We start from the raw sequence: 56044 nt of genomic DNA on the forward strand, positions 1-56044 counted from the left end.
ACGATGCTCCTAGGCCCGCCGACAGGAATCAAGATGGGTTGCCCGGACGCTTACCATTCGAGTCCTGTTGGAGCGAAGAGGCAACGACTGCGGCGCAGAAAGGATCTTCGAATGCTGTGGTCGCCAGAGCAGATTGCCGGCTGGCTCAAGCATACTTATCCGAACGACCCGAGCCTTCATGTGTCACACGAGACCGTTTACCGCAGTCTTTTCATTCAAGCTCGTGGCGCCCTGAAGAAGGAACTTCTGGAGCACCTTAGACGCACGCGAGGCATGCGACGCTCTCGTTCCTCTACACAGAAGACGGCGATGGAGCGTGCGACGAAAGTCGCCAAGCTGCAACTCAACGACTACTCATCGATCCGATGGGCGGAGACAACAGAGTCTGTCGATCAGGCCGTGGCGCACGTCAAGCCGAGGAAGCGCCGACTGACGCCCGAGGACACGGGAGCGCTGCACCAGCGTGCCCGTGCTTGGCTGGCGGCGAAGTTGGCAGATCCCTTCGACGGGCCGACGGTAGTCGTGACCCACCATGCACCGCACCGCGGATCGCTCGCATCGCACTACCAGGCCAACTGGCTGTCCGGCGCCTTCGTGAGCGAGCTTCCGGGCTATTTCTTCGAGGTGCCCTCACTCTGGATTCACGGCCACATCCACGAGAGCTTCGATTATCAAGCCGGTAACTGCCGGGTGGTGTGCAATCCCCGTGGGTACTTGCGGCATGACCGCGGCCTGGAGAACACGCAGTTCAACCCCGAACTCGTGGTCGAGCTATGAGTGACATCCAATCATCTACCCGCACGATCCAGAAAGTGCTGGCTGCCGCGACCGCAGTCGCGGGGGGACCTCGAGCAGCTCGACTGGTTCGCTCTTATTGCTACCCAATGCTGGTACGGCGCCAACGATTGAGCAGGCCTGCAGTGATCGCTACGCCCGTGAGCAGAAGAATCATTCCCGCCAGTCGAATCGCATTGAAGCGCTCGCCGTAGACCAGCGAGGACATGCTCAAGCCTACGGCGGGTGCCAGCAAGGCATAGGGAGCGACCGTGCCAGTTGAGTAGCGCTGCAATAGATTGCCCCAAATAGCGTACGCCAGCACAGTCGCCAGCAGTCCGAGGTAGACCGGCGCCAGAAGACCCCACATCGACGCATGCGCTACCGCGTGCAAGAGCGCTCCTGGTCCGTCCTGCGCGAACGACAGTAGCAGTGCGGGAACAGGAGGAACCAGGCTGGCCCACCCCATGAGGTGCAGCATATTGACCTTAGGGAGTCGCTTGATCACCAAGTTACCGCTGGCCCAACTCAGCGCGGATGCGAGCGTCAGAGCGAAGGCGAGCATGGGCACGTTGCCGTTGAGCGTCAGGCTGATCACAAACAACCCGACGAGAGCCACGCCCATGCCGATGGCTTGCTGGCTGGTGGGGCGGTCCCCAAACATCATCGCCGCGAACACGACCGTGAAGAGCGCCTGGCTCTGCACCACGAAGGCGGTGAGCCCGGCGGGCATTCCAAGCGCGATCCCGAAGAACTGCAGCAGGAATTGGCCGGTGAAGACGCTGAGGCCGATGAACAGTACCGCTTTCCATGAAACCGCTGGCCGCGGCAACCAGAACACGCCCACGGCGGCCACCAGGAAGCGTAGTGCGGTCAATTGCGGTGGCGTGAAGCTCTCCAGGCCGATCTTGCTGACGACAAACGCCACCCCCCAGATCACAGCGACCAGGATGGCAAGAAGCATGTGGAAGGGCCGCATGTGTGGATCTCCTGGTGCCGGCTCGCCTTGGAGTCGGTGACTTGCACAGATTCAATTATTCAACGATACTCGAATTATGGAAGAAACTACTGTTGTCCGCTCCTTGATGGCTCTGGCGCAAGCAGTCCGCCTGCGTGTGTTCCGCACGCTGGTCGTGGCAGGCCCGGAAGGTATGACGCCGGGAGCACTGACCGAGGCGCTCGGCGTACCCGCAACAAGTCTCTCGTTCCACCTCAAGGAATTGGCCAACGCGGGCCTGATTTCCCAGGAGCGCCAGGGACGGCATCTCATCTACCGCGCTTCGTTCGACCAGATGAATGCGCTGCTGGCCTACCTCACGGAGAACTGCTGTCAGGGGCAGGCCTGCCTGACGGAAGCAGAAGGCGAAAACTCCTGCGCGTGCTGAGCGCCGCCGCCGTCACGAAGGTCACGTCGCCATGCACCCCGAATCAGCCACCAGCAGCGACTTCGCGCAGATTCGTGCGCTGCTGCAGCTTTGCGGCCTGCCCCACGACGATCTGACGCCGGATGCCGTTCGCGACTTCCTTGTACTGCGTCCCGCAGATGGTGCGCAAGGCCTAGTGGGCTGCGTCGGTGTCGAGCGAGCGAGCAGCGCCGGTCTGCTGCGATCCCTCGCGGTCGCACCGGCCCACCGAGGCTCTGGACACGGGGATGCATTGCTGCTTGCCCTGCAGGCCCACGCGGCAGCCGCAGGCATCCAGGAGCTCTTCCTGCTTACGACCACTGCGGCTGCTTTCTTCGCCATGCGAGGCTATCGCCTGCGTCCCAGAACCGACGTCCCAGAGGCGATTCGTTTGACTGCGGAGTTCGCCAGCGTTTGCCCCGATTCAGCAACCTGCATGTTTCGCGAGCTCGCGCTTCCCACGAGATCGTCTATCTCGGCCTAAGCCTTGGGCCACCACCACACACCGCCCTGTCCCTTACCCCCTCAAGGAGAACCGACCATGAAGCGTTTCCATGTTCACCTGCACGTCGATGACCTGAGCAAGAGCATCGTCTTTTACTCCCGCCTCTTTGCGGCGGAACCCGCGCGCGTCGAGCGAGACTATGCGAAATGGATGCTGGAAGACCCCCGTGTCAACTTCGCCATCTCGACCGTCGGTCACGGCACGGGCATCGACCACCTCGGGATCCAGGCCGACGACGAAGACGAGTTGGCTGAACTCAAGGTCCGTGCCCAGTTCGCCGACCGGACGATCTTCGATGAAGGGGAAACCGTCTGCTGCTATGCGAAGAGCGACAAGCACTGGGTCACCGATCCGCAAGGTATTGCCTGGGAGCATTACCGCACCCTTGAAACCGCCGTGGTGTACGGCCAGAGCCGCGGGGAAGGCGCCTCCCCTGGCGGCGCAGAGCCTGCAAGTGCGTGTTGCGCTGGGCCTGCTGGCCTCAAGTCCATCCCCGTGGTGGTCGCCACGAATAAAGCCTGCTGCTGAAAGCTTCTTATGACCGAACGAAAACACAACGTCCTGTTCATCTGCACGGGCAACTCCGCCCGATCCATCCTGGCTGAGGGCATCCTCGATCAACTGGGCTCAGAGCGCTTCGTCGCCTATTCGGCCGGCAGCCATCCCAAGGGAGCCGTCAATCCGTTGGCGCTTTCCACACTGCGTCAGTTGCGCTACCGGGACACCGGCTACCGCAGCAAGAGCTGGGGAGAGTACGCCAAGGACGGTGCTGTGCACATGGACTTCGTGATCACTGTGTGCGACCAGGCCGCCGGCGAGGTCTGTCCCGTCTGGCCGGGGCAACCGATCACCGCGCACTGGGGCCTGCCCGACCCGGCGGCCGTCGAGGGCTCGGACGATGTCCGGCATCGCGCCTTCATGGATGCCGCCGTCACGCTCAAGCGCAGGATCGAATTCCTGCTCTCGCTGCCGCTTGCCAAGCTCGAAACCCTCGCCATCCAGCGCGAAGTGCGCGATATCGGAACCCGCTGACATGACGACGAACGTCCTGATCCTCTGTACCCACAACTCGGCGCGCAGCGTCCTGGGCGAGGGCATGTTCAACCACTGGGCCCAGACGCTGGGTATCGACGCGCGCGCGTACAGCGCCGGCAGTACGCCCAGCGGCCGTATCAATCCGATGGCCGTCGAGGTCCTCGAGCGTGCGGGCATCGACACGTCGAGCTACCGCAGCAAGAGCTGGGATGAGTTCTCCAAGCCCGATGCACCGACGATGCGCGTGGTGATCACCGTGTGCGACAGCGCGGCACAGGAGACCTGCCCCTACTGGCCCGGCTCGCCGGTGCAGGTTCACTGGGGCTATCCGGACCCGTCGAACGTCGGGACAACGCCCGACGACAAACGCGCGGCTTTCGAATCGACCCGCCAGGTCATCGGCGAGCGCATGCACACGCTGGCAAACGTGCCGTTCGAAACCCTGAACGACGCGCAATTGCGCACGTTGCTCGAAACCCTCTGATGCCCTCGTCGGAGCGTTTGGCCTGAAGACCAGGCCGAGCGCCCCTGTGCGTACCTCATCCACCCTTTCAACTTCGTCCCCATGCTCGCGGCCATCCTCATCTTCATCTTCACACTCGTGCTAGTCATCTGGCAGCCGCGCGGCCTGGGCATCGGGTGGAGTGCCTCGCTGGGCGCCGTGATCGCGCTGATCTTCGGCGTGGTCCACCTAGCGGACATCCCGGTCGTCTGGGGCATCGTCTGGAATGCCACGGCAACCTTCATTGCCGTCATCATCATCAGCCTGCTATTGGACGAGGCAGGTTTCTTCGAGTGGGCGGCCTTGCACGTGGCGCGATGGGGGCGCGGCAACGGCCGCCGTCTCTTCGCCTTCATCGTCCTGCTGGGCGCGGCCGTCTCGGCCCTCTTCGCCAACGACGGCGCGGCGCTCATCCTCACGCCGATCGTGATGGCCATGCTCGTCGCCCTCGGCTTCACGCCGGCCACAACGCTGGCCTTCGTGATGGCAGCCGGCTTCATCGCCGATACCGCCAGCCTGCCGCTGATCGTCTCGAATCTCGTGAACATCGTGTCGGCCGACTTCTTCAAGATCGGGTTCAATGAATACGCTGGCGTGATGGTCCCGGTGAACCTCGCCGCCGTGGCGGCCAGCTTGGTGGTGCTGATGCTCTATTTCCGTCGGGACATTCCGGCGACCTATGACGTGGCACAGCTCAAGAATCCGGTGGAAGCCATTAGGGACCCCGCCACCTTCCGGGCCGGCTGGATCGTGCTGGTGCTGCTGCTCATCGGCTTCTTCGCACTGGAGCCGCTGGGTGTGCCGGTCAGCGCGGTTGCTGCCGTGGGCGCAGCCATCCTTCTTGCAGTCGCCGCGCGTGGTCATGTCATCAGCACGCGCAAGGTGCTGCATGGTGCGCCTTGGCAGATCGTGATCTTCTCGCTCGGCATGTACCTGGTGGTCTACGGCCTGCGCAACGCCGGGCTGACCGGCCAGATCTCGTCGCTGCTCAACGTGTTCGCGCAGAGCGGCGTCTGGGGCGCGGCCATGGGCACCGGCTTTCTGACGGCGGGCCTGTCGTCCATCATGAACAACATGCCAACCGTACTGGTGGGCGCACTGTCCATCGATGGGTCGAGTGCGTCGGGCCTGGTCAAGGAGGCGATGATCTACGCCAACGTGATCGGTTGTGACTTGGGCCCGAAGATCACGCCCATTGGCAGCCTGGCCACGCTGCTGTGGCTGCATGTGCTCCAGAAGAAAGGCACGACCATCGCCTGGGGCTACTACTTCAAGGTCGGCATCGTGATGACGCTGCCCGTATTGGCCGTCACACTGGCCGCGCTGGCATTGCGACTGAGCGCCAGCTGAGACCTGACCCTATCACCTTCAAGTTTGCAAGCGAATTCATGAGCGACATCACCATCTATCACAACCCCGCCTGCGGCACTTCCAGGAACGTGCTCGCACTGATCCGTAACACGGGCGAAGAACCCACGGTCATCGAATACCTGAAGACCCCGCCCGACCGCGAGAAGCTGGTGCAGCTGATCGCCGCCATGGGCACCCCTGTGCGCAGCCTGCTGCGCCAGAAGGGCACGCCCTACGACGAGCTAGGCCTGGGCGATCCGAAGTGGACCGACGACCAATTGATCGACTTCATGCTGCAGCACCCGATCCTTATCAATCGCCCGATCGTGGTCACGCCGTTGGCGACACACCTGTGCCGCCCGTCCGAAGTGGTGCTGGACATCCTGCGGCGTCCGCAACTTGGCGCCTTCACGAAGGAGGACGGCGAAGCCGTGATCGACGAGAAAGGCCAACGTGTCGCTAAGTCCTGAACTCCCCAATCTCGATCTAGAGGTCTTCCGAGAGCCGAATCTGCAGCGCCTGCTGCCATCCGAGCGGGCCACGCACGCGCCTCGCATCCTGCTGCTGTATGGCTCGGTCCGCGAGCGCTCCTATAGCCGGCTGCTGACCGAAGAAGCCGCTCGTTTGCTGCGCAAGATGGGAGCGGAAACGCGCATCTTCGATCCACGCGGTCTGCCACTGCCCGACGGCGCGCCCGAAGACCACCCGAAGGTGAAGGAGCTGCGTGATCTGGCGCAGTGGGCCGAAGGCATGGTGTGGTGCTCGCCGGAACGCCATGGCGCGATGACCGGCATCATGAAGTCGCAGATCGACTGGATCCCGTTGTCCGTCGGTTCGGTGCGGCCAACACAAGGTAAGACGCTCGCGGTCATGGAAGTCTCGGGCGGATCACAGTCGTTCAACGCCGTGAACCAGCTGCGCGTGCTGGGCCGGTGGATGCGCATGATCACGATCCCCAACCAGTCGTCGGTGGCCAAGGCCTTCCTGGAATTCGACGAGTCCGGCCGGATGAAGCCCTCGCCGTATTACGAGCGGGTGGTCGACGTGATGGAGGAACTGATCAAGTTCACGCTGCTCACGCGCGACTGCGCGGAGTATTTGGTCGACCGATACAGCGAGCGGCGCGAGAGCGCAGAGGCCCTCTCGAAGCGGGTCAACCTGCGAAGCATCTGAGAGAGGCGAATCCAGCGTGCAAAGCAGGACGACAACCACAGTGATGTTGGGCGTGGCTCAGACTTTGGCCTGGGCCTCGTCGTACTACCTGCCTGCGGTGCTGGCCAGCGCCATCGGCGCAGACACCGGGACCTCTACATCCACGGTCTTTGGTGCTTTCTCGGTAGCACTGCTGGTCGCTGCAGCCACCGGGCCGTATGCCGGTCGACTCATCGATCGCCTGGGCGGACGCCCGGTGCTCATCGCCAGCAACCTGGTGTTCGCCTCGGGGCTGGCTGCACTGAGTCAGGCCACGCATGCCAGCCATGTGTTCGTCGCCTGGGCGTTGATGGGCCTGGCCATGGGGAGCGGACTCTATGAGGCCGCGTTCGCTACCGTGGTACGCCTGCATGGCAAAGATGCGCGGAGATCAATCACCGGCATCACACTGTTCGCAGGCTTTGCGAGCACCGTCGGGTGGCCCTTGTCGGCCTATCTGGAAAACGCCGTAGGCTGGCGCGGCGCGTGCCTTGCATGGGCGGCATTGCATTTGGTGATTGGACTTCCTCTCAACGTGCTGCTGCCACGAGTCGCTCGTGCGAATCAGGCGTCGAAGGAGGCAACTGGCGCAGGAAAAGAACCTGGCGCCGGATTGTCCCCGGCGCAGCAGCGCCGGGCGGCGATCCTGATGGCCTATGTCTTTGCCGTCACCTGGTTCATCAGCACGGCGATGGCCGCCCACTTGCCGGAACTCCTGCTGGCCAGCGGAGCCAGCCTGGCCGCGGCCGTTGGCATCGCCGCCATGGTCGGGCCGGCCCAGGTGGCGGGACGAGTGATCGAGTTCACCTTTTTGAAGCGCGCGCATCCGCTGCTCTCGGCCTGGTTGGCCACGCTGGCTCATCCACTGGGCGCGCTCTGTCTCGGTCTGCTTGGCACATCGGCAGCAGCAGCCTTTGCCGTGCTGCATGGCCTAGGCAACGGCATCCTGACCATCGCCATCGGGACGCTGCCGCTCCTGATCTTCGGCGCGAAGGGTTACGGACAGCGTCAGGGATTCCTCATGGTGCCGGCGCGCATCGTCCAGGCTGGGGCGCCGTTCCTGTTTGGTATGGCCGTGGAACGGTGGGGAGATGGTGCGTTGTGGTTCTCCGCCATGCTTGGCGTGTCCGCTTGTCTTGCGCTGGTGATCATGACTGCTGATATGAAAAAGACCGCTCTCGCGCCCGAGTCTTGCTGAAATCAGCATTTCGGAAGTCGGAATTCCCTCTTCATGGCACAGCCATCAGCGCCTGTTCGCTGTCCCCACTTGCCTATCGGCGATGCCACGCCAGCCCAGCAAGCGCCATCGTGCAAAAGGCCGCGCCGGCGTGGAAGGTGACAGATGCGCCGAGTCGGTCCCACAGCAGGCCGGCGATCACGCTGGCGGCCAACATGGCAAGGCCGCTGACCAGGTTAAAAAACCCGTAGGCGGTGCCGCGCAGGTCGGCGGGCGCGGTGTCCGCCACCATGGCGGTCAGCAGGCCTTGCGTCATGCCCATGTGAACGCCCCAGAGCGCGACGCTCCGGGGACCACCGCGACCCAGAACACGGCCCTGAAATCGTTGGCCCAGAGCAGCATCAAGCCGACGGCCAGCAGCGGCCCGAGGAAGGCCCCGAGGGTGTCGATCGACTGGCGCAGGCCGAAAGCCGCACCGCGCAGGTGCGCCGGCGCGATGTCGGCGACCAGCGCATCGCGGGGCGCCCCGCGAATCCCCTTGCCGACCCGGTCCAGCAGCCGTGCCGTCAGCACGATGCCCAGGGTGGGGCGAGCGCGAAGAGCGGCTTGGTCAGTGCGCCCAGTGCGTAGCCGAACATGGCCAGACCCTTGCGCTTGCCGAGATAGTCGCTCAGCGTTCCCGAGAAGACCTTGACGATCAGCGCAGTAGCCTCAGCGAGCCCTTCGATCAGTCCGACCGCGAAAGCGCTGGCCCCGAGGGTGGAGACCATGAACAGCGGCAGCAGGCTGTGGATCATTTCCGAGGAAATGTCCATGAGCATGCCAACGAACCCCAGGACCCAGACACCGCTCGGGATCTGACGCAGGATCGGGAGATCGTCGCGAGTTGCCATGTGGATCTTCTCGAGTGTGCGTAGAAATACAGCGCATTCTGGCTGCGCATCGGGTCAGCGCCGCAACCTTCCCGTTGCAATCAGCTGACCGGGGCATCCGATTGGGCTTTCTGGCGCGCCCAGAAACGCGCAACTCGACCATTTCGCTGTGCTCGCAGGCCGCAGCGACGCGCAATTCCTTCGCGTTGATGACTTACGGCCAACTACTTCATGTTGACCGAGGCTGTCGTGCCCTTACCGAGTTCAGCGCAAAGCCCGCCAGCGCAATGATCAGGACCACAGCCTGCGCGATGGTGGTCTCCGCAGACGGATACATCCCGAGTACCTCGATGCGGGGCCAGTGGATTGGACTGGCGCTGAGCCACCCTGCCTCCTGGAGGCCCGCAACCCCCTTGCCAGCGAGCACGACCGCGAGCACCGCCACCAGGATCGAGCTGAGGCTGAAGAACTTGCCGATGGGCATGCGAGCGCTGGTGCGCAGCATGAGCCATGCGATGACTGCGAGGACGGCCAGGCCCCCCACCAATCCGCCAAGCAAGGCGCCGTTGTTGCCGTCTCCAGCGAGCGCCGAATAAAACAGGACCGTCTCGAAGACCTCACGGTAGACGGCAATGAACGAAAGCGCGAACAACGCCCATGCCGAGCGGCCCGTCATCGCTGCGGAGAGCTTTTCCTTCAAATAGGCCTGCCATTTGCCCGCGGTGCTCTTCTGGTGCATCCAGAGACCAACGCTCAGCAATACGATGGCCGCAAAGAGCGACGACACCCCTTCGGTCACCTCGCGGCTGGCACCGCTGATACTCACGAAATAGGTCGCCACGGCCCAGGTCAGGCCGCCACAGGCGAGCGCGACGATCCACCCCCCGTGAACATAGGCCAGGACATCGCGCCGTTCGGCCTTCTTCAGGAAGGCCACCATGCCGACGACGATCAGCAACGCTTCCACACCTTCGCGAAGCAGGATCGTGAGAGAGGCGATGAACGTGGTCAGTGGGTCGGCCTTGTCCGCCCCCAACTCGCTATCGACCTGCGCAAAGAGGTAGTCCAACTTCTGCGCCGCAGCATCGGCTTGCTCCAACTTGCCACTGGCAAGCGCGCCGCGGTAGGCCAGCATGGAATTTTCTACTTCGGTGAGCAGCACCTGGTTGCGCGCGCGCAATGCCGGCTCGAGCGGCTCAAAGCCATCCAGGTAGGCCGACAGGCCCAACCGCGTCGCGTTGGCCTGGTCACCCGCGCGAGCTGCGGCAAGGCTCTCCTGAAGACGTGTGCGGGCCAGGCCCAATCCGCCCGGACCATTCGCTGCAACAGTGACTTCCGGGTGGCTTCGAACGTAGGCGGTGAGATCACGTGCCGTGTCTGGAGACATCCGCTCGGACAAGGCAGCCTCGGTCAAGGTGGCAGCAGCCGCCAGGTCGGGAAAAACCGCCTTGGCGGCGGCGTCCCGGCCCCAGGATTGCTCACCGCGTGTGCGCATGGCGTCGTCGTGCGACAGCGTCCCCGCGAAAAATGCCAATGCCCACCGATCCTCATCGGGCAGCGTCGCGAAACTGGGCATCGGGGTGCCGGCGACGCCTTGAGAGACGACCTGATAAAGCGCAAGCACGCTGCGCGAACGGGCCCGATCGCGATCGGTGAATGCGATTGGTGGTGGGGTCAGTTTGGCGCCCAGTGGTCCATCGCCCCGTCCTGTCGCTCCATGGCAGGCGGCGCAGTTGGCCTCGAACAGCACCTTGGCACGCACGAGGTCTGGCGGCTTGGATGGCGAGAGCGGGAACGGGTACGCCTTGACCAGTGCCGCAGCCAATGAATGGGCACTGTCGGCCACAGCCTTTGCATCCGCCTTCGCCGCGATGAGCTCGCTCAGCGCCGTGGCTTGGCGTTGCAGCTCTGGGAGCGCTGGCGTGCTCGGCAGCGCGGCGAGCTGCTGCCCAGCCGTCGCAGCAAACTCCTTCATTTCTTCATACTCGCTGGCACTCTGGACCTTACCGTCACTCACCGCACCGCCGTAATCGACTGCAAGGTAGTCCAGCAACTGCCAAGTCTGCTTGGCTTGGTCGCTCGCAGCGGAGTCCGCAGCCCAGGCCAGAGAAGACGACCAGAGCGCAAGAAGCGCCGTCATTGCCAAGAATCGCCTGGCCCAGAGTGAGAGCATTTTCATGTTGTAGTAGCGCTATTGATTCTCATTTTAACGAGGGCTCGCATTACTGCCTGGGTAAATGGGTGGAAGTGACTCCAGAGCAGCCGCGCGAGCGCGGGGAAAGGGCCGCAAGGCCCGGGAGATTCCCCTCTCAGCTGTTGTTGGCCTTGGCCGCAGCGGGCGTGGATTCTCGAGAGCATGCCGAGAAGCTTGCGCTCCTCAGCGAACGACTGTCCTCGGCGCGTCAGCAGCGATACCGATCGGTGCCCGCCAAGGCTATTCCTGCAGTGCAGCGATCAGCGGGCAGCACACACTGGCGCGGCTTGTGCTGCAGTCGTCAACCAAAGTCGCCAGGGCTGACTCGATGCGATGCAAGTCCACCAGCTTGGCACGCACGTCGGCAAGTTTTTGCTCCCCGAGTTGGCGAGCGTCACCACAATGGGTGCCATCTTCCAGCGTCAGCAATCCGGCCACCTCCTCGAGGCTGAAGCCCAGGCACTGCGCAGACTTCACGAACCGAACTCTCGCCACATCTTTCTGGCCGTATCGACGGATGCTGCCGTAAGGCCGGTCTGGCTGTGGCAGCAACCCCTTGCGTTGATAGAACCGAATGGTCTCCACGTTGACCCCGGCGGCCTGCGCGAATACGCCGATGCTGAATTGGTCCATGACGCTTGACTCCGTACTTGACTACGGAAGTATTGTGGGCTTTTCGAAAGACATGGAGGCAGTCAATGGAATGGATCGCACGGTTTGCCGACAAAGCCGGAGCCCTGGGCAGCATCGTCTCGGCCGCGGCGTGCCCAGCATGCTTCCCGGCCTTGGCGAGCCTTGGCGCTGCGGCGGGTCTTGGCATCTTCAGTGGCTACGAAGGCCTGTTTCTCACCACGCTGCTGCCGCTGTTTGCAAGCATTGCACTGGTCGCCAATGCCGTCGGTTGGTATCGCCATCGACAGTGGTATCGCGGCTTGGTGGGCATGATCGGCCCGGTGATGGTGCTGGTGGCCATGCTGCTCTTCTTCGGCCAATGGTGGACGGCTGAACTGCTGTATGCCGGGTTGGCCTTGATGGTCGGCGTGTCGCTGTGGGATCTGCTGTCGCCAGCGCACAAGCGATGCAGTGGACATGGCTGTGAAAGTGGGAGGGTGCGCCAATGACGCAAGGACAAGGCGAGCACGGCGCAGTCGTTTTCGACTCCGTGCTGACATGCCCCCACTGCGGCCACGCAAGGCGTGAGGCAATGCCTGTGGACGCCTGTCAGTTCTTCTACGAATGCGAGAACTGCAAGATCTTGCTGCGCCCGAAATCCGGCGACTGCTGTGTGTTCTGCTCCTTCGGCTCGGTGAAGTGCCCGCCGGTCCAGGCGCAGCAGCAATGTTGCAGTCCGTAGCTCAGGGGCGCGATCCCTGCTTTCCGCGACTCCGATCGCGTGGCTCCTCGCGCTCGTCGCGACCCTTGCCCAGATCGCGGCAATGGCACCGAAGTCCTCTACGCCCAGCAGACACAGGTGTCTGCTGGGCGCACGCGGGCACTACGACGACACGTTCTTGCACGCCCTCAACTGGGCTTCATAGCGGGCTCGGCGTTGACGGTTTTCGCCCGGGGTGGTCAGCGCTCGCGGGCCATGGTCCAGCGGCAGCACCAGTGGCGGTGGCGGACAGTTCGGCGAGCCCTTGCCGGCCAGAGTGTCGGCTCGGCGTTCAGCGGCCGCGACCTGTGCGGCCTTGCGCCCTTGCTCGATGACCTGGAAATCCGGCCCTGCCAGAGCAGGCAAGGCGGCACCCAAGGTCAGGGCGCCGATGAGAATGACGAGTGGCTTTTTCATGATGAACTCCTGGAATTGATGGATGGAAACAAACGCGAGCTGTGACACTCGCTGTCGCCGATCAATCCAGCCAACGGCAGTACAGGATGCGCACAGGCAACCGGATATGCCGACCTCCAGGATCGAAATAAGTCGCTTCAGGTAGCGGCGGGACATGCACCGGCCACGCCGTTGCCTCATGTTCGCGGCAATCACCACCGACCTCGTGCGGCCATGGCGCCGGGGCGCTGTAGCACAACGCGCAGGGCATGGCATCCATGGCCGCCGGCATTGGCGTGGCGTCCATGGCTGCGAACGCGACCGGCGCCGTCGCGACCGAAGGGGGCAAGCGTGCCGCCCCTACCTCCTGCTGCAGAACAGGCATCGACGCCAGCGCCGCAGTGCCGAGCAAACTCAAGCACAGATACAGGAACAGCGCGACGCCGAGAGGTGTGCGTTGTTGCTGCAGGCGTTCAGGTCGGGCCATGGCCTCTTCTCCAGAACGTGCGGCGAGGTGCGTGCTGATCACGAGGCTCGCGCGCCCGCCGCATCAACAGGTACGCCGCGGGGATCACGAACATCGACAGCAACGGGGCTGTGATCATCCCCCCCACCATCGGCGCGGCAATTCGCTGCATCACCTCGGAGCCGGTGCCCGTTCCCCACATGATCGGAAACAGGCCCGCCAGGATGACAGCCACGGTCATCGCCTTCGGACGCACGCGCAGCACCGCGCCTTCGCGGATCGCGTCCAACAGATCGGCCGTGCTCGTCTTGCCCTGGTCGACCCGGTCGTCCCAGGCATGCTTGAGGTACAGCAGCATGATCACGCCGAACTCCGCGGACACACCGGCCAGCGCGATGAACCCGACCGCCCCCGCGACGGACAGGTTGTAGCTCAGCAGGTACAGCAGCCAGATGCCACCGACCAGGGCAAACGGCAGCGCGGCCATGATCAGGAGCGCTTCGTCGAACCGCTTGAAGGTCAGGTACAGCAGCACGAAGATGATGAGCAGCGTGAACGGCACCACCACCTTCAGCTTGGCGGTGGCCCGCTCCAGGAACTCGAACTGGCCGGACCAGGAGACAGAGTAGCCCGGCGGCAGCTTCACGTCCTTCGCGACTGCGCGCTGCATATCCTGCACCGCCGAGCGCAGATCGCGTCCGCGGATGTCCACATAGACCCATCCCGACAGCCGCGCGTTCTCGCTGCGCAGCATGGGAGGCCCGTCGGCGACGCGGATGTCCGCGACATCGGAGAGCAGCAGCCGCGCCCCGCGCGCGGTGACGATCGGCAAGGTCCGCAACCGCTCCAGCGAATCGCGGATCTCGCGGGGGTAGCGCACATTGATCGGAAAGCGCTGCAGCCCTTCCACTGTCTCGCCGACGTTCTCGCCGCCGACCGCCGAGGCGATGACCGACTGCACATCGGCGATGTTCATGCCGAAGCGCGCCGCCGCGTCGCGCTGGATGTTCACATCCACGTAGCGACCGCCGGTCAGGCGTTCGGCCAACGCGCTGGAGACACCCGGCACGTTCTTGAGAACGCGCTCGATGTCGCCCGTGATGCGGTCGATGGTGGCCAGGTCGGTGCCCGCCACCTTCACGCCCACCGGGCTCTTGATCCCGGTGGCCAGCATGTCGATGCGGTTGCGGATCGGGGGCACCCAAATGTTGGTGAGGCCCGGCACCTTCACGATGCGATCCAGTTCCTCGACCAACTTGTCCTGCGTCATGCCGGCGCGCCACTGTTCGCGCGGCTTGAACTGGATGGTGGTTTCGAACATCTCCATCGGCGCCGGGTCGGTGGCCGACTCCGCGCGCCCGGCCTTGCCGTAGACGCTGGCCACCTCCGGGACCGTCTTGATCAGGCGGTCGGTCTGCTGCAGTAGCTCGCCGGCCTTGCCCGCCGAGAGGCCCGGCAGTGCCGAGGGCATGTAGAGCAGGTCGCCCTCGTCCAGGCGCGGCATGAACTCCCCGCCGATGTGCTGCAGCGGCCACAGGCTCAGGACCAGCACGACCACGGCGCCCGACAGCGTCAGCTTCGGCCAGCGCAGCACCGCGTCCAGCAGCGGCCGGTAAACCGTGATCAGCAGCCGGTTGAGCGGGTTGGTCTTCTCGTCGGGGATCTTGCCGCGGATCAGGTAGCCCATCAGCACCGGGATCAGCGTGACCGCCAGCCCGGCTGCCGCCGCCATCGCATACGTCTTGGTGAAGGCCAGTGGAGAGAACATGCGTCCTTCCTGGGCCTCGAGCGTGAACACAGGAATGAACGACAGCGTGATGATGAGCAGCGAGAAGAACAAAGCCGGCCCGACTTCGGCCGCCGAGTCGGCCACGACCCGCCAGTGGTTCTCTCCCTGCAGACGCTGCCCGGGATGCTCGTGGTTCCACTGCTCGATGTGCTTGTGGGCGTTCTCGATCATCACCACCGCCGCATCAACCATCGCGCCAATGGCGATCGCGATGCCGCCCAGCGACATGATGTTGGCATTGACCCCCTGGTAGCGCATCACGATGAACGCCGCCAGGATGCCGATCGGCAGCGAGACGATCGCGACAAAGGCGGAGCGCAGGTGGAACAGGAAGATGAAGCACACGACCGCCACGACGAGGAATTCCTCGAGCAGCTTGAAGCCGAGGTTGCGCACCGCCCGCTCGATCAGGTTGGACCGGTCGTAGGTCGGCACGATCTCTACCCCCTTGGGCAAGCTCTCCTGCAGCGTCTGGAGCTTTTCTTTCACGGCGGTGATGGTTTCCAAGGCATTTTTACCCGAGCGCATCACGATCACGCCGCCGACGGCTTCGCCTTCGCCGTCGAGCTCGCCGATGCCGCGACGCATCTCCGGCCCGACCTGGATGCGGGCCACGTCGCCCAGGCGTACGGACACGCCGGCGTCGGTGGTCATCAGGGGGATCTTGCGAAAGTCCTCCAGGCCCTGGAGGTAACCCGTGGCTCGCACCATGTATTCGGCCTCACCGAGTTCGAGCACCGAGCCGCCGGTTTCCTGGTTGGCCTTCTGGATGGCCTCGACGACCTGGGTATGCGGGATCCGGTAGGCCGCCAGTTTCTCGGGATCGAGCACGACCTGGTACTGACGCACCATGCCGCCCACGGAGGCCACCTCGGCGACATTGGGCACCGTCTTCAGTTCGTACTTGAGGAACCAGTCCTGCAGGGCGCGCAGTTGGGAAGCGTCCTGCGTGCCGCCGCGGTCGACCAGCGCGTACTGGTAGATCCAGCCGACGCCGGTGGCATCGGGCCCGAGCGAGGCCTTGGCACCGGCGGGCAGGCGCGACTGCACCTGGTTCAGGTACTCCAGCACCCGCGAGCGAGCCCAGTACAGGTCGGTCCCGTCCTCGAACAGCACGTAGACGAAGGAATCGCCGAAGAACGAATAGCCGCGCACCGTCTTCGCGCCCGGCACCGACAGCATGGTCGTGGTGAGCGGGTAGGTGATCTGGTTCTCGACAATGCGCGGCGCTTGGCCCGGGTAGGTGGTGCGGATGATGACCTGAACGTCCGAAAGGTCGGGCAACGCATCCAGCGGCGTGCGCAGCACTGAATACACGCCCCAGGCGCTGACCATCAGGGTGGCCAGCAGGACGAGGAACCGGTTGGCGATGGACCAGCGGATGAGCCTGGCGATCATTGCTTGACCCCTGGCGTGGACGGCGTGGCTGGCATGGCGCCAGGCGCGGCCGGCGTCACGCGGGTGAGTTGCGGCAGGTCGTCCTTGTCGATGAAGAACTCGAAGCTCGCGCGGTCGCCGGCCTTCACGTTGCCCGGTGCGCCGCCAGGCGGCAGCTTGAACTCCATGGTCATCGCGCCCCACTTCATCGTGGGAATCGGGCCGTGCGAGAAGGTCATCGTGTCCGCGGTGATGCTTTCCACCTTGCCTTCGCCCAAGTGCTTTGGAACCCCTGCAGCCGCTATGGCGGGGGTGCCGACTGCTGGCGCTGCCGCGGTAGGCGCGGCGTTCAGGCGCGCCTCGACACCCTTGAGACTGGCCTCCGAGTCAATCAGGAACTGCGAGGACACCACGACACGCTGGCCGGCCTGCAGCCCGCGCTTGATCTCGGTCTGGCCACCGCTTTCGACGCCGATCTCGACATCGACCGGCCGGAACCGACCGTTGTCCTCCGCCAGCATGACGACCGTGCGCTTGCCCGTCTGGATGACGGCCTCGGTCGGGATCAGCAACGCCTTGTCGGCACGCGTATCCGTGAAATTCATCGAGACGAACATGCCGGGCACCAGCCTGCCGGTCGGATTCGCCAGTTCCATGCGTGCCTTGAGGGTGCGCGTCGCCGGATTCACATCGGGAAGAATGGCTTGCACCTTTCCATCGAAGGTCTCGCCAGGCGCGGCAGGCGTTCTGGCCAGCACCCTGGCGCCCAGTCGAACCAGCGCCGCCTGGCTCTCGGGGACTTCGGCGTTGGCCCAGACGGTGGCCAGGCCGTTGATGCGAAACAGCGTAGTGCCGGCGCTCACCGTCATGCCTTCGCGCGCGGCGAGTTCAGTGACGACGCCACCGATTGGCGCGGCCAGCGTGATGCGAGGCTGGGTGCGGCCGCTGCGTGCGACGAGTTCGATCTGCCCGTCGCTCATGCCGACCTGGCGCATGCGTTGACGCGCGCCGTCGACCAGCGGGGCCAGGTCGGTGCCGCGCATGCGTTGCACCGACAGGAACTCCTCCTGTGCTGCGATCCATTCCGGGACGTAGAGCTCGGCCAGGGCCTGGCCTTTCTTCACCTGATCGAGCGTTGCGCGCACGTTCAGGCGTTCGACGTAGCCGGTCGCCCGGGCCTGCACGATGACCTGGTCACGCTCGTTGAAGGCGATGCTGCCGACCGTGGCCACCTGCGGCGACACGCTGCCCTCGGACACAAGAGCGGTTCGTACGCCCAGATTCTGCTGCACCCGTGCACTCACCGTCACGCTGTTCTGGTCGCCGTCACCACCTGCGTAGACGGGCGACATCATCATGTCCATGAAGGGCGACTTCGCCGGCTTGTCGAACTTGTTCCCCGGCACCATGGGGTCGTGGTAGTAGAGGATCTTCTTGCCGTTGGCTGGATCGGTGTCGCCAGCCTTCAGCCCTGCCGCGATGTGGCGCCGGGTGGCGTCCTCGCCGGTCTCGTTGGGGGAAGCTGGCGATGCCATCGGGGCGCTCGCCGTGGGCATGGACGCCGCCGGGCTCACGTCGGCGGTCGGTGACGGGGCCATGCTCCTGCCGCGCTGCAACCCGAAGGTGTACGCGCCAAGGGCGGCCGCAGCGAGGACCGCTGCGGCGATCAATCCAAGGAAAAAGGGTTGGGTTTTCATTGTTGAGGCTCCTTGACGTCCACGGTCGTTGTCGACGCACTGGCAGCGAGTGCTGGGTGGCCGGCCGGAATCAGGAATTCGAGCTGAGCCCATAGGCCAGCGGTTTCCATCTCGAGGCGCAGGCGTTCCATGCGCGTGTCGATCTCCATGCGTCGCGCCTCGAGCGCGGCGCTCAGGGTTCCTGCGCCGCCGCGGTAGGCGGCCAGTACAGCCTGCGTGCGTTCGGAGGCGAGCGGAATCAGCGAGCTGTCGTACAACGCCAGCCGCTTCCGGTTGCTCTGCCATTGCTGCAGCAGGGAGAGTGCTTCGGCGGTGCTTTCGCGGGTGGCCTCTTCCCGTTGGGCCTGCATCTGCTCGGCCGTCGCGAGCTTGGCTGCGAGTTCCCGGTCCTGGCGATTCTTCTGGTCGAGCTGCAGTGGGATCGACACGTTGAGCGACACCATGTTCGAGTAGGCTGGGCCACGCTGGCTGTACATCAGCTCGACGGTCCAATCGGAGCGCTTGTTGCTCTGCGCGATGTCGGCCTCCGCGCGCGCTACGGCTTCCTGCCGTGCCATCAGCGCGATCTGGGGATGCTCACCGATGTGGGCCTCCAGATTGCGGGCGTCCAGGCGAACGGAGCCCAGATCCGGGAGCACCGTCGAGGGCTGGGGTGTGCCCGGCCCAACCCAGCGCGCCAAGCGCGTTTGAGCCGTGGCGATTTGACGCTCCTGCGCAATGATTCGGTCGTCCAGTTGCGCCAATGCGGAGCGCGCAGTGAACACATCGGCCTGCGTGCCACGACCGCCACGGTAGGCAGCGTCGGCGCCCTCGATCTGCAGGTTCAGCTCGGCACGTTGCGTTTGCAGCAGGTCTCGCATCCGACCTTGGTAGTAGCGATCGAGCCAGGCAGTTGCGGTGTCGCGCCGCAGGTTGGCCAAGGCCACGGCGCGAGCCGCTTCGGCGACATCGACTTCACGGTCAAAGCGCGCCGCGCGAGCCTGGCGCTTGTCGGAGCGGGTGAACTCCTGCATCACCCCGATCGAGCGCATCGTCATGAAATCGCGCGTGAGGCTGAAACGGTCGCCGCCGTTGACCGGTAGGTTGCTGATGCCGGCCTTCAGCACCGGGTCGGGCAGTTGGCCGGCGGCCACGGCCATCGCGCGCGCCGCGCCGGCGGCCGCGTCTTGCGCGACGATCTGGCGCGAGCGCTCTTCGGCAAGCCGCAGCGCCGAGTCGAGGGTGAGCGCCTGTGGAGGCTGTTGCGCATGGGCGCCGAGGCCGAGGGTGCCGGCGCACAGCGCCAACGCCACGGCCCACTGACGGGGCCAGCGCCGTGCGTGCGGCCTGGCGGGGAAAGAAACGGTGAACATGAGATCTCCTGACGACAAACCCCGTGGGGCAGGTGTCGGGCCGCTGCGCCACGCACAGGTGAAACCCGTGCGGACGGCAAGGCACGACCGGTGCGCCGTCCCGGCTCGTGAGAGCCGTCGGCGCAGCGTCGATCAGTGGATCAGGTTCGGTAGACGCAGTGCAGGATGGCGTGCGGGGGCGATGCCGCAACCAGTGCACTCAAGGAAGCCGCCGCAGGGCGTGGAGGCTGTGTCGCCTCGGGCGCCCAAGGCGTCAGGAGAAGCGGTGCCAGCAGCGCGACGGGGATCGTCAGCGTGGATGCATGGTCGCTTTGCTGGCCGAATTTGCAGTGCTCGGCACACAGATTGGCAGAGCCCGTATCTGTCATGCCAACCATGTCGCCACAGGGAGGCGACTGTGTGGTCGCGTCAACACTTGCATCGACAACCGCGGTCGTCTCGCCGGCCATCTGCATCAAGGCAGCTGAGTCCGCGTCCATCGCGCCCGACGAGAGCGCTGGGCAGGCATAGGCTGCGATCGACAGCTGCGCGAACAGCAGCACACCGATCAGTCCGCGGGCGATCAGGTGCACCAGCCGGCGTGTCATGACTGCGTCCTTGGCAATGCAGACCCAAGCATATTCGTGGCGCTGGGTGCGCCACGAATATGCTTGGAAACGGTTGCAATGGAGGCCATGGAAGGGCGTATTGGAACGCTGTGTATGGAGCTGGCGTGCGCGAGGTAGTTCCGCGAATTCTAGACCTTGTGGTTCAGAACAGGCCGCAAGTCGCGGCAATATGCGCGGCTTGCGGTCTCGAGCGCTTCAAGGCTGTGCGCCAATCCATCAGCGGCTGGCGGTTGCAGCCGACCGCGAGCCCTGTCGCGTGATGCGTTCCACCAAGGCACCAAACTCGGGGCCGTTGCGCAGGCGTGCGTATTCGGCGGCGGCCTGCCTGTAGGCGGGGCGAGACAGGTCGGCGCCTGCTTCGCCGTTGGTGGCTGCAGCCAAGCCTGAACGAATCCAGGTCAACGTGTCGGCCTGAACCATTGCGCGGCTGTTGGCGCTGACGCTTGCGACAGCCCGCGGATTGCCTTCGGGGTAGCCTTGGTCCGGCGAGTTCTGCAGCCAGTTTCGCGTGTCCGCGGCCACAGCGGCGCGGCTGGTGCTGGAAGTCAGCGGTGCAGGGCGGGGGTCGCCTTCCGCATAGTTGCCAGCAAGCGCAGGGCCGGCGATCGCGCTGAGCAGCGCGGCCAGCGTCAGGGAGGTCTTGAGGGAGGTCTTCATGATTCGATCCTTTGGCAAAGAGTGGGCAATGTTCCTGGTCGAGTAGGCGCACTTGAGGGTGCGCTTGTCTCTTTCCGTGATCCAACTCTAGGTCGCAGGTCGGCGAATTCCCGCACGCGAAGATTACAGTTGCGTCATCCAGCGGGTTCGTCGACGGGCGCGGCGGTCATACCTCTCGCGCCCGGGTCTCAAAGCAGATGTGAAATCTCGCTCAGGGGCTTCAACCCCGAACCGAAGCGGCCAATCGCTTCGCGGTGGTTGCCGAGTTCGCTATAGGGCAGATACCGGATGCCAAGTTCAGCGACACGCGAAAACGCCGGGCGGCGCAGCTGCAGTCGTACGTCGTCGCGTCGTGCATCGGGCGCCACCAGGAACATCGACACCCCAGCGCCAAGTTCCGTGCCCAGTGCAAGGTCCAGCATTCGCACGATGCCCGAGTAGATCGAGGTCGAGTGTTCCACCTCGAAAGCTGCGGCGATCTTGGCGCCGTCGGCTTCCACCCAGATCACGTCGATCAGACGCACCGAGTCCAGACCGGGCTGAGCTCCCGAAGGCAACTGCGTCAGGCAGCCGTCGCCGAGTCGCCCTCCTGCATAGGTGCGGCCCTGGTCGTTGGATGCGATCCAGACGCCGTAACCCAGCGACCTGCCCAGGTCGCGCAGCCATCCCTGGATTTCGGTGTGGGTCGCATCGCTCTCGCGTTCGGCGGCCCAGCGCTTGTGTGCGGCGGCCGATTCCTCGCGCACTTTCTCGAGATCGGCTTCCCAGCCCCGGATGGCGGCGGCATCGTCGTCGCGCGGCGGTGCCGTGTACCGACCCGAACCGATGTCGAAGAGCAGGCCGGCCAAGGCGCCCATGTCGTTGGACAGCAGCCGGCGGTGCTGCGCATTCAGGCGCAGACAGCCTTCGCGCATCGAGAGATAGTGGTCCCACTTACCGAGCTTGACATTGCTGCCCGTGAGCGCGTTGTAGCCCTTCACGATCGCCGTGTTGAATGGCATCACGATCGTGGGATGGACGAAGTACAGAAGATTCGCCACGGCCGGCCCGAGGCCCTTGATCTGATGCGCGTCGATCCGCCGGATGGCTTCGACCACCTCCTCCGCGCTGTCACAGCAGTCGCAGGCGTGCAGCAGTCGGGCGAAGGCACGCTGGTTGGCGGCGTTCTCATAGATGTCGGGAATGCGCAGCTTGGGCTTCCAGAGAAACGCGTGGTCGGCCCCCTTGAAGATCTGGCGCTGCTCCGCCACCGAACCCACGACCGTCTCGAGCGAGGAGCCGCGGAATGCGCTGCCGAAGGTGCCTGCATCGATGTCCTTGACCACCTGGGCCAAGCCGCGGCGAATGGATCGGAAATTTTTGAGCCTCTCATCCCAGAGAAACCATGAGTTGTAGGTGCTCAACGAATCGGCTTTCCAGTGACCGATGAGAACTTCAAGACCGATAGTCATGGGAGAAAAGGAGCAATGCGCAGTGCGCGATAGCGCCGATTGAAACACGGTCCCTGCTGCAGTCGATGTGCAATCTCGGCGCGCCGACCAGGGTTGGCCGCGGATCAGTTTTCCGACACCGCCATGGAAAAGCTGATCTCAGTGACGCCCGATCGGGAGGTGGCTCGGGTTTGGCCTCCATGCATTCGCGCGATCGCGGCGACGATCGCCAAGCCCAGCCCATGGTGCTCTGACGAGTCGGAGCGAGACCGCTCCGCCCGGAAGAAGCGTTTGAAAAGATTGGGCAGCACGTCGGCGGCGATCGGCTCGCCACGGTTGGCAACCTTGACCCAGACGCCGTCAGGCTGCGTATCGATCACGACCGCGATGGTCGAGCCCGGCGCCGCATACCGGCTCGCGTTGCTCAGCAGGTTCGACAGCGCTCTGCGCACCAGTCCGGCGTCGACACCAATGCGCGCATCGCCGCTGACATGCACCTTCAGTCCCACGTCTTCGAGCGTGGCCTCGTGAAAGTCCAGTACCGTGCGCACCTGGTCAGCCAGACTGACCGGCGCCGAGCGGCGGGCGACAGCGCCGCGGTCTGCATGGGACAGGAAGAGCATGTCGATCACGATCGCGGAGACGCGCCTTGCTTCTTCCAGCGCCGACAGCAACGCGTCGCGCAACTCCTCGATCGACCTTGGCCGCGCCAACTCGACCTCCACCATCCCGATCAGGTTGGCCAGCGGCGTGCGCAGTTCGTGCGCAACATCCGCGTTGAACGATTCCAACTGCTGGTAGGCCTGTTCCGCCCGGTCGAGCACCGCATTGAACTGCGCGACCCAGGGGGTGATTTCAGAGGCATACGGGGAGGGATCGATGCGCAGTCCCGGGTGCGCGGGTCCTGTGGCGGCGGTCTGCTGAATCAGCTTCTTCAGGGGTTTCAGACCCCGGTGCACCAGCAGCGCACCGGTCAGGGAGATCATCGCGGACCCCAGCACGACCGCACCGACCAGTGTCCAGGCTAGCCGACGCAGGAGCCGGTTGTCCTCCTGGATGTCGATGCCCAGTTGCAGTTGCATGGCGGCATCGCCCGGCTGCGCCTGGAGCTCCTCAGTCGGCTTCCAAAGCCAGCGTGCGGATGCCCGGGTAGGCCTGGTCGAGTAGATAGTCTCGTTCCCGCGGCGCAGCACCAAGCTGATCTCGGCATGCGTGAGAAAGAAATCGTCCAGCTTGTGCCGCAAGCCGTCCGGCCCAGGATCGCCGCGCGACTCCTGGATCAGGTGCCGGATCAATTCGGACTGGCGCTCGAACTCGCTGGCCTGCTTGACCTGAAAGCTCCACGCCGTGACGGCGTAGATCGCCACGCAGACGAGGCTGAGGCCGATCAATGCCTGCGCCGCAAACCAGCGAGACAGCGCGGCCTGGATGGAGCCGGTGCCTTCGGTGTTGGGGGCTGCATCGGTTGCCGCCGACTTGACGATCGCAGCGGTGACCGAGGCGCCGGGCTCGCGGATGGTTTCAGCGGCGTTCACGATCAACTGCCCTGTCGGCTCTCCAGCACGTAACCCATGCCGCGCACCGTGTGCAGCAGCTTCTCTTCGAAAGGATCGTCGATCTTGCTGCGCAGTCGCCGGATCGCCACTTCCACCAGGTTGGTGTCGCTGTCGAAGCTCATGTCCCAGACCTGATCTGCCAGTTGCGTGCGCGACAGCACGTTGCCCTGGCGGCGCATGAGCAGCGTCAGCAGCGCGAACTCCTTGGCGGTCAGCTCCAGGCGTTGCCCGTTGCGCGTCGCCTTGCGCGCCACCACATCGAGGTTCAGGTCTTTGAGCGTGTAGTTGGAAACCTCATGGAGCTTGCCGCGCCGAAGCAGCGCCTGGATCCGTGCAAGCAGTTCGGAGAAGGCGAACGGCTTGGCGAGGTAATCGTCCGCGCCGCTTTGAAGTCCTCGCACCCGATCGGTTACTTCGTCGCGCGCCGTCAACATCAGCACCGGCATCGACTTGGATTTGCGCAGAGCCTCCAGAACGGCGAAACCATCGATGCCCGGCAGCATCACGTCCAGCACCAGGAGGTCGTAGTCCCCATCGAGCGCGAGACTGCGCCCCTCGATGCCCGTGCGTGCGAGGTCGACCACGAAGCCGCTCTCGGTCAGGCCCTTGACGAGGTAGTCGCCCAGTTTGTGTTCGTCTTCGATGACCAGGATTCGCATCATCCAATGCTACGGCGCGGGGTCGCGTGCGTGGATTACTTCTTTGTAATCCAAGTAGAGGGTGATTGGCGGACTGGCTTCCTAGAGTCATTGCATGCCAGCCAGTTGACTGGCATCGCCGGCTCGGTGGTCGATGCCGACGTGTTCAATGCAGCTCGCGAAGTCGAGCAATTCGTTGAAGGAGACCTATCATGAAGAACCGTCAAATCTTCTCGTTCGCACTCGCCGCCGGCGTGGGCGCTGCCTTCGTCGCGCCGTTCGCGGCCTATGCGGAAGGTCCGTCGCATTTCGCACCCAACGAAGCCGGCGTGGTCTATCACCCGGGCGAAGCCGGATCGGGCAAGACTGCAGCGCAGGTGTCGGCTGAGCTCGCGGACGCGCAGAAAACCCCTGCCGGGGCCAGCATGCTGCGCTGGGGGTCGATGAGCACGCCGAAGGTCGGAGCCTCCAAGTCGCGCGCCGAAGTGGTGGCCGAACTGGAAGCCGCGCAGAAGCAGCCCAACTGGGATGCAGCGGCCAGGCTCGGTGCGCCCCTGCCAGCGCCCAAGGGTGACGCGAGCAAGACTCGCGCACAGGCGCAGCCCTGAGGGCCGCGTGCAGGACTGGATACACGTACAGGCCACCTGACAGACCGCTCGATCTAGAATTCGCCTTATGCACCGGGTTCGCCTGTTCGTCCTTTGGATCATGATGTTTGCCGTACCCTTCCAGGGGTACGCTGCGGCAGCCATGGTCTTTTGCGGACCTGGACACGCCGGCGCAATGACGGAAATGTCCGCTGAGCGGACCGGGATGCATGACCACGCCCAACATCCGCATGCGGACGAGCGTGGCGACCATCACCACGAGGCGTCACAGGCGGCCAAACCGCCTGTGAAAGACAGCACTGCCAAGGCTGCAAGCGCGGAACCTGACGCGATGCACAAGTGCGGAACCTGCGGCGCGTGCCATGCCACGGCGCTGACCAGTACGTTGGAAGTGGCCGTCTTCCACGATCTTCCCCGCGCCGATCTGGCGGAGCCCGCCATCACGGTGGCCACGCTCGCGCCACGCGTTCTCGACAAGCCTCCTCGCTTCTGACGCGTTCGTGCGCCCGTGATCCGTCACGGGGCCGCCGCGGACGCTCATGCATCGCTGCGCCATGCCTTCAGGGCAGTTCTGGCGCATCCCGTTCATGATCTTGCGAGGACTCCATGTTCCATTCATCGTCGGCCCGTCGGCTGGCAGTTTTTCCCGCCGTGGCTGCGTTCGCAGCCCTGGCAACGCTGAGCGCCGCTGTCGCCTTGGCTCAGCCTGCATCCGCCCAGCCCGAGGCGGCACCCACATCAGTGCCACCTGTACTGACCTACAGGTCCGCACTCGAGGGCTATCGGCCCTTCGCTGACGAAAAGGCCATTCCCTGGAAGGAGGCCAACGAGACGGTCTACCGCCGAGGCGGCTGGCAGGCCTACGCCAAGGAAGCATCGGGCACGGGGTCGGCAGAGTCCGATTCGCCCAAGGGCGCAGCCGCTGCACCTGCCGCGCAGCCAGGCCACTCGATGCCTATGCCAGCGAAGAAGGAGAAGCCATGAAGCGCGCTTTGCGTTTGACGGCCGTCGCCGTCGCGGCCGCCTTCCTGGCCGGTTGCGCCTCGGTCAGCATCGACGACGCCCTGAAGGAAACGAACACCAATGCCCAGCAGTTCACAGGCGGCAAGCTCGAGCTCAGCAGGACCCAGGAGCAGCGCGACCGCCGCGCCGCGTTGACGCAGGATCTGCTGGCCAAGCCACTGTCGCAGAGCGACGCGGTTCAGCTCGCGCTGGCCAACAGCCCGTCCGTCCAGGCGCTGATCGCGCAGAGCTGGGGTGACATTGCCGCGACCAACCAGAGCAGCCGGCTGCCGAACCCGATCCTATCGTTCGCACGAACCCGACTGAACAGCGAACTCGAGCTTGAACGTCTGCTGTCCTTCGGACTGGTGGACCTCATCCTGTTGCCGCAACGCTTGTCGATCTCCAGAAGCCAGGCCAGCCAGGCCAAGGTCCAACTGACCAGCGCCGTCGTCGACCAAGTCACGCAGGTCAAGCAAGCCTGGGTCCGTGCGGTTGCCGCGCAACAGTCGCTGCAGTACGCTGAACAGGTCAACAAGTCGGCTCAAGCCAGCGCCGAGCTCGCACGCCGGATGCAGCTCATTGGGAACTTCTCCAAGCTGCAGCGTGCACGCCAACAGGTGTTCTACGCCGACGCGACCACCCAGCTCGCCTCGGCTCAGCACGCGACTACCGCTGCGCGCGAGGAGCTGATTCGTGTCCTGGGACTGAACGATGAGCAGGCTGCCAAGTTGACGTTGCCCGAACGTCTGCCTGACTTGCCCAAGACCCCTCGCGAGGCGAAGGAAGTCGCGGCGACCGCGACCGAGCAGCGTCTGGACGTCCAACTCGCACGTGCCCAGCTGGACGTGGCGGGCAAGTCGCAAGGCATCAACCTGCTGTCGACCTTCATCGATGTCGAGGTGGGTGGCCGGCGTGACACCGTGTTCGATAACGCGGAAAACACAAAGAGCACCCGTCGAGGCTTCGAGCTCGACATCCGGCTGCCGTTGTTCGACTGGGGGTCGGCGCAGCGCGACATGCTGAATGCGCAGTCGCTGGCCGCAGCGAACCGGTACGACGCCACGGTTCGCGGTGCGGCTTCGCAACTGCGCGAAGGGTATTCGGCCTACCGCACCGCCTACGACATCGCGCGCCACTACCGCGACGAGATCGTCCCGCTGCGTCAGGCCATGGCCGACGAAAACGTGCTTCGCTACAACGGGATGCTGATCGGCGTCTTCGAGTTGCTCGCCGAGGCACGCGACCAGATTTCCAGCGTGACCAACGCCATCAACGCCCAGCAGCAGTTCTGGCTGGCCGACGCCGCCCTGGCCGCGTCGGTGATGGGTAAACCTACCGCGACGGGCGGCTCGATGGCCGGCGGCGGCGGCGAAGCCTCCGCTGCCGCCGCGCACTGACCCCATCAACGAATTGAACGATATGACCAGCAGACGCAACTTCATCACCGGCGCCGGCGCCATCACCGGGGCTGTCGCCGCGGCCAGCGTGAGCAAGGTAGCCATGGCCGCCTTGCCAGAGCCTGTGCTCCAGACCTCTCCGAACACGATGCCGCCACTCGCTCCCTCGAGCGGCCGGCCCTATAACCCCGTGGTCACGCTCAATGGCTGGACCCTGCCTTGGCGCATGAACAACGGTGTCAAGGAATTTCACCTGGTGGCCGAACCGGTGGTGCGCGAGATGGCACCGGGCTTCAAAGCCAATCTGTGGGGCTACAACGGCCAGTCGCCCGGTCCGACCATCGAGGTCGTCGAAGGCGACCGGGTACGGATCTTCGTGACCAATAAGCTGCCCGAGCACACCAGCGTGCACTGGCATGGCCAGCGCCTGCCCAACGGCATGGACGGCGTCGCGGGCCTGAACCAGCCGCCGATCCGTCCGGGCAAGACCTTCGTCTATGAGTTCGTGGCACGCCGCCCCGGCACCTTCATGTACCACCCGCATGCGGACGAGATGACGCAGATGGCGATGGGGATGATGGGCTTCTGGGTCACGCACCCGAAGGGTGACCATCCACTGATCGAGAAGGTCGACCGCGACTTCGTGTTCCTGCTCAACGCCTACGACGTGGAGCCCGGCAGCGCCACGCCCAAGATCATGACGATGCTGGACTTCAACCTGTGGTCCTGGAACAGCCGCATCTTCCCCGGCATCGACTCGCTCAACGTGCGGCTCAACGACAAAGTGCGCATCCGCATCGGCAACCTGACGATGACGAACCACCCGATCCACCTGCACGGGCACGAATTCCTCGTCACGGGCACCGATGGGGGCCCAACGCCGAAGAGCTCCCGGCAGTATGAGGTCACGACGGACGTGGCGGTCGGCCAGATGCGTCAGATCGATTTTCTGGCCGACGAGGAAGGCGACTGGGCCTTCCACTGCCACAAGAGCCATCACACGATGAACGCCATGGGCCACGACGTGCCCACCATGATTGGACTGGACCACAAGGACGTGGCCAAGCAGATCTCGAGCCTGGTGCCCGACTACATGGTGATGGGCGAACGCGGCATGGCCGACATGGCCGAAATGGAAATGCCGATCCCCGACAACACCGCGCGAATGATGACGGGCGAAGGGCCGTTCGGCTCGGTCGAGATGGGCGGCATGTTCAGCGTGGTCAAGGTGCGCAAAAACCAGAAAGCCGGTGATTACTCCAACCCCGGCTGGTTCAAGCATCCCAAGGGCACCGTGGCCTACGAACTCGACGGCCCGGCGCCTGAGACCTCGCGCCAGCGCGATGCCGGCGCGGCTGCGATGCCCGCGAAGAACATGCCCGCCAAGAACATCGAAGTCCAGATTCGCAAGCCGGGCAGCGGACATACCGGCCACTGATTTTCTCTCTCCTCCCCAACCTCAACTCTCAAAGGAAACACATGAAACACACCCTCCGCAATACCGCGCTCGCAGCACTGGTCGCCCTGGCCGCCGCTGGCGCTTCGGCCTCGGGCACCCATGCCGGTGGCCACGGCCACGAAGCCAATGAGGCGATCGGCAAGCCCGGCGTGGCAACCAAGGCCACCCGCACGATCAACGTCGACATGACGGACAGCATGCGCTTCACGCCCGCCGACATCAGCGTCAAGCAGGGCGAGACCGTGCGCTTCGTGATCAAGAACTCTGGCCAACTGAAGCACGAACTCGTGATCGGGACCGAGAAGGAGCTCAAGGAGCATTACGAAGTCATGAAGAAGAACCCCGAGATGGAGCACTCCGATCCGAACATGGTCACGCTGGCCGCGGGCAAGAGCGGCGAGATCGTCTGGCAATTCACCAAGGCCGGCAAGGTCGACTTCGCTTGCCTGCAGCCGGGCCACTACGACGCGGGCATGAAGGGCGCCGTGAACGTGACCAAGACCGGCAAGTAAGCCCGACGCGCCCGCCGCGAGTTCCCATCGGGACGCGGCGGGTCTCCAAATTCATTCATATCCAAGGAGATCTTCATGTCGAACATTCGCATCGCAATCTTGGCATTCGTTGCCGCACTCTCGTTTGCTGGCGCGGCCAGCGCGCAATCGTCCAAACCCACGTCGGACATGCCCGGCATGGCGGACAAGGCACCGGCAGCAGGCGCTGCCGATTCGGCCGCGGCATCGGAACTCACTGAGGGCGAAGTCCGCAAGGTGGACAAGGACAACAAGAAACTCACGATCAAGCACGGTCCGCTGAAGAACCTGGACATGCCCGGCATGACCATGGTGTTCGGGGTCAAGGACGACGCCATGCTCGACAAGGTCGAGACCGGCGCCAAGGTCCGTTTCCAGGCGGAGAAGATCGACGGAAAGATCGTCGTTACCAAGATCGAAGCAGCCCGCTGAGCGCATCAGAAAACCTGGCCGGCAGTGAACGCCGAAAGGATGGAGGAAAACATGGCGTACTCCAGTGCTTCGCAAGTCGTTCGGCAAATCCTTGAGGGGCCAGTCACCCGGCCGGCATTGCTGCGCTGGCGGCGTCGACAGTTCTTCTCCGAGGCTGGTTTTGCCGGCTATTTCGGCATCTTCAAGGACTTCTCCGAAGCGCGGGACTGGCTTCCTGACAATCCGGAATTCGACCATGCGGCCCTGGCGGCCGAGTATGTGAACGTCCGCACGAAGAAGATCTTCGCGTACGACTATCCGGTAATGTGGTGGCTCGAGCGCGCGTTTCGCGACGGTGCCACCAAGGTGCTCGACATCGGCGGTTCAGTAGGCGTTCATTTCTACGCATACCAGCGCTATTTCGAAATGCCGAATCAGTTGTCGTGGCGCGTCGTTGAAGTTCCTGCAATAGCTTCCATCGGCCGAGAAATGGCCAAGCAAGCAGGGGCCAGTGCGCTGAGTTTTACCCACACAGACGCCCTGAGACAGGCGCTGGCCGGCCATGACATCTGGCTCTCGGCAGGAGCCCTGCACTATCTTGACAATGGGCGCCCCGCTGATCTGCTCGCACAGTGCGAGATCCGTCCACGACATATCTTGCTGAACAAGCTCCCGTTGTACGACGGCGAAGACTACGTCACGGCGCAGAACATCGGCGCTGGCTGCTTCGCGCCGATGCATGTCTATAACCGTCAGCGCTTGATCAGTGAGATCGAAGTGCTCGGCTACGCCTTGTGCGACGAGTGGCAAGTTCCTGAGCGCTCGCTCTACCTCCCGGGGTTTCCCGAGCGTTGCATCCCGGCCCACAGCGGCCTTTACTTCCGCATGCTGAACGGCGCAAGCCAAAGCGTCGATGCGTCCTAGCCCATCATGGGGTATCGGGCCGACACATTGTCCGTCGCCGATATCGCGAAGATGAAACATCACATCATCGGCACGGCGCATCCTGTCACAAGCGGGATTCTTGGTGCGGCGATCTGCGTCGGCCTGGCGGGCTGCGCCGACCTCTACAAGCAGCATCGCGATTTCCAGGATGGTTGGCGTACAGGCGAGATTGTCGAGATCGGCCGCGCGAGCGAAATTCAGCGCAGCGGTCGCACGGACTGCAGGAAGAAGGCCAGCCCGGACGAGCTTGCACTGCGTCGATTCGCCATCCTGGTCGATCGTTCCACGGGGCAGCGCCACGCGCACATCGTGATGCTGGACCCTGCGACATCCGTCGAGTTGGGCGACACCGTTTCGACCAATGTCGTCAAGTGCAGCACGCCCATTCGCGTCTTGTCGCATGCACAAGCGCCGCGCGGGTGATACGGCCACCGCACGATCTCCAGCCATCTTTTACAGCTAGCCCGCCCAAAACTTGAGTCCCCCATGAAATTGTTCGTCCCCCTTTTGCTCGCCGCTCTTGGCGGGCTTGCCTCCATCTCTTCTTTCGCAGCCGACCCCATGCCTATGGCTGCTACCGAGAAAGCCCCCGTCAGATCGGCCAAGGCAGATATCGCGAACGGTGAAGTCGTCTTCAACGGAAAGTCGTGCGCCGCATGTCATAACGCTGATGGCAACTCGGCGATTCCCGCCAACCCCAAGCTGGCTCAGCAGCATCCCGAATACCTGGTCAAGCAGCTTCAGGAGTTCAAGTCCGGCAAGCGCAAGAGCCCTGTCATGGCTGGCATGGCCGCGATGCTTTCCGATCAGGAAATGCGCGACGTCGCCTGGTTCCTCGGCTCCAAGCCCGTCAAGCCCGGGTTTGCGAAGGAGAAAGACCTCGTCGCCCTGGGCGAGAGGATCTACCGTGGCGGCATTGGGGACCGCAACGTGCCGGCCTGCGCGGGCTGCCACAGTCCCAACGGCGCCGGCATCCCGAGCCAGTACCCGCGGCTTGGAGGACAACACGCCGAGTACACCGCCGCGCAGCTGACATCGTTTCGCGATGGGACACGACTCAACAGCGTGCCGATGAGTGGCGTTGCAGCGAAGCTCAACGATCGCGAAATCAAGGCGGTGTCCGACTACATCGCAGGCCTGCGCTAAGCCTCGACCAGCGAGCTGCCTGAAATCACCGTGCAGCCAATCCAGCGCCTTCCCCTCACGCGCCTGCTGCCGCTAGGCGCGCGCAGCATCGGCTGGAAAGCCAAGTGGGGTGACGCATGTACGTGACAGGCCGATGGGTCTCTGTGAATGTGGTGAGCACCATGTTCATTGCCTGGATCTTGGGTGTGATCGCTTTCTTGGCCATCGTGTATTGGCAGCGCCGCAAACATCATAAGAACCGGCTGAACCACGACAGAAGTCGAAGAGCCTCTCGCTCGAGTGCACCCAGGAAGGCCCGGCGGGGCAAGCGATGAGGCTGCCGGCAAGTCGCAACCATGACCGGGTTGTCGTCCGACAGACGCCTGTCCGAGTCTTCGGCACGCTGCAAGCAGGTTCAGAGTTTCCGCACGGTCGACATTCGCCATCGTCGTTCATATCGACGCCGCTCGTCGTTAACCGGTTGCTCTAGGTTTTTCATGCACACGCGATCCGACGGGTCGCGCAACTCGGGACGGTTACATCGTCCCTCTTCGCCGGTCGCCAGCTGCCGGCCGCTACACAAAGGAGAAAGTCATGTCACATGAAACCAACTCTGCCTGTATCGAGGCGTGCAACGAGTGTGCCATCGCATGCAATCACTGTGCAATGGCCTGCTTGAAGGAAGACAACGTCAAGATGATGGCCCGATGCATCGCGCTGGATATGGATTGCGCGGCGATCTGCCAGTTGGCCGCCGCCACCATCGCCCGTGGCAGCGAGCACACAAAAGAAATTTGCGAACTGTGCGCCGACATCTGCGAAGCCTGCGCGGAGGAATGCGGCAAGCACAAGGCACCGCATTGCCAGTCCTGCGCCGCAGCCTGTCGTGCCTGCGCGGTTGCCTGCCTTGAAATGGCACATTGAATTTCAACCCACCAAGGAGAACCATGAACTCCCTGTATTTCAGGACCTTGGCGAGCGCCTCTGCGCTCGCGGCCTTTGCGCTGACCGCGGTGGCGCAAATTCAGCCCTCCACTCCGCCTGCATCGGGGCCGATGGCCATGTCTCCAGCGCAGATGCAGAAAGGCAGCGGATCAGACGAAATGAAGAAATCCATGATGAGCGGCATGGAGGGCATGCCGAAGATGCAGATGTCAGGGGACACCGACAAGGATTTCGCGATGCTGATGAAGATGCATCACCAGCAGGCGCTCGAGATGGCCAAGCCCGAGATCGCACACGGAAATTCGCCGGAGCTGAAAGCGATGGCACGCAAGATCATCAAGGACCAAACCAAGGAGATCGCGCAGCTGGATGCGTGGATGAAAAAGAATCCTTGAGCAGGAAGTGGTGCGTTGCGCAGGGTCCGTTCGTATCAGCATCCGAGGCCACTTTCCGGTCCGTCCGGCGCAGATGGAAAAGCGCATCGTGCGCGCCTGAACCCAAACAACGGGAATCACCATGTTCGCTCAACCCATCGACTACTTCCTGGCCGTCTGGTTCGTATTGGCGGCCCTGTCCACCGCCTACGTCGCATGGGACCAGCTGCGCCACAACCCCGAGCCGGTCGTGATGAAGTGGGGATTCATCCTCGTCACGCTCTACCTCGGTCCGCTGGGCTTGCTGCTCTACGTGATGGCGGACAAAGAGCCGGTCCCCGGCGAGCACGAAGAGTTTGTCAAGCCGCTGTGGAAACAGGGCGTGGGCTCCACGATCCACTGCGTGGCGGGCGATGCAACGGGCATCATCTTGGCGGCGGTCGTAACCGCGGTGCTTGGGCTGCCGATGTGGATCGACCTGATCGTCGAGTACGTTGCCGGCTTTGCGTTCGGCCTGTTCATTTTCCAGTCGCTCTTCATGAAGAACATGATGGGCGGCACCTACTGGGAAAACGTCAAGAAGTCGTTCATGCCAGAGTTCATCAGCATGAACGCAATGATGGCCGGCATGGCGCCGGTGATGGCGCTGCTCATGATGGGCCGCGACATGCGGGCGATGGACCCGACCGAGCTCGTCTTCTGGGGCGTGATGTCGCTGGGTGTGGCTGTCGGCTTTGCGGTGGCGTATCCGGTGAACGTCTGGATGGTGTCCCGGAAGATGAAGCACGGGCTGATGACCGAGCGTCGACCCGAGAAGAAGGCCGAGGCGCAAGCCGATGTGACCATGGCGCCCGGGCATGCCCCAATGCATGCGCATGGCTCGGCGCCTGTCTCCGCGGCCACCCCAGCAGCCCAGCACACCGGCCACGAACAGCACGCCCAGCCCGCACTGGACAAGTCGCGCGATAAATCGGGCCATGCGCAAGAAGGTCGCGGCGGCCACAGCATGCAGCCGAACGTGACGCGGCCGCAGCTGGTGGCCGTAACGATGACCACCACGCTCATGCTGCTGGCCGGCATGACGATGCCCGCGATGTTCGTGAACATGCGTCTGTCGAACCGGGACGTGGGCGGTGCCATCATGCCGCCGTCGATGATCATGGGCTGGGACACCCCCGGCCAGGCGATGCGCGACATGTCGGCCATTCACCCGCGCGAGATCGCGCACATCGCTGGGGCGCAGACCCGCGGCGACGTGGACCTTGTCCCCACGCTGGACAACGGCATCAAGGTCTTCAACCTAGAGACCAGTGTCATCCGATGGAACATCCTGCCGGACGTGACTGTCGAGGGCTACGCATTCAACGCGACGATTCCGGGCCCGAGGATTCGGGTCACCGAAGGCGATCGGGTGCGCATCAAGGTGACGAACTGGTTGCCCGAGAGCACCACCGTGCATTGGCATGGGCTGATTCTTCCGAACGAGATGGACGGTCCGGCCAAGATCACGCAAAAGCCGATTCCGCCCGGCGGCTCTTATACCTACGAGTTCACGACCGAGCAGGCAGGCACGTTTTTCTATCACTCGCACGACCATGTGGACCGCCAGCAGGCCTTCGGTTTGTATGGCGCCCTGATCATCGACCCCAAGCACGCCGAGCAGGCACCAAAGGCCGACCACGAATATGTGATCCAGCTGCAGGAATGGCTCAAGCGCGAAGGCCTGACCTACCCGGCGATGCTGATGGAAGGCGGCTTGCCGAACTATTTCACCATTAACGGCAAGGCATTTCCCGCCACCGACACGGTGAAGATGAAGGTCGGTGAAACCATCAAGCTCAGGTTCGTAGGAAGCAACAACAACTTCGTGCACCCCATGCACGTCCACGGTGGCCCGTTCACCGTCGTTGCAAGGGACGGCTATGTGCTGCCTGAGTCGGCACGGTTCCAGGCGGATACGGTGAACGTCGGCCCGGGTCAGCGCTACGACGTCATCTGGAAGGCCCTGCGGCCTGGCAAGTGGCTGGTGCACTGCCACATCCCGCACCACACCACCAACAACAACGTCGAGCAGGACGGCGGCGGGGGCCTGATGATGGTGCTGGACGTGGAGGCCTGAATGCCGTTTTCCGATGTTTCCTGGGGACATATCAAAATGTCCCTTGACCTTCACATGATGTCAAGCCTGAGACTGAGAGCCACTTTCAACGAAGGAGTCTTCATGCAAGAGTTCGAAATTCAATCGATGTCCTGCGGCGGTTGCGCCAGCCGGGTGGCCCAGGCGGTCAAGAACCTGGACGCCCAGGCGAAGATCGAGGTGGACCTGCCGTCCAGGACGGTCCGGATCGAAACCACCGAGGACCGCGCGTCCGTAGCTGCAGCTCTCGCAGAAGCGGGTTACGCACCGAAGTAAGCGGCGGCCCTCGATCAGCCCTCGAGCGGCCCAGCAACCCCGACCAGCCAGCCCCTGCAGGGTGAGCGGCTGGTGGCGGCGCCGGCGGCGCACGGCCTCTCTCAATTTTCTCTCGGAGAACGCGAATGAATGACGCGCCCACGAGACAAGCAGGACACCATGAAGGCAACCACGGGCCGCACGCGCATGCCGACGTCGGAACGTTGCCCGGTGAGTCCAATGTGTCATTGAAGGATCCTGTCTGCGGGATGAAGGTGAACGCGCAGTCTCGCCACGTCCTGCAGCACGAAGGCAAGCCGGTCTACTTCTGCAGTGCGGGTTGCAAGGCCAAGTTCGAGGCCGACCCAGCCAAGTACGTGAAGCGCAGCGCGCAGCCGGTGGAGCCGCTCGTCCTTGCGCCAGCGGATGTAGCTCAGCCCGGCCCCGCAGGCACGATCTACACCTGCCCCATGCACCCGGAGATCCGGCAGGATCACCCCGGGAACTGCCCCAAGTGCGGCATGACACTGGAACCCGAGATGCCGACGCTCGATGAGGGCGAAGACCCCGAGCTGAAAGACTTCAAGCGGCGCTTCATCTGGACGTTGCCCCTCACCGTCATCGTCACCGTGCTTGCCATGGCTGGCCATCGCCTGCACTGGTTCGAGATGGGCACCCAGAGCTGGATAGAACTCGTGCTCAGTGTGCCGATCGTGCTATGGGCCGGCTGGCCTTTCTTTGTGCGCGCAGTGCAGTCGGTTTCGAACCGCAGTCCGAACATGTGGACTCTGATCGGCCTGGGCACGGCCGCCGCCTTTGTCTACAGCGTCGTGGCCACGGTGGCGCCCGGCGTGTTTCCCGCGTCGTTCGTGTCGATGGGGCGGGTCTCGGTCTACTTCGAAGCGGCCGCGGTGATCATTTCCCTCACCTTGCTGGGCCAGATCCTCGAGCTCAAGGCACGTTCGCAAACCTCCGCGGCCATCAAGTCGCTGCTGGGCCTTGCGCCCAAGACGGCACGCCGGATCGGCACCGACGGCACCGAAGAAGACGTGCCTATCGGCCATGTGCATGTCGGAGACAAGCTGCGCGTCAGGCCGGGGGAAAAAGTGCCTGTGGACGGGGTGGTGATCGAAGGCACCAGCGCGGTCGACGAGTCGATGCTCACCGGGGAGCCGTTGCCCGTGACCAAGCGGGTTGGCGACAAGCTCATCGGCGCGACCCTGAACACCAACGGCTCACTCGTCATGCAGTCGGAAAAGGTCGGCTCGCAGACCGTGCTCGCGAGCATCGTGCAGATGGTCGCGCAGGCCCAGCGCTCCCGCGCGCCGATGCAGCGGATGGCCGACCAGGTCGCCGGCTACTTCGTCATGGCGGTCATCGCCGTTGCGGTGCTGACCTTCTTCGCCTGGGGGTTCTTCGGGCCGCAGCCCAGCTGGGTCTACGGCCTCATCAATGCCGTGGCGGTGCTCATCATTGCCTGCCCCTGCGCGCTCGGCCTTGCGACGCCGATGTCGATCATGGTCGCCACGGGCAAGGCAGCCACGCAGGGCGTGCTGTTCCGCGATGCCGCCGCGATCGAGAACTTCCGCAAGGTCGATGCGCTCATCGTCGACAAGACCGGCACCCTGACGGAAGGCCGGCCGCAGTTCGAGCGGGCGGTGCCTGCGCCGGGCTTCACCGAGGACGAGGTGCTGCGCCTCGCGGCCAGCCTGGACCAGGGGAGCGAGCACCCCCTGGCGGACGCCATCGTGCGGGCGGCGCGTGAGCGCAACCTGGCGCTGGACACGCCCGACGATTTTGAATCCAGCAGCGGCATCGGTGTGAGCGGAGCCGTGGCCGGCCGGAAGCTGGCGCTCGGAAACACCGCGCTGATGGATCAGCTGCGCGTCTCGGTCGATGCGCTGAAACCACAGGCCGAGGCGATGCGCACGGAGGGCGCCAGCGTCATGTTCCTGGCGGTAGACGGTCAGCCTGCTGGCTTGCTCGCGGTGTCGGATCCGATCAAGGCCACCACCATGGAGGCGCTGGCCGCTCTCAAGGCCTCGGGCCTGCGCGTCATCATGGCCACCGGCGACGGGCTGACCACGGCCCGGGCCGTTGCTGCCAGGCTGGGCATCGACGAGGTGCACGGCGAAGTGAAGCCCGCCGACAAGCTCGCGCTGGTCGACAGGCTGCAGCGCGAAGGCCGCATCGTCGCGATGGCCGGCGACGGCATCAACGACGCGCCCGCGCTCGCCAAGGCCGACGTCGGCGTGGCGATGGGCACCGGCACCGATGTCGCGATGAACAGCGCCCAGGTGACGCTGGTCAAGGGCGACCTGCGCGGCATTGCGCAGGCGCGCGTGATCTCCGAGCAGACCATCGCCAACATGAAGCAGAACCTCGGCTTCGCCTTCCTCTACAACGCCCTGGGCGTGCCGCTGGCCGCAGGCGTGCTGTTCCCGTTCACGGGCTGGCTGCTGTCGCCGATGATCGCGGCGCTGGCGATGAGCCTGAGCTCGGCGTCGGTCATCACCAACGCCTTGCGCTTGCGGACAGCCAAGAGCGGCGCTCATGCGTCCCACGATGGCGAAAGATCGGCCTAGCGGCGTGCGGCCCGAGCGGTTTCGCTCCCTGCGAAGGAAGTCCCATGAAATCCAAGTTGCTCGAGCAGCATTTGCTGGACATCTACCAGGAGGCCGTCCGGCAGAGAAACTGGACGGTTGCCGGGCACCTGTTGTGCGCCATCGAGGCGTGGGCCCCTGCCGATGCGCCGATCAGCGAGACAGTGGCCAAGGCCTACGGGGTCTTGGCCACCGAGGGTAAAAACCCCCGTTGCTGCGAGACGCGAACGAAGCGCCACTGAGACTTGGCAGTCAAGCTTTGGCGCGGGGTTTGAGAAGATTGGCGAGGGACTTCTGGTCTTCGGCCAACTGCATTCGCATCAGTTGAAGCACTCGCGCAGCGAGGCCGGACAGAGGCTGCCCGGGAGGCAGCACCAGCACGCCCGCGAAGGAGACCTCCAGGGACAGCGGGCGAATGACCAGGCCGCGCTGGGCGTACTCCAGCGCGGTGACTGGGTTGACGACGCCGATGCCCATGCCGCTCAGGGCCATCTCGCACACGCTCGCCGCATAGGGGGTTTCGACCAGCACGCTCAATCCGACGTTGCAGCCCGCCAATGCCCGCTCCAGGCGCCGCCGGGAGGCGTCCTCGGGGTTGAGCGCGAGAAATGGCTCTTCCGCGAGTTGATGGGGCTGGATGATCTTGGCCTTGGTCAATCGGTGCTTCGCATGCATCACCACCACGCCGGGGAAGCGCGCGAATTCGGAGTGCTCCAGGCCTGTCGTCGGCATCTCGTCGGCCATCAATCCGAAGTCGACCTGACGCCCCAACACAGCCTCGTGCACCTCCCGCGAACTGAGCACCTGCAGCGAAATCTGGGGCCGGGCTTCGGAGTCCCGGCGCTCAGCCACCAACCGTGACAGCACCCGCGGAACGAAGGTCAGGCCGAAGGCCGGATAGACCGCCATGCGCAGGGTGTTCACCCCGAAGCGCTTGAGGCTGCGCATGCGGTGCTCGATGCTGCTCAGACCCACGAAGACACGCTCTACCTCGACCAGCAAGGCTTGTGCTTCGGGCGTCGGGTGCAAACGCCCCCGCAGCCGGCGAAACAGCGGGAATCCAGCCGATTCCTCGAGCCTGCGCAGCGACTGGCTGATGGCGGGCTGCGTGACACCCAGCAGCGCAGCGGCCTTGCTCGCGGAGCCCACGGACATCACGGAGCGGAACACCTCGACCTCTCGTAGCAACATATAACAACCGCTTATGGAGAAAGAACTTCGAACACGATTCAGATTATCTCCATCGTCCTAGAGTTGGCGTCTTCAGCCACCTTCCGGAGAAGCGACATGAAACTTCAAACAGTTCTTGCAGTGACCGTCCTTGCATGCGCCGCGCCTGTGTGGGCGCACGATTTATCCGGTGACATCGCCAAGTTTCAATCCATCGCTGCGACCAAGAAGCCCGACAGCCAACAGGCGCTCGCCGCGAGGCTCGCACTGGAGCGCGCGCAGGGCGAGATGGAGCAGTCGGACGTGAAGATGGTGTTGCGCATCCGCTCGATGACCAACGCGGGCCTGCGCGCCGTCGGCGAGCAACCGGCCTTTCTCACCAGCGAGTACAAGCGCCTGGAAGCGGCACTGGCCAACCCCAAGACCAATGACCCGGCCAAGATCGCCGCGGCCAAGGAGACCTTCGCTCGCCTGACGGTGGAGATGAAGGTCTATACCGATCTCGAAAACATGGCCGTCGACCAGATGAAGCAGGCACTGCAGCTCATCGAATCCGCACCCGCGAACTGATCGCGATCCCAACGAACAGCTCCTTCTTCTATCGTGAACCCTTCCATTCCCAACCTCGACACTCCCCGGCGCAACGCGTTCGCCAGCCTGGTCCCGCCGGTTTGGCGTGCTTCCACAGTCGTCTTCGATTCGCTCGACGATTTCGTCAACCGCCGCACCCGCCTTCCTGATGGCTTCAGCTATGGCACCACGGGCACACCGACACAGCGTGCCCTTGAGACGCGCATCGCCGAGCTGGATGGCGCCGCGCATTGCGTCGTCTTTCCCTCCGGACAGGCGGCCGTCTGCGGTGCGCTGCTGGCGCTGCTCAAGAAGGGCGACCACCTGCTGATGACCGACGCCGCCTACGGCCTGGCCAAATCCTTCGCCGTCGAACGGCTGCAGGCGCTCGGCATCGAGGTCGAGTTCTATCCGCCGCGCATTGGCGCGGACATCGAGCGCCTCGTGCGCCCCAACACGCGGCTCATCTGGCTGGAGTCCCCCGGAACGGTGACCATGGAAGTGGAAGACGTGCCGGCGATCACAGCCGTCGCGCGCACTCGCGGCGTGCTGACCGCCATCGACAACACCTGGGCCAGCCCGCTCGGCTTCGCGGCCTTGGCGCATGGCGTGGACCTGTGCATTCACGCCTGCACCAAGTACATGGGCGGCCATTCCGACGTGCTCATGGGCAGTATCGCGATCAATGACGAAGGCCTGTACAGGTCCTTGCGTGGCCTCCAATCGCAGATGGGGTTGGCGGTGAGCCCGGAGGATTGCTTCCTGGTCGCCCGGGGCCTGGACACGATGCAGGTGCGCATGGAGCGCCAGGCCGCCAGCGCGCAACTGATTGCCGAACGACTCGCGGTGCATCCCCTGGTGCGTCGGATGCTCTTTCCGGCGCTGCCCGGCGCGCCGGACCATGCGCTGTGGGCGCGCGATTTCAAGCAGTCCGGCTGCGTGATGTCGCTGCAGCTCGTAGACAGTTCCTACGACGCTTACCGGGCACTGTTCGCAAAGCTGAAGCTCTTTTCCATCGGCGCGAGTTGGGGCGGCGTGCGCAGCATCGCGGCTTTCTATCCCGCGGAGGAGATCGCCAAGCGCAATTTCTGTGACGTCCAAGGGCCGGTCATCCGCTTGTCGATTGGCCTGGACGATCCGCAGGCGCTGCTCGACGAGCTGCTGGATGCCTTGAGCGCCCACGAGACGAGTTCCAACCTCTGATTCCCGATACCTGGAGCCTGCGATGACCTTCAAGCCGACTATTCACGCCGCGTTGATCCGCCCCTGCCTCGCCTTAGCCGGCCTTGCGCTGTGCGCCAGTGTCGCCGCGCAAACCGTGCAGCCACTGGATGGCACGCTCAAGAAGATCAAGGACACCGGCACGATCACGGTCGCCACGCGCGGCGCGTCCATTCCGTTCAACTACCTGGACGACAACAACAAGCAAGCCGGCTTTGCGTGGGAGATCTCGCAGCGTGTGGTCGAACAGGTGAAGAAGGACCTCAAGCTCGCCAAGCTCGAGGTCAAGACGCTGGAAGTCACGCCGCAGACGCGCATTCCGCTGGTGGCCAACCAGACCGTTGATCTGGAGTGCAGTTCCACCACGAACAACGCCGAGCGGCAGAACCAGGTGTCGTTCTCCACCACCTTCTTCGTGGTGGGTGCGCGCCTGCTGGTGCGCAAGAGCTCGGGCATCAAGCACTGGTCCGATCTCGTGGGCAAGAACGTGGTCGTGAGCGCGGGCACCACGGCCGAGCGCATGCTGCGGCAGCTCAACGAGAAGAACAAGTGGGGCATCAACATCATCCTGGCCAAGGACATCAACGAGAACTTCCTGACCGTCGAGACCGGGCGGGCCGTGGCGGCCACACAGGACGACATCATTCTTTTCAGCAACATCGCGCGGGCCCGCAATCCCGCGGACTGGGAGGTGGTCGGTGTGCCCCAACAGAAGGAGGCTTACGGCTGCATGCTGCGCAAGGGCGACGTCACCTTCAAAAAGCTTGTCGACGGCGTGATCACCGGGATGATGCGCTCCGGCGAGTTCGCGTCGCTGTATGAAAAGTACTTCCTCAAGCCGATCGCGGTGAAGGGCAATGTCACGGTGAACTTCCCGATGTCGCCCGACATGCAGGAACTCATGCGTCATCCGAACGACCAGCCGCTGTGAATGCCCTGACGCCGCCTCTCGATTCGTTTCCCCGAACGTCCTGAACGATGCACTACTCCTGGGATTGGTTGATCTTCTTCAAGCCCTCGGTCACGGGCGAGGGCGTGTACGGTCTGATGCTGCTGCGCGGATTGCTGTGGACGGTGGTGCTGTCATTGCTGGCCTGGACGCTGGCGCTGGGCCTCGGCCTGATCGCCGGCGTTGCACGGACCTTGCCCAACCGGGCCGCGCGCTACCTGTCCACGGCGTACATCCACTGTTTTCGCAACACACCGCTGCTGGTCCAACTGTTCCTTTGGTATTTCGTGGTGCCGGAACTGCTGCCGGTCGACTGGGGCAATGCGCTCAAGCAGATGAACCCGACGACGAACCAGTTCCTCACCGTGCTGGTGGCGCTCACGCTCTACACGGCTGCGAAGGCGGCCGAGCAGGTACGCGCCGGCATCGAGTCGGTGCCGCGCAGCCAGAAGCAGGCGGCGATGGCGCTCGGGCTGGGGACCGTGGCGGCCTACCGGCATGTGATCCTTCCGCAGGCCCTGCGCATCGTCATCCCGCCGCTGACCTCAGATTTCCTGAACGTGTTCAAGAACTCGGCCGTGGCGCTCACCATCGGGCTGATGGAGCTGACGGGCCAAACGCGCCAGCTCAGCGAATTCAGCGCCCACCCGTTCGAGGCCTTCATTGCCGCGACGGTCATCTACATGGCGATCACCTACGGCGTGATCGTACTGATGCGCCGCATCGAGTTTCGGGTGCGTGTGCCGGGCCTGTTGGGAGCTGCTTGATGGGCTACGACTTCGATTGGGCGGCCCTGCAGCGCGCCTGGCCCTATCTGCTGCAGGGTCTGCAGATGACGGCATTCCTGGTGATCGCCGCAATGGCCGCGGGCATCGGCCTTGGAACGCTGCTGGCGATCACGCGGATCTTCGCGCCGCGCCCGGTCGCGGCCCTCGTCTCCGGCTACGTGAACCTGTTCCGCTCGATTCCGCTGATCCTCACGATCCTGTGGATCTACTTCCTGATGCCCATGGTGTTGCGCGCCGTCACGGGTGACCCAAACCTTTCCGTCGGGCCGATCTACGCCGCGCTGGTGGCCTTCGTTCTCGCAGAGTCGGCCTATTACTGCGAGATCATCCGCGCCGGTATCGGCAGTGTGCGCGCGGGGCAGATGCAGGCGGCGCAGTCGCTCGGCATGGCACCTTGGCAAGCCTTGCGGCATGTGATCCTGCCGCAGGCGTTCCGCAACATGACACCGTCATTGATCAATCAGACCATCGCCTTGCTCAAAGACACGTCACTCGTCTACGTCATCAGCCTGAACGACTTTCTCGGAGCTGCGAGCAAAGTGGGCCAGCGCGACGGGCGCGTGGTCGAGGTCTACATCCTTGTCGCGGTGGTCTACCTGGTCTTGTGCACGGCGGGCGCATGGTGGGTCACCTGGCTGCAGCGGCGCAAGACCGCATCGGCCGCCTGAATGGATGACGAATCAGCAAATGAAAACAATGATCGACATTGACAACGTCTCCAAGTGGTACGGCAAGTTTGCGGTGCTCACCGACTGCTGCACGCGCATCGGCGAGGGCGAGGTGGTCGTGGTCTGCGGCCCCTCGGGCTCGGGCAAGTCGACGCTCATCAAGACGGTGAATGCGCTCGAGCCGATTCATCGCGGCCGCATCTCGGTCAACGGCATCGCGGTCACTGATTCGAAGACCGATTTGCCCAAACTGCGCAGCCGCGTCGGCATGGTGTTCCAGCACTTTGAACTGTTCCCGCACCTGAGCGTGACCGACAACCTTGCGCTGGCGCAGGTTCAGGTGCTCAGGCGCTCGCGCTCCGAGGCCGCCGAGCGTGGGCTGCGCATGCTCGACCGCGTGGGCCTCGCGGCCCACAAGGACAAGTTCCCAGGGCAGCTTTCCGGTGGCCAGCAGCAGCGTGTCGCGATTGCGCGGGCGCTGTCGATGGACCCGATCGTCATGTTGTTCGACGAGCCGACCTCGGCACTGGATCCCGAGATGGTGGGGGAGGTGCTCGACGTGATGGTGCAGCTGGCACGCGAAGGCATGACGATGATGGTGGTCACCCACGAGATGGGCTTTGCCCGGCAGGTCAGCGATCGGGTGATCTTCATGGATCAGGGCCGCATCGTCGAGGACTGCCCGCGCGACGAATTCTTCGATCGGCCCGAGAGTCGGACACCTCGGGCCCAGGACTTTCTCTCCAAGATTCTGGCCCATTGATGTCGCGGGACCTCGGACCTTTTCCAGACGAACCCAACCACAACCAAAGGAACCCCATGAAACCGATCAGGATATTGATGCTCGCCAGCACCCTGGCGTTCTCAGGTCTCGCCCTCGCACACGGCGACGAGGATCACGGCGCACCGAGCGGACCTGTGCGCAAGGAGCAGAAAGACTGGGGCATCGCCGGCGATGCGAGCGCGGCCAAGCGAACGCTGGAATTCAGGATGACCGACAACATGCGCTTCACGCCCGATCGTATCCAGGTCAAGCAGGGAGAGACTGTGAAGATTTCCATTCGGAACGAGGGACAGGTAATGCACGAGTTCGTCCTCGGCACAAAGAAGGAACTCGACAACCATGCAGCGCTGATGATGAAGTTCCCGGGCATGGAGCATTCCGAGCCCTACATGGCGCATGTCGCACCCGGCAAGACCGGCGAGATCACCTGGACCTTCAATCGGCCAGGGGATTTCGATTTCGCGTGTCTCATCGCGGGGCACTACCAGGCCGGCATGGTGGGCAAGGTCAAGGTCGTCGCCGCCTCTGGGGTCTGATGCTTCCCCGGGATTTCACCGGGCTGTCTCATGCGTTTCCCTGGCGCCGAGTCGATCGACTCGGCCCGCGTTGACCAGACTCAGCTGGCATGCCGATCCGCCGGGAAAGGTTGAGCCGAAGGGGGCAGTTTTGCTTGAGGTGGTAGTGCAGCGACCGTCAAGGCCCAGCCTCGCGACAAGCCGAAAAATGCGCCTGCCGAGAAAACATTCCTTGGTGATCGCTGCTCAGAGCGTCCGACTTCGACTATCTCTCGCCGGACGGAGTGGTGCCTTCTCGCATCGCCTGGAGGGTCTCTTTGCGAACTTCATCGCGCGTCTTGCCAGGACCGCTCTTGGCGACAGGCCACGGCGCGCCGTACCGACTCGACCATGTCCAGAACGGATGCTTTTGAGCAGCCCCGAGTTCAGCGGTGACGTGGGCCCGGGGTCTGGCCGGCCCCGCGTGCTCGGGATGGTAGACCACGCCAGCTTCCGTGGGTGCGAAGTGAGATGGTTCCGCGTACACCACGGGCGCGAGAACAACTGCGCAGATGGCGATGGCGAGTGCTGGACCTCTACGTTTTGACGACATGATGCTCTCCTTTGACCAAGTGAGTGCATGCCGGGCCAGAAAGCCGTGACGGCCCGGATGCTCTCGGTAGGCCGTCGGTTGATCTCCCTGTCATCAGTCTAGAAATTCAATCCGTCAGTCGCCGCTCGGGCGGATTACAAATGTTTAATCTGCCGATGCACCCGCGTCTGGGATAAGCAGGGCGGCTATATTGCGAGCCCATGTTCCCTGACGCTTGGATGCAGTTTTTCGCGCAATGCGCATTTCGCAGATTGGGTGTTCTGCTCACAACGCTCGCCACAGCGTTTCTGGTGGGCTGCGCCGGCCTGCCCTCGCCATCAGGCAATCGTCAGGCTTCCCACGCCATCGCCGAATACGCTGACACGACGCTGGGCAAACTCGCGCAGCGTCATGTGAACAGCTCAGCGGTGACTTCGGGCTTCCGGTTGCTTCCCGAGGCGGCTTTCGCCTTTGACGCACGTGTTGCACTCGTGCGCAGTGCCGAGCGATCACTCGATGTGCAGTACTACCTGATTCGTAGCGACGATGCCGGGCTGCAGTTCCTCAGAGAGCTTCGCGACGCTGCGGCGAGGGGCGTGCGCGTTCGGTTGCTCGTAGATGACCTCTACACGGGTGGCGAGGAGGAACTGTTTGCCACACTGGCGACGTTCCCGAACGTCGAGGTGCGTCATTTCAATCCGCTGCCTTCGCGCGCGGCGGCGCTTCCCGCGCGACTGGTGCTCTCTTTCTTTTCCTTGTTGCGAGTCAACCATCGCATGCACAACAAGCTCCTGGTGGCAGACAACAGTTTTGCGATCTCTGGCGGGCGCAATATCGGCAACGAATACTTTATGCGCGACGCGTCGGCCAACTTCATCGACGTTGACTTGCTCTCATGCGGTCCGATCGTTCGGGAACTGTCCAAGTCCTTCGATGCGTTCTGGAACAGCGCACAGGTATGGTCTATTAGTGACCTCGCGCCCCTTTCGTTTTCTGCCAGCGTCGCGCAACGCCGATTCGACGAAAGAGTCCGCACTGCAGCGCCGGACGTCGCCTTGCGACCTTCCGACATCCTCGGCCATTCGCCTGTCGGCGAACAGTTGATCACCGGGAAACTTGAGCTCCACCAGGCATCGGCGCGCCTGTATGCCGACAGTCCCGAAAAGCTCTTGCTGGATCACGAAGTGGCATACCGCGGCAGCGTCTCGGAGGGCGCGTTGTACGAGGTCGCGTCCTCGCAAACCAGTGTGCAAATTCTTTCGCCCTATTTCATCCCAGGCCTCCGGGGGATGGCGGTTTTGAAGAATTTTGTTGCCAGCGGTGGTCGCGCCGTGGTCATCACCAACTCGCTCGGATCCACGGACGAGCCGCTCACGTATGCAGGCTATGAGCGCTACCGGCCCGATCTACTGAAGATCGGCGTGACGGTCTACGAGATTGCACCTGAAGGCCCCGTACGACCCAAACGCTTCGGTGACTTCGGCAAATCACTAAGCCGCCTGCATGCCAAGGTCGCGCTGATGGACGACGAGCGAATTTTCGTTGGGTCGATGAATCTCGATTACCGATCCGCTTCCATCAACACAGAACTTGGGCTCGTCGTCGAAAGTCCTGCGATGGTCAAGGAATTCAACAGCCTGATCGCCGCAGAGCATATCGAGTTCGCGTATCGCCTGCGCTCTTCCTCAGACGGCCGCACGCAGTGGCTGAGTCACGACGCGGATGGCGAGCACATCGTGCATGAGGATGTTCCTGGCGACTTCCTGTGGCTGCGAATCAAGAACTGGTTACTGCTGCCAATTTTGGGGGAAGAGCTTCTGTAAGGGCGTGACCTCGGTCTCGGAGGCTTAGGTACGGGAGATGCTCGTCCCATACCTCGGCTTGACCTCGAGGTAACCTCGCTTGAGGACTTGCCCCCGTCCGTGTTGTGCGGCAATGCCGAGCAGCATCTCGGGGGTCAGCGCTCTTCCTTAGCCTGACTCAACTCAGCCTCGACCGTCCTCATCTTGAGGCGTTTAAGTTTTTCCCAAAGCGTCTTGCGGCTGATACCCAGGAGCTCCGCGGTCTTGGATACGCTGCCATCGGTCCGGGCGAGTGCGCGCTGGATGTGCTGCCGCTCTGTCTCCTCGATCATTGCCTGCAGCGGCACGAACTCGTCGCTCGATGCCCGTGACGGTTCGTTGGCACTCAGGTTTCGGTCCTCCAAGGGAAGATCAACGATGCCCTGATCGCTCAGCACCACCGCCTGTTCGATATAGGACCGCAACTGCCTGGCGTTCCCTTTCCATGTGCGCCCCAGCACGTCGCGCATGAATGGCTCGGAGACCGCGATGGGCCTGCCGTGCTCCTGCGTCAGCTGCGACAACATCCTCTCGGCGAGCCAGCGGATGTCCTCCGGCCGCTCGCGCAACGGCGGCAGCCACAGGTTGATCACGGCGAGTCGATAGAACAGATCCTCCCGGAATGAGCCAGCCAGCATGTCGGCATAGAGATCCCGGTTGGTCGCAGCGATCACCCGGAAGTCGCTGCGCGTCGTACGCTCCGAGCCCAGCCTGAAGAAGCACCGCTCCTGCAAGGCACGCAGCAGCTTCGCCTGCATCTGGTGCGGCAGATCCCCGACCTCGTCAAGGAACAGCGTGCCCCCATGGGCCCTTTCGAGATAGCCCTTGTGAGCCCGTTGCGCTCCCGTGAAGGCGCCTTTCTCGTAGCCGAAGAATTCCGCCTCCATCATGTTCTCGGGAACGGCCGCGCAGTTGACGGCGATGAACTCGGCCTGCGAGCCGCGCGGATCGAGGCTGTGGATGAACTGGGCGGCCACCTCCTTGCCGACCCCCGACTCGCCCGTCAGCAGCACGGATGATCGCTGCCCCGCCACCTTGCGGATCATGTCTTCGATCTTGCGCATGGCGCTCGAGACGCCGAGCACTGCCTCGTCGTTGAGCGCGCGGCTCGAGGATGTCGCCGCATGGATGAGTGAGACCAGGCGCTCGATCTCGAAGGGCTTGGTCAGGTACTCGCGCGCTCCCGAGCGAATCGCGGCCACCGCATCGTTGACGCTTCCATAGCCTGTCAGGAAGAACCACGGCACTGCGCGCACCTGCGGTGACAAACCCGCGAACCATTCGGTGGCCAGTCCGTCCGGCAGGCGCACATCGCTGATGACTGCGGCCCACGGTTCTTCGATGCGCCCCGCAGCTTCACCGAGCCGCCGGCACCAGACCACGTGAAAGCCCTCCAGCTCGAAGCGCTGCTGAAGCGATTCGCCCATGATCGGGTCGTCTTCAATGAGTAGGAGGGACTTGCTCATTTGCTTCCATGTTGGGGATCCAGAAACACAACTCTGTCGCCGCGGTGGCGGAGTGCAGCAGGCCAAAGCCGCCGCTGAAGCGATTGGCGATCTCGCGGCAGATCCACAGGCCGAAGCCGCGCGGATCGTTGCCGCCTTCCGCGGCCAGCCGGGCCTCCAGCGCATCCGGTGTCAGCTGCGCGCCGCTGTTGCTGACCGTGACCTTCACGGTATGCGCGTCGGCGTGCACAGCCGCATGCGCCTGACCACTGCTGCCAGCCGCCTTGATGGCGTTGAGTAAGAGGTTGAGCAGCACCTGCCGCACGACGGCTGAGGGAACGCGAAATGCCGATGCGATCTCGACTTCATGCGTCAGGCGGACGCCCAGCCGCGTGGCCTCGGGTTGCACCAACGTGATGACGTCGTTCACATCGCCCGGCTGCAAGGCACGGTCTTCCACCCGGGCCTGGGGCAGCAGCGCTGCCGTCATCGTCTGGATCTGCTTCAGGCCACGGTCGACAAGATCGATGCTCCTCAGGCGCGCCTCTTCGGATGCGCCGTGAATGCGCAGTGTCTGGGCTGCCGTGAGCAAGCCGGCCAGCGGATTGTTGATCTCGTGCGCGACCGCCGCAGTGATGCGGCCGACGGCTGCAAGACGCTCCGCCGACAAGGCGCGCTGCTCCGCGGCTTGCCGTACCTCGAGCTCGGAAAGCAGGCGCCGCACGGCATTGCCGATCCGGTTGAGTTCCGGATCCTTGGCTTCGGGCACTTCTGCCTGCAGCTGCGCTGCGCTCGTGTTGCCGATTCGGGCAATGCAGTCGGCAATCTGGGCGATCGGGCGCCCCATGCGTTCGCCGAGCCACCAGCCGGCCGGCGCGAGCAATGCGGCCGCGAGCATGGCGCCGATGAGCGCTGGCTGAGCGACCGCGACCCAGTCGGGCGCGAATACCGGTGCGTCGACCTCCACGTAGACAAAACCGAGCACCTCGCCGTCTTCGCTCTGGATCGGCTCGACCAGCGTCAGGTCCCCGGCCTGGTCGGGCAGTTCCATGTGGCCGCGGATCTCCTGCGCCGAAGGCGTGACCCTTGTGCCGACCCGCTGGCCGAGAGCCTGCTCGCCAGTAGCGAGCCGGGCGGGATCAGAGCCAGCCAGGAAGCGACCCTTTGCGTCCAGGATCGCTCCTCGTGTCTGTCCGTGATCGGCACCCGGCAGCAGGGCCGCGGTATCGCGCAGCAGGGTGAAGGCGCGCCAGGTGTCCTCGGACGCCAGCAACGGCCGCGCCTGCGCGCTCAGCAGGACCATGGATTGCCTGACCGTCGAGAGGATCTCTTGGCGCACCGAGCGTGCGGAAATCTGGGCGGCCACGGCCGATACCAGCAGCGCTGACACTACGACGGCCAGCACCAGTCCGAAGGGAATCTGGAAGCGGTAAGGCAAGCGGCCGAGCATGGCGTCAGCTCACGCGTGCCTGCTCGGCCGCCAGCTTCTCGATCGAAGCGAAGATGCCGCCCGGCTCTTGCGCGAAACCATCGAGGTTGAGCGCCTGCAGTAAACCCTGGCCTTCCACGTCCTGGCTCATGGCGAGCAATGACAATCGCAGCTGCTGGGTGAGTTCACCAAGCGCTCCCTTGCGCACCACCAGCGGCGGGAAACCGTAGGGTTCGGAGCGCCAGACGACCTCGGTGCGCTCGGCTGCTGTCATCTTCTGCCGCCGCATCGTCTCCCACACGTAGCCGTCGATGCACCCGGCGTCGGCCAGCCGGGCGGCCACGGCTTCCGCGACGTTTCGATGGCCATGGGCAAAGAAGCCGCGGCGCAGATCGCGCGGAAGCAAGCCCGCAGCGCGCAACTGCGCTTGCGGTACCAGCCATCCCGAGTTGGACAGAGGGTCCGAATACGCGAGCACACGCCCCTTCAGATCGGTCCAGCCTTCGATGCCATTGCTCTTGCTGGCCGGGCGGATGAGGTAGGACCGATACAGCGGTTTGTCCTCATAGATGGGCACCGCCAGCAGTTCGAGACGGGTTTGCTGGAGCACGTAGGGATAGCCGCAGATCCAGGCGGCCTCGAGCTGGCCACTGAACAGCAGGTCCAGGATTTCCTGGTAGGACTCGCGCGCCGAGAAGGTCACGGACGCCCCGGTCCGGCTGGACAGGTAGTCGCCCCATCGCGAGAGAAACGCGACCTGGTCGGCCAGGATGACCGCCGTCAGCCCGATGCGAATGCGCGGACGTTCGGCGGCGCGGCTGGCGTCCAGGGAAGTCCATCCGGCCAGCGCGGGCAGTGCCTGGAGCAGCGTTCTTCGTCGCATACTAGGGGTCGTAGGGGTTACGAATTCGTAACTTACTCGCCGGCATGGCGTTACGTGATCCGGACATTCCCGAGGCGCTGTCGTCCTAAGTCGTTGAAAACATTGGAACGCTCCGTTGGCACCTGTCTTGCGCATGGAGAAGCGCTTGCCCAACAACGGAGACACGATGGAAAACCCGAAAGTCAGTCGGCGGATCTTCATGCTGACCAGCGGCGGCGGCGCGGCCGCGCTGGCCACCTCCAGCCTGACGCCCGCCCATGCTGCCCAGCCCGTAGCGCAACTCGCCCCGGGCGCCACAACCCTGAAATACCCGCGCCGCGCGGTCGGCAAGGCCAGCGCCATGCCCGTCAACCAGGCCGTCAGCTTCAGCTACCCGGACGCGAGCTCTCCGTGCTACGCCATCCGCATGGGGACGCCGGTACCGGGCGGCGTTGGCCCCAACAAGGACATCGTGGCGTACAGCGGGATGTGCACGCACATGGGTTGCCCCGTGGCGTACGACCCCGGCACCCGGACCTTCAAATGCGGCTGCCATTTCTCGGTGTTCGACCCCGAGAACAGCGGTCAGATGGTCTGCGGGCAGGCCACGGAGGACCTGCCACAGGTGCTGCTGGAGTACGACGCGCGCAGCGACAGCCTGCAGGCCGTTGCGATCAACGGGCTGCTCTACGGCCGCCAGTCCAACGTGCTGTAAGGGGCAAGACCATGACCACCGAGATCCGGGACCGCATCGCGCTGCCCACCAAGGATGCCCAGAAGACCAACATGACGTGCCACTTCTGCATCGTCGGTTGCGGGTATCACGTCTATAAATGGGATGCGAACCGCGAAGGCGGTCGAGCTCCCGGAGACAACGCGCTGGGCGTGGACTTCCGCAAACAGGTGCCGCCAATGGCGCTCACGATGACGCCGGCCATGACGAACACCATCACCGATCGTTCGGGCAAGCGCTGGAACATCATGGTGGTGCCGGACAAGGAATGCGTGGTCAACAGCGGCCTGTCCTCCACGCGTGGCGGGAAGATGGGCTCGTACATGTACTCGGCCGATGGCATCGGCAAGGAGCGGCTGAAGACGCCGCGGATCTTCCGGGGCAGTGAGTGGCTCGATACGAACTGGAGCGAAGCGCTGGCCATCTATGCCGGCGTGACGAAGAAGATCCTCGACACTGATGGTCCCTCTGGCGTGATGTTCGACTGCTTCGACCACGGCGGCGCCGGAGGCGGCTTCGAGAACACCTGGGGCACGGGCAAGCTGATGTTCTCGGCGCTCAAGACACCCATGGTGCGCATCCACAACCGGCCGGCCTACAACTCCGAATGCCACGCCACCCGCGAGATGGGCATTGGCGAGCTCAACAACAGCTACGAAGATGCCGAGGTTGCGGACTGCATCCTGGCCACCGGCTGCAACCCGTATGAAACCCAGACGAACTACTTCCTGAATCACTGGGTGCCCAACCTCTCGGGCGGCACCGCCGACAAGAAGAAAAAGTGGTTCCAGGGGGAGACCACGGCCGCCGCCAAGCTGATCGTGGTGGACCCGCGCCGCACCTCCACGATCGCCATCGCCGAGCAGATTGCGGGCAAGGAGAACGTGCTGCACCTGGATCTGGAGCCGGGCACTGACACGGCGCTGTTCAACACGCTGTTCACCTACGTGGTCGACCAGGGCTGGCACGACAAGGCGTTCATCGCCCAGCACACATCGGGCTTCGACGACGCGGTGAAGACCAACCGCATGTCGCTCGAGGACGGCGCGAAGGTCACCGGCCTGTCCGTCGACAAGATCAAGCAGGCGGCCGAGTGGGCCTACAAGCCGAAGGCCTCGGGGCATCGCCCGCGCACGATGCACCCCTACGAGAAAGGGATCATCTGGGGCAACGACAACTATGTCATCCAGAGCGCTCTGGTGAGCCTTGTCATTGCCACGCAGAACGTGGGGCGCCGCGGGACCGGGGTCGTCCGCATGGGTGGCCACCAGGAGGGCTACACGCGCCCACCATACCCCGGGGACAAGAAGATCTACATCGACCAGGAGGTCATCCAGGGACGCGGTCTGATGTACACGATCTGGGGCACCAACCCGTTCCAGACGACCAACAACGCGGAGCAGCACCGCGCGGTGCTGACCCGGCGGGCCAACATCGTGCGCGAGGCGATGGTCAAGGCGCGCGGCGCCGATGTGGCCGCAATGGTTGACGTGATCTACGACGCGTGCAAGAACAAGGGTGGGTTGTTCGTCGTCGGCATCAACCTGTACCCCACAAAGTTGGCCGAGGCTGCCCAGTTGCTGCTGCCCGCCGCCCAGCCGGGCGAGATGAACCTGACCTCGATGAATGGCGAGCGCCGGCTGCGCCTGTCGGAGCGCTTCATGGACCCACCCGGCTCGGCGCGGCCGGACTGCCTCATCGCCGCCGACATCGCCAACACGCTGAAGGCGCTCTACACGCAGGCCGGCAACGCAAAGATGGCGGCGCAGTTCGACGGCTTCGACTGGAAAACGGAGGAAGACGCCTTCAATGACGGCTTCAGGCAGGCGGGCAGGCCCGGTGTGAGCGCCATCGATAGCCAGGGCGGCAGCACGGGCTACCTGGCGACCTATGAGCTGCTGCGCAAGGCGGGCAATAACGGCGTGCAGCTGCCGATCAAGGAGGTCAAGGACGGCAAGCTGATCGGTACGGAGATGATCTACGCCGACGGCAAGTTCGACACGAAGGATGGAAAGGCCGCCTTTAAGCCCGCGCCGTGGAATGGCCTGCCCAAGCCGGTGGCGGCGCAGAAGGAAAAGCACAAGTTCTGGATCAATAACGGCCGCGCCAACGAGGTCTGGCAGACCGCGTACCACGACCAGTACAACGAACAGGTCAGGGGACGCTATCCGATGGCCTACCTGGAGATGAATCCCGACGATGCCAAGGCATCGGGTGTCGCGGCGGGGGATGTGGTCGAGGTCTTCAACGACTACGGCAGCACCTACGCGATGGTCTACCCGACGAAGTCCATCAAGCAAGGGCAGACATTCATGCTCTTCGGTTACTTCAACGGCACAGCTGGCCACGTCACCAGCGACTGGACCGATCGCAACGTGATCCCGTACTACAAGGGGGCCTGGGCGAGCATCCGTCGTGTCGGGACCCTGGCCGACTACAAGGCCACGGTTTCGTTCAAGGACCGGCACTTTGCCTGACGATCCGCATGAAGACTTTGCAACCACGGCCGGTCGACGCAGGCGGCACGCCTTCGATGCCGCCCCGGGACGTCGGCGTCATCGACGGTGATCTGGTTTCCCTCCTGGCTGCACGGCACCAAGTCTCCGCGCGGCGCCTGGTCGAGCCAGGACCGGGGCCTGCCGACCTGGAGCAACTGATGGCTGCAGCTGTGACCGCGCCCGACCATGGCCAGCTGACCCCATGGCATTTCGTGCTGATCCCTGCATCACAACGGCTCCCGCTCGGGAAGGCGTTCGTGAGTGCACTGATCGAACGAGATCCCGGGGCGACACAGGCGCAAATCCGCGCGGCGGCGGAGAAGGCCGAGCGCGCACCGTGCCTGCTGCTCGCGGTCCTCCATGGCGAAGATCTCGCCAGGGATGTCAGCGGCATTCCCACCCAAGAGCGCCTCATCTCGTTGGGCTGCGCCATTCAGAACGTCCTCCTCGCCGCGACGTCCCTGGGATACAGCAGTGGCCTGGCCAGCGGCCGTTCTCTCAATGCTCCCGCTATGCGCTCGCTCTTCGCCCTGCAGCCGCATGAGCAGGCCATCTGCTTTATCGCCATCGGCACCGAGAGCCAGTTCAAACCCCCACGCCAGCGCCCGGTCCCGAAGGCCGTGCTGCGTGTCCTCGGCGACTGACACCGTCATCACTTCCTCATAGGAGATTCCTTTGTTTCGTTCAGCCATTTCCTTCGCATCCGCCGCCGTGGCGTTGAGTCTGTTTTCCCCGCTGGCGCAGGCCAGCGATGCGCTAGCGGCCAAGAACAGCTGCACGGCGTGTCACGCCAAGGATCACAAGGTCGTGGGACCTGCCTTCAAGGACATCGCCGCGAAGTACGCGGCGGACAAGGACGCGACCGACAAGCTCATCGCGAAGGTGAAGAAGGGCGGCTCGGGCGTATGGGGCACGGTCCCCATGCCCCCGAACGCTCAGGTTTCGGATGCCGACGTGAAAGCACTCGTGACGTGGATTCTGAAGATGAAGTAGCCTTCAGAATCGATTCCATGAATCCGGAGGTATCGAAATATGATGGGCAGGCTTTTCGCTCTTTCGCTCTTTCGCTCTACTTCGGATGCATCTGTGCAGGGGTGTTCGCCATGTGGCTGGTCAGCCGCCGCAGCGGCCGCGAGTGGCTGCTGTGGGTGAGCTTTCTGGCGGTCACCTGTGTGCTGATGGGGCTGCTGTCGTATTCGGGCGTGGAGTTTCCAGGCTGATACGAGGTCCGGTCAGCCCTCTTGCTCAGGCTGCGCACTCTTGAGCGAGCTGCTCTGATCCAGCCGGCGGCGTTCTGCTTCGGGACGATGACCCGTGGCAGTCACGTATGCGGCCTCCGCGATATGGGTCGCGTGATCGCCGATGCGCTCGATGTTCTTCGCACAGAAAAGCAGGTGCACGAAGCCGATCACCTGTGACGGATCAGCCCCCATGCGCGAGACCAGATCGCGAAACACCACCGTGTGCAACTCGTCTATGGCTTCGTCCTGCTGGCGCACCACCATCGCCTGCTCGGCGTCTCGCGCCAGGAAGGTCTTGAGCGCATTGCTCAACTGCTGGGACGCGAGCTCGGACAACTGCTCTAGGCCCTGCACCAGATCTTCCGGAAACTGGGTGCCGGCGATCGCGATGGCTCGCTTGGCGATGTTCTTCGCAAGATCCCCGATGCGCTCCAGGTCCTCGACGATCCGGAAGTCCGCCAGCACCTCGTCGAGGTCTCCGGCCAGCGGCTGCCGCTTGGCGATCACCATGGCCGCGGAGGTCGACAGGTCGCGACGAAGTGCATCGACCTGCTGGTCCTGCTCGATCACGCGCCGCGCCAGCACCAAGTCCCCGTGCAGCAAGGCCTGAACGGCGTCGGTGAA

Annotated in this window: 57 protein-coding genes and 2 pseudogenes (1 of these 59 cut by a window edge); 40 read left to right on the forward strand and 19 right to left on the reverse strand. The window is 63.9% G+C overall.

The genetic code is table 11. The features are described from left to right. Positions 1 to 105 precede the first annotated feature (105 nt). Positions 106 to 306, forward strand: a pseudogene (locus ACODT0_RS20560) (IS30 family transposase); the annotation flags it as partial. 571 nt (positions 307 to 877) lie between these two features. Here the strand turns inward: ACODT0_RS20560 and ACODT0_RS20565 are convergent. Further along, the gene (locus ACODT0_RS20565) at positions 878 to 1753 is read right to left on the reverse strand and encodes an EamA family transporter (RefSeq protein ID WP_296731912.1); all 876 of its coding nucleotides are present in this window, start codon (positions 1751 to 1753) and stop codon (positions 878 to 880) included. 76 nt (positions 1754 to 1829) lie between these two features. Between ACODT0_RS20565 and ACODT0_RS20570 the strand changes: the two genes are divergently transcribed. From ACODT0_RS20570 to ACODT0_RS20610, 9 genes are all read left to right on the forward strand, one after another. Then, complete coding sequence (locus ACODT0_RS20570) at positions 1830 to 2159, forward strand: ArsR/SmtB family transcription factor (protein ID WP_296731908.1); 330 nt, start codon at positions 1830 to 1832, stop codon at positions 2157 to 2159. A 31-nt stretch (positions 2160 to 2190) separates the two neighbouring features. Continuing rightward, positions 2191 to 2661, forward strand: a complete 471-nt coding sequence (arsN2, locus tag ACODT0_RS20575; RefSeq protein ID WP_296731905.1) for an arsenic resistance N-acetyltransferase ArsN2 — start codon at positions 2191 to 2193, stop codon at positions 2659 to 2661. A 57-nt stretch (positions 2662 to 2718) separates the two neighbouring features. Next, positions 2719 to 3210: an ArsI/CadI family heavy metal resistance metalloenzyme gene (locus tag ACODT0_RS20580; RefSeq protein ID WP_398500481.1), complete on the forward strand. Its 492-nt coding sequence runs from the start codon at positions 2719 to 2721 to the stop codon at positions 3208 to 3210. Positions 3211 to 3219: 9 nt separating this feature from the next. Further along, on the forward strand, positions 3220 to 3714 hold the full coding sequence (locus tag ACODT0_RS20585; RefSeq protein WP_296731898.1) for an arsenate reductase ArsC: 495 nt from the start codon (positions 3220 to 3222) through the stop codon (positions 3712 to 3714). Position 3715: 1 nt separating this feature from the next. Next, positions 3716 to 4201 carry an arsenate reductase ArsC gene (locus ACODT0_RS20590; RefSeq protein WP_296731896.1) on the forward strand — a complete coding sequence of 162 codons (486 nt, stop codon included), beginning with the start codon at positions 3716 to 3718 and terminating at the stop codon, positions 4199 to 4201. A gap of 81 nt (positions 4202 to 4282) precedes the next feature. Then, on the forward strand, positions 4283 to 5569 hold the full coding sequence (locus ACODT0_RS20595) for an arsenic transporter (protein ID WP_296731891.1): 1287 nt from the start codon (positions 4283 to 4285) through the stop codon (positions 5567 to 5569). Between the two features lie 38 nt (positions 5570 to 5607). Continuing rightward, on the forward strand, positions 5608 to 6039 hold the full coding sequence (arsC, locus tag ACODT0_RS20600; RefSeq protein WP_296731888.1) for an arsenate reductase (glutaredoxin): 432 nt from the start codon (positions 5608 to 5610) through the stop codon (positions 6037 to 6039). Beyond that, positions 6023 to 6742: an arsenical resistance protein ArsH gene (gene arsH / locus ACODT0_RS20605; RefSeq protein WP_296731885.1), complete on the forward strand. Its 720-nt coding sequence runs from the start codon at positions 6023 to 6025 to the stop codon at positions 6740 to 6742. Before arsC ends, arsH begins: the two co-directional genes overlap by 17 nt. A 16-nt stretch (positions 6743 to 6758) precedes the next feature. Then, positions 6759 to 7958, forward strand: coding sequence for an MFS transporter (locus ACODT0_RS20610; RefSeq protein ID WP_296731881.1), 1200 nt, complete (start codon positions 6759 to 6761; stop codon positions 7956 to 7958). A 73-nt stretch (positions 7959 to 8031) separates the two neighbouring features. Here ACODT0_RS20610 and ACODT0_RS20615 read toward each other — a convergent pair. From ACODT0_RS20615 to merR, 3 genes and pseudogenes are all read right to left on the reverse strand, one after another. Continuing rightward, positions 8032 to 8830 (reverse strand): annotated as a pseudogene (locus ACODT0_RS20615) (MFS transporter). A gap of 208 nt (positions 8831 to 9038) precedes the next feature. Beyond that, positions 9039 to 10988 (reverse strand): FTR1 family protein, encoded by a 1950-nt coding sequence (locus ACODT0_RS20620; protein WP_422097416.1) that lies wholly within the window; start codon positions 10986 to 10988, stop codon positions 9039 to 9041. A 255-nt stretch (positions 10989 to 11243) separates the two neighbouring features. Continuing rightward, entirely contained in the window at positions 11244 to 11636 is a 393-nt protein-coding gene (gene merR / locus ACODT0_RS20625; protein ID WP_296731875.1) for a mercury resistance transcriptional regulator MerR, read from the reverse strand. Positions 11637 to 11701: 65 nt separating this feature from the next. On the opposite strand from merR, the gene merC reads away from it, so the two are divergent. Together merC and ACODT0_RS20635 are read left to right on the forward strand one after the other, a co-directional pair. Continuing rightward, positions 11702 to 12124: an organomercurial transporter MerC gene (gene merC, locus ACODT0_RS20630; protein ID WP_296731872.1), complete on the forward strand. Its 423-nt coding sequence runs from the start codon at positions 11702 to 11704 to the stop codon at positions 12122 to 12124. Beyond that, positions 12121 to 12357 (forward strand): GDCCVxC domain-containing (seleno)protein, encoded by a 237-nt coding sequence (locus ACODT0_RS20635; RefSeq protein WP_296731870.1) that lies wholly within the window; start codon positions 12121 to 12123, stop codon positions 12355 to 12357. The genes merC and ACODT0_RS20635 overlap by 4 nt, the downstream gene beginning before the upstream one ends. A gap of 141 nt (positions 12358 to 12498) precedes the next feature. Here the strand turns inward: ACODT0_RS20635 and ACODT0_RS20640 are convergent, their stop codons facing one another. The 10 genes from ACODT0_RS20640 to ACODT0_RS20685 form a co-directional block, all read right to left on the reverse strand. Beyond that, the gene (locus tag ACODT0_RS20640; protein WP_296731867.1) at positions 12499 to 12792 is read right to left on the reverse strand and encodes a hypothetical protein; all 294 of its coding nucleotides are present in this window, start codon (positions 12790 to 12792) and stop codon (positions 12499 to 12501) included. 61 nt (positions 12793 to 12853) lie between these two features. Next, positions 12854 to 13258 (reverse strand): hypothetical protein, encoded by a 405-nt coding sequence (locus ACODT0_RS20645; RefSeq protein WP_296731864.1) that lies wholly within the window; start codon positions 13256 to 13258, stop codon positions 12854 to 12856. Further along, positions 13245 to 16424: an efflux RND transporter permease subunit gene (locus tag ACODT0_RS20650; RefSeq protein ID WP_296731862.1), complete on the reverse strand. Its 3180-nt coding sequence runs from the start codon at positions 16422 to 16424 to the stop codon at positions 13245 to 13247. Before ACODT0_RS20650 ends, ACODT0_RS20645 begins: the two co-directional genes overlap by 14 nt. Next, positions 16421 to 18100, reverse strand: coding sequence for an efflux RND transporter periplasmic adaptor subunit (locus tag ACODT0_RS20655; RefSeq protein ID WP_296731859.1), 1680 nt, complete (start codon positions 18098 to 18100; stop codon positions 16421 to 16423). Before ACODT0_RS20655 ends, ACODT0_RS20650 begins: the two co-directional genes overlap by 4 nt. Then, positions 18097 to 19452 (reverse strand): TolC family protein, encoded by a 1356-nt coding sequence (locus ACODT0_RS20660; protein ID WP_296731857.1) that lies wholly within the window; start codon positions 19450 to 19452, stop codon positions 18097 to 18099. The genes ACODT0_RS20655 and ACODT0_RS20660 overlap by 4 nt, the downstream gene beginning before the upstream one ends. Before the next feature lie 140 nt (positions 19453 to 19592). Continuing rightward, a complete protein-coding gene (locus ACODT0_RS20665; protein ID WP_296731854.1) occupies positions 19593 to 20039 on the reverse strand; it encodes a hypothetical protein in 447 nt (148 codons plus the stop codon). A gap of 237 nt (positions 20040 to 20276) precedes the next feature. Continuing rightward, complete coding sequence (locus tag ACODT0_RS20670; RefSeq protein WP_296731852.1) at positions 20277 to 20717, reverse strand: hypothetical protein; 441 nt, start codon at positions 20715 to 20717, stop codon at positions 20277 to 20279. A gap of 188 nt (positions 20718 to 20905) precedes the next feature. Continuing rightward, positions 20906 to 22168 (reverse strand): type II restriction endonuclease, encoded by a 1263-nt coding sequence (locus tag ACODT0_RS20675; protein WP_296731849.1) that lies wholly within the window; start codon positions 22166 to 22168, stop codon positions 20906 to 20908. 104 nt (positions 22169 to 22272) lie between these two features. Continuing rightward, positions 22273 to 23682, reverse strand: a complete 1410-nt coding sequence (locus ACODT0_RS20680; protein WP_296731847.1) for a heavy metal sensor histidine kinase — start codon at positions 23680 to 23682, stop codon at positions 22273 to 22275. Positions 23683 to 23684: 2 nt separating this feature from the next. Beyond that, positions 23685 to 24362 carry a heavy metal response regulator transcription factor gene (locus ACODT0_RS20685; RefSeq protein ID WP_296731844.1) on the reverse strand — a complete coding sequence of 226 codons (678 nt, stop codon included), beginning with the start codon at positions 24360 to 24362 and terminating at the stop codon, positions 23685 to 23687. Between the two features lie 191 nt (positions 24363 to 24553). Here ACODT0_RS20685 and ACODT0_RS20690 point away from each other — a divergent pair, with 191 nt between their 5' ends. The 15 genes from ACODT0_RS20690 (at position 24554) to ACODT0_RS20760 (ending at position 38377) form a co-directional block, all read left to right on the forward strand. Further along, positions 24554 to 24949, forward strand: a complete 396-nt coding sequence (locus tag ACODT0_RS20690) for a hypothetical protein (RefSeq protein ID WP_296731842.1) — start codon at positions 24554 to 24556, stop codon at positions 24947 to 24949. Between the two features lie 67 nt (positions 24950 to 25016). Then, a complete protein-coding gene (locus ACODT0_RS20695; protein WP_296731840.1) occupies positions 25017 to 25442 on the forward strand; it encodes a hypothetical protein in 426 nt (141 codons plus the stop codon). Positions 25443 to 25929: 487 nt separating this feature from the next. Further along, the gene (locus ACODT0_RS20700; protein ID WP_296731837.1) at positions 25930 to 27351 is read left to right on the forward strand and encodes a TolC family protein; all 1422 of its coding nucleotides are present in this window, start codon (positions 25930 to 25932) and stop codon (positions 27349 to 27351) included. 22 nt (positions 27352 to 27373) lie between these two features. Further along, positions 27374 to 28789 carry a multicopper oxidase family protein gene (locus ACODT0_RS20705; protein ID WP_296731953.1) on the forward strand — a complete coding sequence of 472 codons (1416 nt, stop codon included), beginning with the start codon at positions 27374 to 27376 and terminating at the stop codon, positions 28787 to 28789. Between the two features lie 41 nt (positions 28790 to 28830). Beyond that, complete coding sequence (locus ACODT0_RS20710) at positions 28831 to 29322, forward strand: cupredoxin domain-containing protein (protein WP_296731833.1); 492 nt, start codon at positions 28831 to 28833, stop codon at positions 29320 to 29322. A 75-nt stretch (positions 29323 to 29397) separates the two neighbouring features. Then, on the forward strand, positions 29398 to 29772 hold the full coding sequence (locus ACODT0_RS20715; protein WP_296731830.1) for a copper-binding protein: 375 nt from the start codon (positions 29398 to 29400) through the stop codon (positions 29770 to 29772). A 51-nt stretch (positions 29773 to 29823) separates the two neighbouring features. Continuing rightward, positions 29824 to 30675 (forward strand): methyltransferase, TIGR04325 family, encoded by an 852-nt coding sequence (locus tag ACODT0_RS20720; RefSeq protein WP_296731828.1) that lies wholly within the window; start codon positions 29824 to 29826, stop codon positions 30673 to 30675. 51 nt (positions 30676 to 30726) lie between these two features. After that, positions 30727 to 31119, forward strand: coding sequence for a hypothetical protein (locus ACODT0_RS20725; protein ID WP_296731825.1), 393 nt, complete (start codon positions 30727 to 30729; stop codon positions 31117 to 31119). Positions 31120 to 31182: 63 nt separating this feature from the next. Further along, on the forward strand, positions 31183 to 31842 hold the full coding sequence (locus ACODT0_RS20730; RefSeq protein ID WP_296731822.1) for a c-type cytochrome: 660 nt from the start codon (positions 31183 to 31185) through the stop codon (positions 31840 to 31842). Between the two features lie 573 nt (positions 31843 to 32415). Next, positions 32416 to 32745, forward strand: a complete 330-nt coding sequence (locus ACODT0_RS20735) for a four-helix bundle copper-binding protein (protein WP_296731818.1) — start codon at positions 32416 to 32418, stop codon at positions 32743 to 32745. A gap of 23 nt (positions 32746 to 32768) precedes the next feature. Next, a complete protein-coding gene (locus ACODT0_RS20740) occupies positions 32769 to 33161 on the forward strand; it encodes a DUF305 domain-containing protein (RefSeq protein WP_296731814.1) in 393 nt (130 codons plus the stop codon). A 121-nt stretch (positions 33162 to 33282) separates the two neighbouring features. Next, positions 33283 to 35259, forward strand: a complete 1977-nt coding sequence (locus tag ACODT0_RS20745) for a multicopper oxidase domain-containing protein (RefSeq protein ID WP_296731811.1) — start codon at positions 33283 to 33285, stop codon at positions 35257 to 35259. A gap of 102 nt (positions 35260 to 35361) precedes the next feature. Then, entirely contained in the window at positions 35362 to 35553 is a 192-nt protein-coding gene (locus tag ACODT0_RS20750; RefSeq protein WP_296731808.1) for a heavy-metal-associated domain-containing protein, read from the forward strand. 125 nt (positions 35554 to 35678) lie between these two features. Next, positions 35679 to 38117, forward strand: coding sequence for a heavy metal translocating P-type ATPase (locus tag ACODT0_RS20755; RefSeq protein ID WP_296731804.1), 2439 nt, complete (start codon positions 35679 to 35681; stop codon positions 38115 to 38117). A 44-nt stretch (positions 38118 to 38161) separates the two neighbouring features. Next, on the forward strand, positions 38162 to 38377 hold the full coding sequence (locus ACODT0_RS20760; RefSeq protein ID WP_296731801.1) for a globin family protein: 216 nt from the start codon (positions 38162 to 38164) through the stop codon (positions 38375 to 38377). A gap of 10 nt (positions 38378 to 38387) precedes the next feature. Here the strand turns inward: ACODT0_RS20760 and ACODT0_RS20765 are convergent, their stop codons facing one another. Continuing rightward, positions 38388 to 39326, reverse strand: coding sequence for a LysR substrate-binding domain-containing protein (locus tag ACODT0_RS20765; protein ID WP_296731798.1), 939 nt, complete (start codon positions 39324 to 39326; stop codon positions 38388 to 38390). A 96-nt stretch (positions 39327 to 39422) separates the two neighbouring features. Between ACODT0_RS20765 and ACODT0_RS20770 the strand changes: the two genes are divergently transcribed. The 8 genes from ACODT0_RS20770 (at position 39423) to ACODT0_RS20805 (ending at position 47194) form a co-directional block, all read left to right on the forward strand. Further along, a complete protein-coding gene (locus ACODT0_RS20770) occupies positions 39423 to 39875 on the forward strand; it encodes a hypothetical protein (protein WP_296731794.1) in 453 nt (150 codons plus the stop codon). A gap of 33 nt (positions 39876 to 39908) precedes the next feature. After that, positions 39909 to 41078 carry a trans-sulfuration enzyme family protein gene (locus ACODT0_RS20775; RefSeq protein WP_398493947.1) on the forward strand — a complete coding sequence of 390 codons (1170 nt, stop codon included), beginning with the start codon at positions 39909 to 39911 and terminating at the stop codon, positions 41076 to 41078. Between the two features lie 22 nt (positions 41079 to 41100). Further along, positions 41101 to 42027: a transporter substrate-binding domain-containing protein gene (locus ACODT0_RS20780; protein WP_398493949.1), complete on the forward strand. Its 927-nt coding sequence runs from the start codon at positions 41101 to 41103 to the stop codon at positions 42025 to 42027. 47 nt (positions 42028 to 42074) lie between these two features. After that, positions 42075 to 42812, forward strand: a complete 738-nt coding sequence (locus ACODT0_RS20785; RefSeq protein ID WP_398493951.1) for an amino acid ABC transporter permease — start codon at positions 42075 to 42077, stop codon at positions 42810 to 42812. After that, positions 42812 to 43501 carry an amino acid ABC transporter permease gene (locus tag ACODT0_RS20790; RefSeq protein WP_398493953.1) on the forward strand — a complete coding sequence of 230 codons (690 nt, stop codon included), beginning with the start codon at positions 42812 to 42814 and terminating at the stop codon, positions 43499 to 43501. The genes ACODT0_RS20785 and ACODT0_RS20790 overlap by 1 nt, the downstream gene beginning before the upstream one ends. A gap of 28 nt (positions 43502 to 43529) precedes the next feature. Continuing rightward, a complete protein-coding gene (locus ACODT0_RS20795) occupies positions 43530 to 44264 on the forward strand; it encodes an amino acid ABC transporter ATP-binding protein (protein WP_398493955.1) in 735 nt (244 codons plus the stop codon). A 56-nt stretch (positions 44265 to 44320) separates the two neighbouring features. Next, positions 44321 to 44821, forward strand: coding sequence for a cupredoxin domain-containing protein (locus ACODT0_RS20800; protein ID WP_398493957.1), 501 nt, complete (start codon positions 44321 to 44323; stop codon positions 44819 to 44821). A 789-nt stretch (positions 44822 to 45610) separates the two neighbouring features. Further along, on the forward strand, positions 45611 to 47194 hold the full coding sequence (locus ACODT0_RS20805; RefSeq protein WP_479672762.1) for a phospholipase D family protein: 1584 nt from the start codon (positions 45611 to 45613) through the stop codon (positions 47192 to 47194). Positions 47195 to 47328: 134 nt separating this feature from the next. Here the strand turns inward: ACODT0_RS20805 and ACODT0_RS20810 are convergent, their stop codons facing one another. Genes ACODT0_RS20810 through ACODT0_RS20820 form a run of 3 tightly spaced genes read right to left on the reverse strand, consistent with a single transcriptional unit; the run spans position 47329 to position 50969 of the window. Then, positions 47329 to 48678, reverse strand: coding sequence for a sigma-54-dependent transcriptional regulator (locus tag ACODT0_RS20810; protein WP_296731772.1), 1350 nt, complete (start codon positions 48676 to 48678; stop codon positions 47329 to 47331). Further along, positions 48653 to 50107 (reverse strand): sensor histidine kinase, encoded by a 1455-nt coding sequence (locus ACODT0_RS20815; RefSeq protein WP_296731767.1) that lies wholly within the window; start codon positions 50105 to 50107, stop codon positions 48653 to 48655. Before ACODT0_RS20815 ends, ACODT0_RS20810 begins: the two co-directional genes overlap by 26 nt. 4 nt (positions 50108 to 50111) lie before the next feature. Then, complete coding sequence (locus ACODT0_RS20820; RefSeq protein WP_296731763.1) at positions 50112 to 50969, reverse strand: PhnD/SsuA/transferrin family substrate-binding protein; 858 nt, start codon at positions 50967 to 50969, stop codon at positions 50112 to 50114. A gap of 166 nt (positions 50970 to 51135) precedes the next feature. Here ACODT0_RS20820 and ACODT0_RS20825 point away from each other — a divergent pair, with 166 nt between their 5' ends. The 5 genes from ACODT0_RS20825 to ACODT0_RS20845 are packed head-to-tail and all read left to right on the forward strand — an operon-like array spanning position 51136 to position 55399. Then, complete coding sequence (locus ACODT0_RS20825; RefSeq protein WP_296731761.1) at positions 51136 to 51663, forward strand: arsenate reductase (azurin) small subunit; 528 nt, start codon at positions 51136 to 51138, stop codon at positions 51661 to 51663. A gap of 11 nt (positions 51664 to 51674) precedes the next feature. Continuing rightward, positions 51675 to 54158, forward strand: a complete 2484-nt coding sequence (locus ACODT0_RS20830; protein ID WP_296731758.1) for an arsenate reductase (azurin) large subunit — start codon at positions 51675 to 51677, stop codon at positions 54156 to 54158. 8 nt (positions 54159 to 54166) lie between these two features. Beyond that, positions 54167 to 54823: a nitroreductase family protein gene (locus ACODT0_RS20835; protein WP_296731755.1), complete on the forward strand. Its 657-nt coding sequence runs from the start codon at positions 54167 to 54169 to the stop codon at positions 54821 to 54823. A 31-nt stretch (positions 54824 to 54854) separates the two neighbouring features. Next, a complete protein-coding gene (locus tag ACODT0_RS20840) occupies positions 54855 to 55172 on the forward strand; it encodes a c-type cytochrome (protein WP_398493961.1) in 318 nt (105 codons plus the stop codon). After that, positions 55151 to 55399, forward strand: a complete 249-nt coding sequence (locus ACODT0_RS20845; protein WP_296731753.1) for a hypothetical protein — start codon at positions 55151 to 55153, stop codon at positions 55397 to 55399. Before ACODT0_RS20840 ends, ACODT0_RS20845 begins: the two co-directional genes overlap by 22 nt. A 12-nt stretch (positions 55400 to 55411) precedes the next feature. Here the strand turns inward: ACODT0_RS20845 and phoU are convergent, their stop codons facing one another. Continuing rightward, on the reverse strand, positions 55412 to 56044 hold the 3' portion of the coding sequence (gene phoU / locus ACODT0_RS20850; protein WP_296731749.1) for a phosphate signaling complex protein PhoU. The gene runs 93 nt beyond the window's last position; only the last 633 of its 726 coding nucleotides appear in the window; its start codon lies beyond the right edge, outside the window; the stop codon is at positions 55412 to 55414.

The organism is Variovorax sp. FG153, from assembly GCF_057809595.1.

Bases quoted from the DNA above. Each gene is read 5' to 3' on its own strand.
- ACODT0_RS20685 (WP_296731844.1), bottom strand. From the start codon at position 24,362: ATGCGAATCCTGGTCATCGAAGACGAACACAAACTGGGCGACTACCTC.
- ACODT0_RS20570 (WP_296731908.1), top strand. From the start codon at position 1,830: ATGGAAGAAACTACTGTTGTCCGCTCCTTGATGGCTCTGGCGCAAGCA.
- ACODT0_RS20760 (WP_296731801.1), top strand. From the start codon at position 38,162: ATGAAATCCAAGTTGCTCGAGCAGCATTTGCTGGACATCTACCAGGAG.
- ACODT0_RS20705 (WP_296731953.1), top strand. From the start codon at position 27,374: ATGACCAGCAGACGCAACTTCATCACCGGCGCCGGCGCCATCACCGGG.
- ACODT0_RS20780 (WP_398493949.1), top strand. From the start codon at position 41,101: ATGACCTTCAAGCCGACTATTCACGCCGCGTTGATCCGCCCCTGCCTC.
- ACODT0_RS20820 (WP_296731763.1), bottom strand. From the start codon at position 50,969: ATGCGACGAAGAACGCTGCTCCAGGCACTGCCCGCGCTGGCCGGATGG.
- ACODT0_RS20590 (WP_296731896.1), top strand. From the start codon at position 3,716: ATGACGACGAACGTCCTGATCCTCTGTACCCACAACTCGGCGCGCAGC.
- ACODT0_RS20785 (WP_398493951.1), top strand. From the start codon at position 42,075: ATGCACTACTCCTGGGATTGGTTGATCTTCTTCAAGCCCTCGGTCACG.
- ACODT0_RS20670 (WP_296731852.1), bottom strand. From the start codon at position 20,717: ATGAAGACCTCCCTCAAGACCTCCCTGACGCTGGCCGCGCTGCTCAGC.
- ACODT0_RS20635 (WP_296731870.1), top strand. From the start codon at position 12,121: ATGACGCAAGGACAAGGCGAGCACGGCGCAGTCGTTTTCGACTCCGTG.
- arsN2 (WP_296731905.1), top strand. From the start codon at position 2,191: ATGCACCCCGAATCAGCCACCAGCAGCGACTTCGCGCAGATTCGTGCG.
- ACODT0_RS20675 (WP_296731849.1), bottom strand. From the start codon at position 22,168: ATGACTATCGGTCTTGAAGTTCTCATCGGTCACTGGAAAGCCGATTCG.
- ACODT0_RS20790 (WP_398493953.1), top strand. From the start codon at position 42,812: ATGGGCTACGACTTCGATTGGGCGGCCCTGCAGCGCGCCTGGCCCTAT.
- ACODT0_RS20735 (WP_296731818.1), top strand. From the start codon at position 32,416: ATGTCACATGAAACCAACTCTGCCTGTATCGAGGCGTGCAACGAGTGT.
- ACODT0_RS20815 (WP_296731767.1), bottom strand. From the start codon at position 50,107: ATGCTCGGCCGCTTGCCTTACCGCTTCCAGATTCCCTTCGGACTGGTG.
- ACODT0_RS20725 (WP_296731825.1), top strand. From the start codon at position 30,727: ATGAAACATCACATCATCGGCACGGCGCATCCTGTCACAAGCGGGATT.
- ACODT0_RS20565 (WP_296731912.1), bottom strand. From the start codon at position 1,753: ATGCGGCCCTTCCACATGCTTCTTGCCATCCTGGTCGCTGTGATCTGG.
- ACODT0_RS20795 (WP_398493955.1), top strand. From the start codon at position 43,530: ATGATCGACATTGACAACGTCTCCAAGTGGTACGGCAAGTTTGCGGTG.
- ACODT0_RS20640 (WP_296731867.1), bottom strand. From the start codon at position 12,792: ATGAAAAAGCCACTCGTCATTCTCATCGGCGCCCTGACCTTGGGTGCC.
- ACODT0_RS20745 (WP_296731811.1), top strand. From the start codon at position 33,283: ATGTTCGCTCAACCCATCGACTACTTCCTGGCCGTCTGGTTCGTATTG.
- ACODT0_RS20580 (WP_398500481.1), top strand. From the start codon at position 2,719: ATGAAGCGTTTCCATGTTCACCTGCACGTCGATGACCTGAGCAAGAGC.
- ACODT0_RS20825 (WP_296731761.1), top strand. From the start codon at position 51,136: ATGGAAAACCCGAAAGTCAGTCGGCGGATCTTCATGCTGACCAGCGGC.
- ACODT0_RS20740 (WP_296731814.1), top strand. From the start codon at position 32,769: ATGAACTCCCTGTATTTCAGGACCTTGGCGAGCGCCTCTGCGCTCGCG.
- ACODT0_RS20665 (WP_296731854.1), bottom strand. From the start codon at position 20,039: ATGACACGCCGGCTGGTGCACCTGATCGCCCGCGGACTGATCGGTGTG.
- ACODT0_RS20750 (WP_296731808.1), top strand. From the start codon at position 35,362: ATGCAAGAGTTCGAAATTCAATCGATGTCCTGCGGCGGTTGCGCCAGC.
- ACODT0_RS20730 (WP_296731822.1), top strand. From the start codon at position 31,183: ATGAAATTGTTCGTCCCCCTTTTGCTCGCCGCTCTTGGCGGGCTTGCC.
- ACODT0_RS20715 (WP_296731830.1), top strand. From the start codon at position 29,398: ATGTCGAACATTCGCATCGCAATCTTGGCATTCGTTGCCGCACTCTCG.
- merR (WP_296731875.1), bottom strand. From the start codon at position 11,636: ATGGACCAATTCAGCATCGGCGTATTCGCGCAGGCCGCCGGGGTCAAC.
- ACODT0_RS20655 (WP_296731859.1), bottom strand. From the start codon at position 18,100: ATGAAAACCCAACCCTTTTTCCTTGGATTGATCGCCGCAGCGGTCCTC.
- ACODT0_RS20695 (WP_296731840.1), top strand. From the start codon at position 25,017: ATGCACCGGGTTCGCCTGTTCGTCCTTTGGATCATGATGTTTGCCGTA.
- ACODT0_RS20835 (WP_296731755.1), top strand. From the start codon at position 54,167: ATGAAGACTTTGCAACCACGGCCGGTCGACGCAGGCGGCACGCCTTCG.
- ACODT0_RS20620 (WP_422097416.1), bottom strand. From the start codon at position 10,988: ATGAAAATGCTCTCACTCTGGGCCAGGCGATTCTTGGCAATGACGGCG.
- ACODT0_RS20770 (WP_296731794.1), top strand. From the start codon at position 39,423: ATGAAACTTCAAACAGTTCTTGCAGTGACCGTCCTTGCATGCGCCGCG.
- ACODT0_RS20650 (WP_296731862.1), bottom strand. From the start codon at position 16,424: ATGATCGCCAGGCTCATCCGCTGGTCCATCGCCAACCGGTTCCTCGTC.
- ACODT0_RS20585 (WP_296731898.1), top strand. From the start codon at position 3,220: ATGACCGAACGAAAACACAACGTCCTGTTCATCTGCACGGGCAACTCC.
- ACODT0_RS20830 (WP_296731758.1), top strand. From the start codon at position 51,675: ATGACCACCGAGATCCGGGACCGCATCGCGCTGCCCACCAAGGATGCC.
- ACODT0_RS20660 (WP_296731857.1), bottom strand. From the start codon at position 19,452: ATGTTCACCGTTTCTTTCCCCGCCAGGCCGCACGCACGGCGCTGGCCC.
- ACODT0_RS20810 (WP_296731772.1), bottom strand. From the start codon at position 48,678: ATGAGCAAGTCCCTCCTACTCATTGAAGACGACCCGATCATGGGCGAA.
- ACODT0_RS20710 (WP_296731833.1), top strand. From the start codon at position 28,831: ATGAAACACACCCTCCGCAATACCGCGCTCGCAGCACTGGTCGCCCTG.
- merC (WP_296731872.1), top strand. From the start codon at position 11,702: ATGGAATGGATCGCACGGTTTGCCGACAAAGCCGGAGCCCTGGGCAGC.
- arsC (WP_296731888.1), top strand. From the start codon at position 5,608: ATGAGCGACATCACCATCTATCACAACCCCGCCTGCGGCACTTCCAGG.
- ACODT0_RS20700 (WP_296731837.1), top strand. From the start codon at position 25,930: ATGAAGCGCGCTTTGCGTTTGACGGCCGTCGCCGTCGCGGCCGCCTTC.
- ACODT0_RS20595 (WP_296731891.1), top strand. From the start codon at position 4,283: ATGCTCGCGGCCATCCTCATCTTCATCTTCACACTCGTGCTAGTCATC.
- ACODT0_RS20645 (WP_296731864.1), bottom strand. From the start codon at position 13,258: ATGGCCCGACCTGAACGCCTGCAGCAACAACGCACACCTCTCGGCGTC.
- ACODT0_RS20755 (WP_296731804.1), top strand. From the start codon at position 35,679: ATGAATGACGCGCCCACGAGACAAGCAGGACACCATGAAGGCAACCAC.
- ACODT0_RS20690 (WP_296731842.1), top strand. From the start codon at position 24,554: ATGAAGAACCGTCAAATCTTCTCGTTCGCACTCGCCGCCGGCGTGGGC.
- ACODT0_RS20800 (WP_398493957.1), top strand. From the start codon at position 44,321: ATGAAACCGATCAGGATATTGATGCTCGCCAGCACCCTGGCGTTCTCA.
- ACODT0_RS20720 (WP_296731828.1), top strand. From the start codon at position 29,824: ATGGCGTACTCCAGTGCTTCGCAAGTCGTTCGGCAAATCCTTGAGGGG.
- ACODT0_RS20805 (WP_479672762.1), top strand. From the start codon at position 45,611: ATGCAGTTTTTCGCGCAATGCGCATTTCGCAGATTGGGTGTTCTGCTC.
- ACODT0_RS20765 (WP_296731798.1), bottom strand. From the start codon at position 39,326: ATGTTGCTACGAGAGGTCGAGGTGTTCCGCTCCGTGATGTCCGTGGGC.